Raw genomic sequence first — 41,491 nt, forward strand, 5'->3', positions numbered from 1 at the left:
AAAAAAATAAATTTAATTAAAAATAAACTCACCAGTATGATTAAACTCATATTAAGTTTCTGAAAATGCCCGCTAAAAAAGCGTACAGCAACATAACTTATAAAACCAAAAGCAATACCATTAGCTATAGAGAAGTTTAAAGGCATGGTAATACATATAACTGCAACAGGAACCGCTTGTGATAAATCATCCCAATCAACATTAACAAGTCCTGCGAGCATTAACACCGCAACGCAAAATTATGGGTCAGCAGTTGCATAAGCCGGTACCATCGCAGCAAGGGGAGAAAACAAAAGTGACAATAAAAATAAAACCCCTACTGTTACGGCTGTTAGCCCGGTTCTCCCAACGGCACTAACACCCGCGGTACTTTCTACATAACTTGTTGTGGTTGAAGAGCCAAGTACTGCACCTGCAATTGTTGCTGTTGAGTCCGCTAACAGTGCTTTGCCCAAACGAGGTAAACTACCATTTTCATCGAGAAGGTTGCCACGTTGAGCCACAGCAATTAAGGTACCTGAGGTATCGAATAAATCTACAAAAAAAAGTAAATATAACACCCATCATACTCACTTCTAATGCGCCAATAATATCAAGCTGCAGAAAAGTGAGCAGTACAGAGGGGGGCATAGATATAATACCTTGGTAGCTTACATCACCAATGAGTATGCCCAATGCCGTTATAACGAGTATCGATATCATGACAGCACCATTGATACCTCGATTGACCAAACCAACAATAAGAAATAATCCAATGGCGGCGAACACCGCTTGAAAAGACGTTATATCGCCTAATGTTAATAGTGTCGTGGGGCTGTCCACCACAATACCTGCATTCTTTAAGGCAATAAAAGCAAGAAATAATCCGATACCAGCAGCAATGCCAAAACGTAATGAATGTGGAATTGAGTTGATGATCCATGCGCGAATATTAAACAGGCTAAGTAATACAAAAAAACAACCAGAGATGAATACACCAGCTAAAGCGATTTGCCAGCTATAGCCCATTCCTAACACTACGGTGTAGGTGAAAAAGGCATTCAATCCCATACCAGGTGCCAATGCGATAGGGTAATTAGCTAACAATCCCATCACAAAACAGCCAATAGCAGCGGCAAGACATGTTGCAACAAATATTGCCCCGTGGTCCATCCCTGTATTTGCCAACATCGCAGGGTTAACAAAAATAATGTAAGCCATGGTTAAAAAAGTCGTCAAACCCGCAATGATTTCTTGTTTTACATTTGTGCCGTGTTCCGTTAATTTGAAAAGCTTTTCAAGCATGTTTTTAACCAGGTATTATTATTATTTTATTTCGATAATATTCAATGCGTTATTAAATGATAGATTGTTTTTTGAATTATGTTCAATACTAATGTTATCGTCTAATACAGGAGCAACGATAAGTTCATCATCAAAAGCGATATCACCGCCATTGATAACCCCTGATTGAGCATTGATCGATTTAAAGTCAAATAATTCGCTATCGCATAAATGTGAGGGCACAACGTTACGAATTGCTGTAAACATTGATTCAATTCGTCCTGGGTGATTTACGTTCCAGTCTTGTAGCATCTTCTTGATATTTTGACGCTGTAAATTAGGTTGAGATCCACATAAGTTACAAGGAATAATAGGGAAGGCTTTGAGTTGAGCGTATTGTATTAACTCGGCTTCTTTACAAAAAGCTAGTGGGCGAATCACAACATGTTCGCCATTGTCTGAGACCAATTTTGCTGGCATCGATTTTAATTTTCCGCCATAGAACATATTCAGCATTAACGTTTCAACCATATCATCACGATGGTGGCCTAATGCAATCTTAGTGGCGCCTATTTCTGCCGCGACCTTGTATAGAATGGCTCTGCGTAAACGAGAACATAAACTACAAGTGGTTTTACCTTCAGGGATTTTGTCTTTAACAATTGAATAGGTATCTTCTTGCGCTATTTTATATTCAACACCTAACGATTCTAGGTATGCGGGCAAAATATGCTCAGGAAAACCAGGTTGTTTTTGATCAAGGTTAACTGCCACGATATCAAAATGAATGGGTGCAGATTCTTTTAACAACATTAAAATAGCGAGTAGGGCATAACTATCTTTGCCCCCAGAGACACAAACCATTATTTTATCGCCATCTTCTATCATATTATATTGTGCGATAGCTTGACCAACATGGCGTCTTAAGCGTTTTTCAAGTTTATTCAGCTGTATTTTTTGGCTGGCTGTTAAAGATGCTATTGGTGTCGCTGATTGAGCGCTCATAGTGTTTCCTAGTGCTATTTATAATGAAAAAATATCGATTTTTACGGCGCGTAGTATAGCAAAAAGCCAAGAAAACTCTTGGCTTTTTAATTTATATTCAAAGATCTAAACCTAATGCTAATAGACCTTATGCCAGAGGCGAAATGTAGCCATCGGGTTTAATGGCTAATACATCACAGTTTAAGCGGTCAATTACATGCTCTGCGGTATTGCCGATCAATGCAGCTGAAATTCCTGTACGGCCAATGGTACCTAAAACAACTAATTCTGCATCGATCTCGTTAGAGATACTTTGAATAACATCTTCAGGTAAGCCCTCTTTCACGTAAGTATTTTCAATGGGGATGTTGTAATTATTTGCATGACTTTCCATTGCACTTTTATGATGGTTAAACATGGTCTCGTTATATTCGCAGGCATTAAACTCTGGGATTTCAATGGCAATATTTACGGGCGTACCCGGGTAAGAATTAACTAAGTGGATATTAGCTTTAATGAGCGATGAGAGAGCCATCGATTCTTGAGTTAATTTTTTGTTAAGTGCTTTGTGCTCTTCATCGTCGCTGCCCATGTTAAGTGCGGTAAGCAAATTACCATCACTTGGCCAGCTATGATCTTTAACAAGTAATACTGGACAAGGGCATTTTCTGAGAATATGCCAGTCTGTTGGTGTAAAAATAACAGATTTTAGCTTATCGTGTTGATGTGTGCCTTTGATGACAATATTAAAATTTTCAGCAAGCACTTTTTTGATTATTTTCTCAAATGGACGGTTATGCCAAATAATACAAATGTCTATGTTAATATTTTCGTGATTAATTTTAGAAATTTTTTCTGCTAACCATTGCTGATGACCATTAATAACAGACTGGCGCATTGCTTCACGTTCTTCGCCAGAAAGCATCGTCGTCATTTCATAAGATAAATCATAAATGGTTAAAAATGCGGTGATTTCTCCACCACTATAGCGAGCTAATTCAATAGCACGCTTTAATGCTTTTTGATTTTCAGTGGTTGGGTCAATAACGGCTAATATTTTTTTATACTTTTCCATACATTTACTCCGTAACGCATTAAATACTAATAACATTAACAATAGACTATATTTGGTACATGTTATTTGCTTTACATCATAATATTTCAATAAAAAAATGCTCAACATAATCAGTGTTAAGCATTTTTTATAAATTTATATAGAAACTAAAGTGAAGCACACTCGTTAAGTTTATCCATATCTAAAATAGTAATAAGCTTACCTTCGACACCAATTAATTCATTTTTTTGGAAACGATTTAATAATCGGCTAATGGTTTCTACCGTTAGGCCAATATAATTACCAATATCGCTTCTCGTCATAGTTAAGCGGAAGTCCGTTGCTGACATCCCTCGCGCATGATAACGACTCGCCAGTGTTGAGATAAATGTCGCCAAGCGTTGTTCAGCATTTTTACGATTAAGTAAGGTTAACATTTCCTGATCTGAGCGTATTTCCGAACTCATCATGCGCAGAATTTGTTTTTTTAACTTTGGCATAGTATTCGATAATGCATCAAGTGTGTTGTAGGGTATTTCACAAACCATTGATGTTTCTAGCGCTTTTGCAAAGCTAGGGTGTTCTGATTCAGCAATAGCATCGAAACCTAATAAATCGCCGGCTAAATGAAAACCGGTAATTTGTTCTTCGCCTTGTTCATTTACCGTGAATGTTTTAAATGTCCCAGAGCGAATAGCGTATAAAGCTTGCATTTTATCGCCATCTTGAAAGATTTGTTCACCTTTATGAATAGGGCGTTTACGGTCTATAATACTGTCTAGCGTATCAAGTTCTTTCTCATTTAAAGAAAACGGTAAACATAGCTCACTGATACTACAATTTTGACAATGAATGTGCTGAGATGTAGAACATGGCTTTTTATACATATTAACCTAAATGATTTATTTATCTTTAATAATTTCGATCATATTAAAACAACTGTTGATATGCAATCATTAAACTGTATATTCCATACATAATTATCATAAAGGCCATTATTTTTTTAAATTTCATGTTAGTTAACAAAGACTTTATTCCAAAAGAACCTAATGAAATACTCAACAACGCCGGTAAGGTACCTAAACCAAAACATGTCATTATCAAGGCGCCAGTTAGGGTACTACCGCTCGCTAAAGACCAAGTTAGGGTTGAATAAACTAAACCACAAGGTAACCATCCCCAAATAGCGCCTAATGCTAAAGCTTGTTTAGTATTTTTTACAGGGATAAACCTCTTACTTAATGGTGATAAAAAGCGCCAGAAGACTTTACCTATTTTTTCAACTTTCGATAGCCACATTAGCCATTGACCCAAGTATAAGCCCAGTAATATTAAAAATACTGCCGCGAACAGTCGAAGAAAACCTAAGGGTACACCAATATTTTTTGCAGCAATCGAACTACTAAATCCAACAATACCACCAATTAAGGTATAAGAAAAAATACGGCCAAAATTATAAGCACTGACCAGTTTAAATTGATCACTTACCTTATGTTGAGGCGATATAGCTGATGTTAGCATAGTGGTTATGCCACCACACATACCAATGCAATGGCCCGAACCTAATAAGCCAATGATAAAAGCAGATAAATAATCAATACTTAGCATATTAGTTACTTAATACCCGTATCATTGTCTTTTTTTTCTATACCGTTAGCTTCAGGCGAATTCTCAGCGCTTTTATCGTTGTTATCATCAAATAAAATACTCATGCCTTGTTTTTCTAAATCATCAAATTGTTCAGTTTTTACTGCCCAAAAAAATAGATATATGGCTAAGGCCGTTAGTATTATCGCAATAGGGATTAAAATATAAATAATGCTCATTGTCTTTATTCTCTATTTTTGTGTCACGATTATTTTTTGAGTAAACGTAATGAATTGGTGATGACTAATATTGAACTCGCCGACATGCCTATTACAGCCATGTATGGAGTAATGAAACCTGCTACGGCAAGTGGTAATACGATAGCATTATAACCAAATGCCCATAAATAGTTTTGCCAAATGATACGGCGGGTTTTACTGGCGACACGTGTCAGCGTTGTTACTGACTTTAAACGATTATTCAATAAAATAACGTCTGCGCCACTTTTAGCTATATCAGTACCACTACCCATCGCAATAGAAATATGAGCTGCACCAAACACCGGGGTATCATTTACGCCGTCTCCCACCATCGCAATGGTTGAACCATTGGGTTGTTGCTTAATAATCGCCATTTTATCTGTCGCCGACAAAGTACAGTGTACTTCATCTAAATGAAGTAATGCTTGAACTTTGTTACATCCCACGGCGTGATCACCTGATAGCATAATGGTATGTATATTTTTCTTCTTCAAATTACCTAAGAGATTTTTAGCATCTTCACGGATCTCATCGGTTAAATAAAATGCAGCTATTAATTCATTATCTTCTAATAATAAACATGAAGCGGTTTCAAATTCAGTTGATTTGTTTGTGTCACTTAGCAGCCATTGTGGTTTACCGATCCGATAGTATTTATCATTTACCTTACCCTGAATGCCAAAACCAGATTTAATTTCTACCTGTTCAGTGGTGTATGAATAATCACGGAATAATTTAAACGGTTTGGCTAAGGGGTGTTCTGAATAAGACTCAAGTGCGGCTGCTATAGATAAAACCTGCTGTTCACTATATTTATAATGCTCATTATCAAAAAGTTGAGTTTGATTAATAGAAAAATCACCCGAGGTTAAGGTACCGGTTTTATCAAAGGCAATGGTGGTTATCTTGGGTAATGTCTCCATGACATGTGCTGATTTTATCATGATGCCTTCACGGTTTAAGCGTGTGGTCGCACATGTTAACGCAGTGGGTGTGGCAAGAGACAAAGCGCAGGGACAGGTAGCAACAAGAACAGACAAGGTGATCCAAAAGGCTTCCTCAGGTAAATGTTGATGCCAGTATAGAGCGGTACCTATGGCGGTCAGTAAAATAACGGCAACAAAATATTGTGCTATTTTATCTGATAATTTCGCTAATTTAGGCTTATGTGCTTGAGATGATTCACTTAATCGTATGAGTTGGCTTAAAAAAGAATGCTCACTAGGGTGTTTTACTTCAACGTTAATATTACCGTCACCATTTATAGTACCGGCAAAGACTATATCGCCCACGGCTTTATTTAAGGGTAATTGCTCGCCTGATAACATGGCTTCATTAAGCTGGCTACTACCAGAGATAATGGTGCCGTCGGCAGGGACAACTTCCCCAGGTTTTATCAAAACAATATCAAGAGGGCAAAGCTTTTTGGCAGGAACCAGTATTTCTTTTTTGATACCGTCTTCATTAATGAGCTTTGTTGCCGTCATTGGCATTAGCTTAAGCAAGTTAGCTGAAACTTCGGCTGCACGACTTCGTGCTCTAAATTCTAAAAATTTACCAATAAGCAATAAAAAGGTGAACATTGACACAGATTCAAAATAGACTTCACCTTGCTGAGTGATGGTCGCCCATGCACTGGCTGAAAATGCGAGAGAAATAGCGATAGCGACTGGTACATCCATCGATAAGCGCTTTATCTTTAACGCATTAATCGCGCCTTTGTAAAAGGGTAACGCGCCATAAGTAACAATAGGAATGGTTAAAAATAAGCTTGCATAACGTAAGTATATTAAGTTGTACTCATCCATGCCTGAAAAAGCGCCAAAGTATAATCCAAAGGCAATCATCATCACCTGCATCATCAAAATGCCAGAAATACCTAAACGCTTGATGTAATTATTACTTTGAGTTTTGTTCAGTTGTTCTGCGGTACTTGCTTTGAATGGGAGTGCTTGGTAACCAATTTTGGCAATACGGTTAATCAACTCACTCAATTGAACGTTATTATTATCCCAACGAATTGTCGCGCGCTGTGTTGTGGCATTAACATTTATGTTGATTAATCCCTTAACCTTGATAAGTTGCATTTCTATAAGCCAAGCGCAAGCTGCGCAGCTTATGCCATCAACGGTAAGAATAGCCTCGTTATAGTCATCGGTTTTATAAGTAAATTCACTTTGTAAGTCGTCATCATCAAGCAGCTTATTACGTTGTAACTGCTCAGGTATCAGTGGTTCACCTTTTTGTGCGGGTGCTGTTCTAAAGCGATAATACTCACCTAAACCGTTATCAACAATTGCTTGTGCAACACACTGACAACCAATACAGCACATTGGCTGTTGGGTCTGCTCTATTTTCAATGATAAATTTAGGCCATTGGGGACAATTTCACCGCAGTGATAACAAAGTGTTTTCATATATTCATAGCCAAAGAAATAAGGAGTATTATATACCTGTTTACTATTTTTATAGCTTAGGTGAGGTTGCCCTGCACCTAAATTAGAAGAAGCTATACGATATTAGTTTGCTTCTCTGATATTAGGAATAATATCGATAAACTCGCTTTGGGGTAAGGTAATCGTGTTTTGAATTTTCCAGTGATTTTCAAAAGGAGTCATAGTTAAGCGCCACTTTCCCTTTACTGTTTCATCAAATACATGCCTAAAATAGCCATTACCGTCAGGCGTGAGTGCTAAATAGAAATCTCTATCAGCAAGAGTGGGGTGATAAAAATTAAGATTTAACACCGGGAATACTTTATCAATACCGGTAGGTTTGATAATTAATTCGTTATCTTGCAGTTTTAATGCAAAGCGCATCCCTAATTTTTGGGCAAGCTTTACTTTAGAGACTTCTAGGTTAATTGCTTTACCTTTTTTATAGTAATCACCCACGACTAATGGATCGGGATTATGGTTAGCAATAAAGTAAGTCGAAATACCAGCAACAACCGCAGTAGCAGGGAGAATAAAAACGAACCAAGCCCAAGGCTCTTTATACCAAGATGTTTTCATGTAAAAATTTCAGTTGATAAAAGTGATTGTATTATACGACTTTTTTCTATTGGGAACTATTAAAAAACGATCAATTTACTAACTATTCTTGGCTTGGAAAATATAAAAAAGCCTTGCGGTAATAATACGGCAAGGCCTTTACATTGAGACTAATTAAGCGCAGTTATTTTTGTGATAAACTGTACACATAGGCACTAACAAGATGTATTTTTTGTTCACCTAAAATATCTTTCCATGCGGGCATTACACCAGCTCGACCATTTTTAATAGATGACTCAACGGCTCGTTGAGAACCACCATATAGCCAAATGTTGTCGGTTAAGTTTGGCGCACCCAATGGAATACCCATCGCTAAACTGCCTTTACCGTCAGCACCATGACAAGATGCACATAATGCAAATTTTTCTTTACCTGCCGCTGCACTTGCAACGTCAACTTCACGACCACTCAAACTCAATACATAAGCGGTAACCTCTTTTACGCCTTGGTCACCGCCTAATGCTGCGCCCCAAGCGATCATGCCATTAGCATTACGACCGTATAAGAGAGAATGTTTAATTGATTGAGGATCACCACCGTATAACCAGTCTTTATCTGTTAGGTTAGGAAAGCCGGTTGTACCACTTGCATTTGACCCGTGACATTGAGAACAGTTTTGTAAATATAGGCGTTGACCCACTTTTAACGCTTCTTTATCAGTGGCAAGATCTTCAATAGTACGTGCGGCATAGCCATCAAAAATTGGACCGTACTTTATGTCAGCGGCTTCAATTTCTCGATCGTATTGTACTAAATAGCCATTTTCTTTTGCAGCGATTACTTGTGCCTTTGACTCAGCGAGACTCAAAATCCCTTGGTTAGAACTTTTCCAACCAATAAAGCCTGTCCAATTACCTAAACCATAGAGCGCTAGGTAACCAAAAGCCCAGATAATGGTTAACAAGAAGAATGTACTCCACCATTGTGGTAATGGATTGTTTAATTCTTCGATACCATCAAAAGTGTGTCCCATTGACTCACCTTCAGGAACACCTGCAAAGTTCTTTAAACAATAGCGTAGAAGTGTAAAACAACCCACTAACGTACCTAGGGTGAGAACCCAAACCCATATATTCCAGAAGCTAGACATTTTTATTACTCTCCTGTTTGCTATTTACGTCACTAAGTTCAGTCTTTTCTTTATCTTCTTCAAAGATAGAGTTTGCTGCTTCATCAAAAGCGTTTTTACGCTTTTTAGAATAAGACCAAACCACAATAATAATAAATAGTGCCAATATTAATAAAGCTATTAACCCTCTGAGGGTGCCATAATCTATCATCATTATTTCAACGCATGACCGAGAGATTGCAAATAAGCAATAAGAGCTTCCATTTCCGTTTTATCTTTAACAGCCGCTTTAGCACCAGCTAAATCATCTGCAGAATATAACGGTATACGATTACCTTGTTCATCTTTATGGCTGCGATTGCGCGTTAAGAAATTAAATGTTGTTAATTTCTTTTCGGTTAATTCACCATCTAACTTGTTTTCAGCTAACCATTTAAATGAAGGCATGTTTGATTCTGGAACTACTGACCGAGGGTCAAGTAGATGAGCTCTATGCCAATCATCACTATAACGACCACCAACACGGGCTAAATCAGGACCAGTACGTTTAGAACCCCATAAAAAAGGGTGTTCCCAAACGCCTTCACCAGCAACAGAGTAATGACCGTAACGCTCTGTTTCAGCACGAAAGGGGCGGATCATTTGACTGTGACAAACGTTACAACCTTCACGGATATAAATATCACGACCTTCCATCTCTAATGCGGTATAAGGTCTAAGATTATCAACAGGCGTAGTGGTTGCTTTTTGAAAAAATAACGGGGTTATTTCTACTAAACCACCGATACTTATCGCGAGAACAGTGAAAATCGCAAACAAACCAACACTTTTTTCAAATTTTTCATGTTTATTTTTCATAGTCGGCCTCCTAACCTATTGCTACAGGCTTAAGACTGTCGTCTTTAGCATAGATAGTTTTGAACATGTTGTAAGCCATCAATAAGAAACCAGCGACAACTAACACTCCACCAACGAAACGAATAAAGTAGAATGGATATGAAGCCGTTAAACTTTCAACAAAACTGTAAGTTAACGTACCGTCTGTATTAACAGCTCTCCACATTAACCCCTGCATAACACCTGATATCCACATAGCAACTATGTATAAAACGATACCCGTTGTGTGTAACCAAAAATGCACATTGATTAATTTAATACTGTACATACGACCTTGATTAAAGAGTACTGGAATTAAGTGATACATAGCGCCAATTGAAACCATTGCTACCCAACCTAAAGCACCAGAATGAACATGACCGATAGTCCAATCTGTATAATGAGATAACGCATTTACAGATTTAATCGCCATCATTGGTCCCTCAAAGGTAGACATACCGTAAAAAGACAATGAAACAATCAGAAAACGTAAAATGGGGTCATGACGAAGTTTATGCCATGCACCTGAAAGCGTCATTATACCGTTTATCATACCACCCCAAGAAGGAAGGAATAACACGATAGACATTACCATACCTACAGATTGAGCCCAATCAGGAAGTGCCGTATAATGAAGGTGATGAGGGCCTGCCCATATGTATAATGAGACTAATGCCCAAAAATGAACAATAGATAAACGATAAGAGTAAACTGGGCGTTCAGCCTGTTTTGGTACGAAATAATACATTATACCTAAGAAACCTGCAGTCAATAGGAAACCAACGGCATTGTGTCCGTACCACCACTGCATCATTGCATCAATCGCACCCGAGTATATTGAGTAAGACTTCATCATAGAAACAGGAATCACCATTGAATTACCAATGTGTAATACGGCAACAGTAAGAATAAAGCCACCGAAGAACCAATTAGCGACATAAATATGAGACGTTTTACGTTTAACAAGCGTTCCAAAGAAAACAATGGCATAACTAATCCATACAACAGCAATTAAAATATCAATGGGCCATTCTAATTCAGCATATTCTTTACTTGAGGTATAACCCATAGGAAGGGTGATTGCAGCAAGTACAATAACTAATTGCCATCCCCAGAAGGTAAATGAAGCAAGTTTGCCGCCAAATAGTGTTGTTTTACAGGTTCTTTGAACAACATAATAAGAAGTAGCAAATAGGGCACTTGTACCGAATGCAAAGATAACAGCATTAGTATGTAGTGGACGAAGACGGGAATAGGTTAACCAAGGTGTTTCAAAATTTAAAGCAGGCCAAATTAACTGAGCCGCAATTAAAACACCAACAAGCGTACCGAAGATTCCCCATATTACTGTCATTACAGTAAATTGACGTACAACATCAAAATTGTAGTCTACTGATGACGCATTACTTTGTGACATGTTATGGTTTCCGCAGTTATATTTATAAACGTAAATCGATTTTTTCTACTTAAGAAAACTAAGTACTAGTGACAGTTATCATTGAAAAATAAAATTTCACCTAACGATAAAAAATCTCCGGTATATAGTAATAATTTTGTAGTGAAAAGTCATTAAAATATGCAGTGAATGTTGTTGTAGATCAATAATATTTCAAGGCTTTGTATAAATAATACACATAAAGTATTAAAGAGAGTATTTCCCATTAAAATATCAATATATAAAAGACTATTTATCGTTTCTTTTTTCTTCAGTAGCGCTGGCTGCGAACCTAATCATGTCATTGAAAAACCAAAGCAACCATTTCAATGCATTACTTCACAAAGTACTTGTGAAGTTGATACTACATTTGGCACGCTTTTAGTTACGTTTAACGTCGACAAAGTCCTGACAGAATTACCCTTTAGTATACGAGTGGAATTTAAAAAAGATCATCTATTTAACGATAATATCCGCTCTGAAAACTCATATAGTGTTGTTGGCTATATGGAAGGAAAAACCATGTTTATGGGCAAGATACCCCTGTTTTTTAACAAAGAAGTTAAAAAAAACAGCGCTTATTTTCTTGCACAAACAATGTTGGGCAGTTGCTCTGAGGATAAGATGATATGGCGGTTATGGTTAACAATAGAAAATAAAGTCGCCAGTAAAAGCAAGGTACCAACAACTTTCTTTATTGATTTTCATTCTACTCGTTTTTAGTACCTGATTAGCCTAATAAAAGCCAAAGTGCGACAATCATCATTAAACAAGCTGATATTTTATTAAGGTGTGATATTTTATTGTTTTTTGTTAAATATCGCGCCAGTGTTTTGCCGCCTGTCGCATATAATGTCATGCAAATAAACTCTGACATAAGAATTATCGCCACAAGAACAATAAGTTGTGGCACTAATGATTGTTGGCTATTTATGAAGGGTGGTAACAAAGATACCATAAAAGCCCAGCCTTTAGGGTTAGATATTGCTGTAATGAAGCCTTGTTGCAATAATCTTTGCTTGCTTACTCTTGCATTTTCTCCTTTTATGTCAATAGCGAGTTTACCTTTGGCTTGCCACATATTAATAGCTATATACGTTAAGTAACCCGCTCCAAAAATTTTTAAAAGAGTAAAAATCTCAGGGTAGCTGAACATTATTTTCGCTACACCTAAAGCTGCGGCAATAGCTACAAGAGCAACACCAAGTAATTCACCCCACATCATCCAAAGCGTTTTTTTATAACCCACAGAAATGCCTAGAGTCATTGCTAGTGTCATGCACATACCCGGTGATATAGAAATAAGAAAAATAGTCGGAATAAAAAGGGCAAGTAACGTAAAATCTATCAAAACAGGGTCTCAATAATTGTGCAGAGATAAAGTGGCAGGCATTCTAACGTAATTATAGCATTTTTCCTTGAATTTATTGCCGCAATAACTTCAGATTTTGAAGGATGTTCCACTAAGGAAATTGTGTGGTGTTATCACCATAAATATATAAGCTGCAACCTTGCCGAGTAGCAGATATTTTTTCCAAGTATTGTTTTCTTCAACTGAATAAACATGACGCTTGTTTGCACAACGAACGGCTAACTTGTGTAAAAAACCTTTTATATTTAGTAAACTTTATTATCCATTCATTTTAACGACATAAAACAGGCAATCACTTAAAGCGATAGTTCTATTATGTGTTGCCATAAAAATACGTAAATCAACTCCACATCTGAAAATATTTTTTTTACAGCAAAAATAATCATTTATAACGTTATTGCCATGCTCATTAATGAGTTCAAAATTATTAAGTCCTTTGTCATCAACCCAGCCTAGCATTTGATCTTTTCGAGAAATACCATAATTTAGCTGTTCAATATTTGATTTTATACAAACCCCAGTAAACCCTTCATCATGATCGTCATAAGATAAGCCTGTGTTTGGTTGTAACACCAAACGTAAGGGTTTATAAATAATATCAACCGATCTGTTTTGTTGAAAATTTTTCGACTCTTCGTTTAGGGTTAATTGCTTTAAACCTTCGTAAGCCACATGATGAGACTGCTCGTCGCTACTACCACCACATTTAACCGTTATCATCGGACAATCGAACTTTTGCTCCATTAACGTGCCCAACTGCAAACCCGATAAAATGATCGTTTGGCAAAAATAAGAGGTTATTGATAATGTTTCAGGAGTGATTATTGGTGCTACCGCAAAAGCCGGACCAGACCCCGCACAGTTATGTAAATCGACTACAATTTCAGGTGTCACCTCTTTAATGGCTTGCTCAATAAGTAAAGCGCGACGACAAAAGCCACAATTTCCAGTGGCATCATCAGAAAAACAGCGATTAATATCTTTCCCTCCATCAAGATAGCGTCGACTAAATATTGGCGACATAGTCGCGGCTTCAACCGAACAAATAATAAATCTAACATGGGTGGTAGAAACAGGTAGTTTGTCGTTAGCGGTTAACCAACGGTGCATAGCAATTAATCCCGAAGGCTCATCACCATGAAGCAATGTCGTAAAAACACGACATTTATCCTCATTATCACCAGTAATATCAATTACTGTAGGTCCTGTTAGTGTCATTAAGAACTGAATATAATCAGCTTTTAGTACAAGAGGACCTGGATTTTTCAAATAAGTGATTTCGTCAAAGTCTATGTCCATTAGAATGCCTAATATGCTCTGTATTAAAGTGAGAATAATGAACAGCTACCTTACTTCTACAGTAAAGTATCTGCCGCAAATAGTACGATACAATGAGCATGCCACAACTTGTAGTCAGTCTTTGTTGATTAAGGTCAATAATAATGAAGTAAAGATGAATTAGTTTTACCCCTCGAGATAAATTAATCACTAATAGGGTACTTAGACTTGTTGGAAGCTTATTTTTCTACTAACTTTATCTTATGGCTTCATTTGAATATTTGGCTATGGCATCGTTTGATTTACCGAGTAAATCGGGTTTTGATATGACTAAGTTTGTCGCTATTATGAGTTACTTTACTGTGATTGGTTGGTGTATTGCCATCCTACTTCATAGTTATAATCGTTCAAGTTTTTCTACCTTTCATTTAAAGCAATCTTTAGGGCTTATCTTAACTTTTACCTTGTTATCTTTTATACCACTTATTGGCTGGGCAATCGGTATTGTTGTCTTTTTATTCTGGCTAGTGGCTATCTACTATGCTGCAGTGGGAAAAGCATATTTAGTGCCTTTTTTAGGCCAATATTTTCAGACGCATTTAGATTTTATTCAATAAAAAAAGATGTTTTTAGAAAAATAACTCAGTGATTTTGATAGCTTTATCTGTATTGTTATGCTTAAATTTAGTCAGAAAATATTGTCTCTAAGGTCTTCATATTGTTCTATCTTTATCCGGCTAATAAAATGGAAAATTTATTAGCACTTCTTGATAAAATCCAACAGGTTTCACCACTCCCTATCTTCAGCCAAGAAATGATTGTTGTGCAAAACGCTGGTATGCAGCATTGGCTTAATATGTCGTTAGCTCAGCAACGCGGTATCAGTATGAATATTGGTTACGCGTTACCGTCGCAGTTTTTGTGGAAGCTTGTTAGAAGTATAGCTAGCGATGATAACGTGCCAGAGCAGTCACCGTTTTCTCGTGAAGTACTTTCATGGCGAATAGATGCCCTTATGGGTAGTAAAATTGTTATTGACGACCCCGATTTCTCTAGTGCAACACAATACTGGTTGGGGACAGCTACCATTTCTGACGACGCTGTTTTAAGCGATAGTATTAATGAGTCTTCAGCCACAAAAGAGCAAAGTGATTCAACCGTATTTAGTGAGAAACAAACATTAAAACGTTATCAACTGGCGTGCCAATTAGCCGATTTATATGAGCAATATTTAATTTTTAGACCACAATGGATCAATGATTGGCACCAAGGTAAAGCCAGTAAAAGTTTCGCTCACCAAAAACAAGCGGTAGAAGTAGAGAAGTGGCAGGCAAAATTATGGCAATTGTTAACCCAAGAACAAAGCTATGATCCACTCGATCTCGTTAATAAAGCCATTGAAAATATAGCCACGAAAAAGCATTTGTTACCACCCCGTTTATCCTTTTTTGGGATTAATGCCATGGCACCGATGTGGTTGTCTTTCATCGAAGCGGTAAGCGAACATCTTGATGTGCACTTTTTCCATCTTAACCCTTGTTTTGATTATTGGGGTGATATTCAATCAGAAAAACAAGCGATTAACCTATTAACAAAATGGGTTAAGGGCCACGACGATATTACCGTGAATGTGGGTAATCCGCTGTTGGCTAATTTGGGTCAACAAGGACGTGAATTCATGGCCTTGCTTAATGACTATTCAACCGTAAATATTGAGGTTTTTGATACCATTGTTAAGGGAGAAGAAGCAGAAAGTTTATCGGTATTACACCAAGTTCAACAAGACATTCTGACCTTAACCAACCCAAAAGATGCACCTAAAAATCAGCAAGATAACTCGATTGTCTTTTCCAGTGCTCATAGCGCATTACGCGAAGTACAAGGCTTACACGATTGGCTGCTCCACCAATTTAATGACGATAAAAGCTTAACCCCCAAAGATGTCTTGGTTATGTGCCCACAAGTTGAGCAATATGCTCCATATGTCAGTGCTGTTTTCGCACGAGGTTGGCAAGACCTAGCAGACAAGATCCCCCCATTGCCTTGTTCTATTGCCGACAGAGTTAGTAAAGACTCCGAACCTATCGTTGCCGCTTTTACACAATTACTGAGTTTGCCTGATAGTCGTTTTCAAGTGTCGCAAATTATCGGCATGTTACGTTTACCCGCAATACAAAATAAGTTTTCGCTGAGCCTTGAAGAGCTTGATAAAATTTCTGCTTGGCTCGAACAAGCTTGCGTGCACTGGGGTGTGGACCAACAGCATAAACAGCAGGTTTTGCACAGCAAAGAAGTGAATAATGCCTTTACTTGGCAACAAGGTTTATCACGATTAATGCGCGGCTTTGCTTTTGCTGATAGCCCAATGTTTGTTGACGATCAACTGTATTTGCCTAATGTTGAAGGAAACGACGCTATTTTATTGGGTAAATTAATGCTGATTATCGAGCAACTACAGCATTTCTCTCAGCACCTTGCTCAAGAGAAGTCGGCAAGCCAGTGGCAACAATTTTTATTGTCCCTGTTAAATAGCTTGTTTGAGGTTACCGATGAAAACGCTTTTAACGTTATAGACCAAGCCATAGGTGCGTTGGTTGAATATTGCCAACACGCTGATTACCAGCAAAAAATCAGCTTAGGTGTCGTACGAGACTTTCTTACTAATCATTTTAGTCAGCCAGATCCCGGTCGTCAGTTTATGGTTGGGCAAATTACTTTTTGCTCCATGTTACCGATGCGCAGTATTCCTTTTAAAGTCATTGCCATTTTAGGTTTGAACGACGGCGAATTTCCGCGACAGCGTCAACCATTAGGTTTTGATCTTATGGCCAGTAGCAAAAGTGAACTGGGTGATAGATCGCGCCGTGGCGACGACAGATACTTATTTTTAGAAGCGATAATATCAGCACGCCAGTCATTATACTTAAGCTATCAAGGGCGTAACATTCGTAATAATAATGAAAAACAGCCGTCGATAGTTCTCAAAGAATTAATGGAATATCTTGAAGCAGGTTATGGTTGGCAACTCCACAATAGCGACAACGTCATTGAAAAAAACGATAGTGATGATCGATCTTCAGATATTAAACAATTACCCATGCAAGCTTTCAGCGAGCACAACTATTTGGGGCAATTGAAAAGCTTCGACCCTCATTGGCTGAAACTTAAATCAGCTAAAAAATCAGCACAAACCGATACCTTATTTCTGCCGGTTGAGATAACACCAGATAACGAAACTAAAGTTGTTGATATAAATGAACTGATCCGTTTTTTTCAGCACCCCGCGAAGGCCTTTGCTCAACGGCATTTACAGTTGTTTTTTGAACCTCGAGAGACGCAGCTTGATGATACTGAGCCATTTAGTGAAAACTTTTTGCAGAGTTACTTATTACGTCAGCAGCTTTTAGCGCTTTATTTAGTGGGTAGCAGCGAGCAGGAGATAACTTCTGCAGTGAGTGCGGCAGGGGTAAGTGGCGTTTTTCCAGACTTACCCAGCACAAATGACAGCTTAGAGCGCTGGCGAGATGACAGTGAGAATTTTAGTGAATTTATTCGCACGGAAAGTCAGCTAACGACAGCTGAAGCGCCAATTACTTTTATTAATGCCGAGCTCGACTTGGTTCTTGCCAATAATAGCCACTTTGTTCTTGGTGCCAATTTTCCTGTCCAAGAAGATAGTTTGATGTTCTATCGAAGCTCTTCGGCAAAAGGTAAAGACTTATTTGCTCTTTATTTGCATCAACTCATTCTTCAATGTTGGCAAGACCATGCAGCGACATTGAATACCGCTGATTTTACACAAGAGCAAAATATGCTCGCGCAGGTAAAAATAACCAAAGGTTTTTACTTTGATACAAAAAATCAAAAACCAACCCAATACCGCTTTAGCCAAGTAGACAATGCTCAGGCGCATTTAGCTTTTATTGTTGAAACTTATCTCAAAGGGCAGCAGCAAGCTTTACTGCTTAACACCGAATTAGTCGAAAAGTTCTTTAAAGCGAAAGCCTTTCAACAAAGCCACTTTGAAAAAATATGGTCAGACAATAGCAGCATGCTCAGCGTGATCAAACCCTTAGGACAAGACCCTTACATGCATTACTTCTGGCAACAATGTCCTGAGTTTTCTGAGCATCAGCCAACGTTTACGGCACTTTATCAACCGATGTGGCAAGCTCAGGAGCAAATAAAATGAAGATGAATAATCTCATTGCTCACGAAATCCCTCTGGTAGGAAAACATCTCATTGAAGCGAGTGCGGGCACCGGTAAAACCTTTAATATCACCCGTTTATATTTACGATTATTACTCGAAAAGCAATTACCTGTTGAACAAATATTGGTCATGACCTTCACAAAAGATGCGACTGAAGAATTACGTGGGCGTATTGACAACTTTATTCGACAGGCATTAAGCGAGTGGGATGCACTCATTGTTGAAGATGAGTTCTTTAAGTCGATCAGTACACATATTGATGAAAAATCGGCAAAAATACGCTTACGCCAAGCACTGTTATATCTTGATGAAGCCGCTATATTCACTATTCATGGGTTTTGTAAGCGCGTATTAAGCCAGCACGCTTTTGCCAGCGGTGTCGCTTTTAATGCACAAATGGAAACCAGTTGCCAAGACTTAGTGTTACAAGCTTGCCAAGATTGGTATCGAGTGTTAGCCAAAGATAGCCCCGAGCAGTTTACGCAAGTGATGCAGTTCTGGCAAAATCCGCTCAGTTTTCTCAGTCAATTTTCAAAAGCTATTAGCAAACAAAATACGCTTGATGTTGTTAACGTTGATGAAATAGAGCAACAATTTACCGAATTAACTCAGCAAGCGCTTGATAACTTAGAAAGTAACGTACCGCTACTGACTCAGTATCTTATCGAGGTTAAAAAAGGCGCAGAAAGGGAGAAACGCCAGCAAGAACTTGATGCGTTAGTGCAATGGTTACATCGCTTGGTTGATGATATTACTGTGGGTAATGAAAAAATGCCTGACGCTTTTATTGACGGTAAACGTTACGCTCGCTCGGCGGGTAAAGTTGAACTGTTAGCGGTATTTGAACCAGTAAAAACCGTTAAAGCTGAATTAAAATCGTTAGCTAAGAAAATTGAAAAAGCGAAAGCACTCGTAATTGTCCGCCAAGGTATTTATCAAATACGCATCAGTATTGAAGAACAAAAAAACAATGCCAATATATTAAGTTTTGACGATCTTATTTCGACACTTGCTCATTGTTTACAAGCAAAAAATAGCAACGCGCAAATACTGGCGCAAACGTTATTTGAACAATATCCCGTGGCATTAGTCGACGAATTTCAGGATACCGATCCCTTACAATTTTCGATACTTGAAGCTATTTATTATCATCAAAATCAAGCCGCTCTGTATATGATTGGTGATCCTAAACAAGCGATTTATGGATTTCGTGGTGGTGATGTTTTTGCTTATTTATCAGCGCGTAAAGATTGCGATTATCAATGGCTAATGGATACTAACTGGCGTTCTACGCCTGCTATGATCACCGGTTATAACCGCTTGTTTTATGGTGAAGCCATTAAAGACGCCGTAGACGTTATAGAGGGAAATAGTCATGTTTTTGGTTACGACATTCCTTATATTCCCGTGAAGGCTTCGCCACCCGCGCTTAAAAAACATCACACTAGTGCAGACAACGCCTTACAGTTTATTCACTTTGTTGATGAAGAAGCCAAAAAATCGGTCGCGCAAAGTTTTCGCCCGGTTATGGCCACGTGGTGTGCTAACGAAATTATTCGTTTACTGAGTACCTCTGCCACAGAAAGTTGTGAGCAATTGACCTCGAAAGATATTGCTATTCTCGTGCGTGATGGCGCTGAGGCCAGAGATATTAAGCAAGCCTTAGAAAATGCCAACTTAGCGTCAGTCTTTATGAGTAATCGCGCTAACTTGATGAAAAGCGAACAAACACATCAATTAATACAGTTACTTAAAGGCATCTTGTTTGTTGAAAATGAACGTTATTTCAGTGCCGCAATTGCTTGTGATTTACTCAATTATCATCCTAAAGCATACCGTGAATTACAAGCTGATGAACTCGCTTGGCAAGCCTTGAAATTTGATTTTGAACAACTGCGGAATGAATGGCTGTATAAAGGTTTTATTTCGATGGCATTAAAATTAATGCATGACCATTTCTGTATATCAGATGAAAACCAAGATCGTATTTTGACTAACTTATTGCATTTATTTGAAATACTGCAAACGGCCAGTCAACGACATCGCCAACCGCAAGAATTATTGTATTGGCTTGAACAACAAAGCCGCGTCGACGACCCTGAGATTGAAGCTGAATTGCGTTTAGAAAGTGACGATAATTTAATACGGATTATTACTCAACACGGTTCAAAAGGTTTAGAGTATCCCGTAGTGTTTGTGCCGTTTGCAACAAGACATAAAGATCCACTTAAGTTTGGTGTAAGCGCTGTTACTTTTATTGAATACCATGACGACAATCTAGAGTTAAAATTAAGCTTAGACGGCTCAGAACATGCTAAGGCGTCAATGGCTAATGAAGCATACGCAGAAGCTATTCGTTTATTGTATGTTGCGGTAACCCGTGCAGAAAGGCGCTGTTATATATTAACGGCAAGCTTTGATAAAGCACAACATTCTCCTCTTGGCAGTGCCTTAAAATGGCAAGCAGAACAAGATATCGAAGAAAACTTATTACGGTTGGCAAATGATGAACCCAACAGCATAAGTTTAGTGCGACTTTCTAGCGTTGAAAATGCGAGCGAACTTATTGCACAAGAAGCCCCGCTATCTGAAATTAGCCATATTAGCGGTGAAGTTGCGCATTTTAACGGCAAAATAGAACGTGATTGGTGGCTAAGTTCATTTTCAGCATTAAGCCGAAATTTACGCCACGGCGGAGTATCTTCACCTGATCGTGACAATTCACTGGAGAAAGTGGCAAGTGGTGAACTGCAGTCAAGTGCGCCTCAAGCCAGTCGTTTATTGCGCTTTAATTTAGCAAAGGGGGCCCATACCGGTAACTTATTACATGATATTTTAGAGCACACAAATTTTAATGCGCCTGACTGGCAAGACGCTATGCATTGGCCGTTACAAAAGTATGGTGAATTAACGCCAGGTTATCAAGCAGAAGATCTGCAACTTTGGCTTGAACAAATGATCAACGCACCACTAAACTGTGATCGAGCGGATGATGTCGAAGCTCATACTGAGTCTTCGAGTGATCGTTTTCCTATAGGGGGCGCAGAGGTTTTTAGTTTAGGTGATTTACAACAACAACAAACGCTACGAGAAAGTGAGTTTTATTACCCAATGTGCTCAGCGAGCACTGAAAAATTAACCCATATATTGTCTAAACATCGCAATATGGACAGTAAAGCATCTCAGCAATCAACGGTACGTTTACCGGCATATCAACAGCTAAAAGGTATGATGCATGGCTTTATTGATTTGATTTTTGAGCACAACAATAAATATTATATCTGTGATTATAAGTCAAGCCACTTAGGTCATGACTTTAGTGACTACAGTCAACAAGCCATGAAAGACAATATTGAAAAAAATCACTATGACTTGCAGTACCTTATTTATGCTTTAGCCCTACATCGTTACTTAAGTTATAGCCTCGAAAATTATGACGTAAACACACATTTTGGCGGTGCTTACTATCTGTATTTACGTGGAATGACAGATGAAGAGCAACATAAAAATTGTGGTGTGTATTATCGAAATATTGGCGTTGACGAACTTGAAGCACTTGACCAATTGTTTCTAGGAGAAACATAAAATGACCGCGCTATATAAGCAATTTCATTATGCTCAAGAGCAACTTAATAACATTGAAGCGGTTGACTACTTTTTTGCGAAAGAAATTCAACAAAGTCTTGCTAAAAACGATACAAATAATAATCAACAAATTTTTCATTTGCTTATCGCGCTCAGTGAAAGCCTTAGAGCAGGTCATAGCTGTTTGCCTATCACCACACTGGCTAATAGTCGCTTTGGTTATAGTTGCGATAAACAAGGCATCGTTACCCATCATGGTTTTACTTTTAACAATGCACCCGATTTGGTTGCGTTATGCCAGCAATTATCTATTACTGCCCAGGACAACCAAGCGATTGTTTTTCATGATAATAAGTTGTATTTGCGTCGTTATTACCACTTCGAACAAGCACTATTACAGTTTATTTCAGCTAAAAATGCCCAACACCACGATGTAAACCTACAAGCCTTTGACCCAGCTGACATTAAAAACTGCTTAGCGGCATTATTCCCAGCAGAAACGTTAGAGCAGAATAATGATGATATAGACTGGCAAAAAGTAGCTGTGGCCAATGCGATTAACAAAAAATTTAGCATTATCGCGGGCGGTCCGGGCACTGGAAAAACCTATACGGTGACCAAGTTGTTAGCTGCTTTGGTGATGTTAAATTCATCTGTTCAATTAACGCCAAATAAGCATATTAATAAAGAAATAAAGATAGCTTTAGTTGCACCAACCGGAAAGGCGGCCCAGCGTTTGTCAGAGTCAGTCACTAATGCTTTACATGGTTTTAAAGGTCAAATTAGCGAGCAGGTTTTAGCGAAAATTCCCCATGAGGCACAAACACTCCATCGTCTTTTAGGTGTTATTCCTAATAGTGTTAATTTTCGTCACCACCAAGACAATTTACTTAATATTGATGTACTGTTGATTGATGAAGTTTCAATGGTTGACTTAGCCTTAATGGTCCGTGTTTTTAGAGCACTGCCAAATCACTGCCAAGTGATACTTTTAGGGGATGCAGACCAATTGCCATCGGTTGCTGCAGGCAGTGTGCTTAATGATTTAGCCCCTAAGCCACACCGAGGCTATAGTTGCGAAAATCAACAGTATTTATCAGAAACTACCGACTTCCCCAACTTACCCCTGTGGAAAAAATCGCCTAAATCTTTAGGCGTAACGTTGCCCGCTGATCACGTGGTTTTTCTTGAAAAAAGTAGGCGTTTCGATGGTGAAGGAGGCATAGGAAAAATAGCGGGTCATGTTATTAATGGCCGTTTTAACGAAAGTTGGCAGTTATTAAATGAACCGTTATTAGTCGGTGATGATGATAACGAAAACACGTTTCAACACCAGAGTACTTTACGCTTGCTTGCCGGAAAGCCAAGTGAATGGTTGGCTGACTTAGTACAACGTTATTATGTTCCTATTTTTGCACAAAAAACGGTCTCAGCAGCTTTTAAACAATTACAACAGTTTCGTATTTTATGTGCGACGCGTGTTGGTGAACAAGGGGTAGAGTCGTTAAACGAGCAAGTACAACATATATTAGTTAAACACGGGCATATAAACGCATTTGACACCCGTTATTGTGGTCAACCCATTATGATAAATGTTAATAATTATGCCCTAGGTTTATATAACGGCGATATTGGCTTATTGTGGAAGAATGACGCAGGGCATTTAATGGCTGTTTTTGAACAAGCCAATAATGAATATAAATGGGTTAACCCAGCACGTTTGCCCCAACATGAAACCGTTTATGCCATGACTATTCATAAAACACAAGGCAGTGAATTTGAACATGTGGTGATGGTATTACCAGAGCAAACAGACAATAAACTGCTTTCAAGAGAATTAATGTATACCGCGATCACCCGCGCCAAGCAAAAGCTTAGTGTCGCCGCCTTAGCGAATGTTTGGCGACAGGGAGTAACCACAAAAACGACTCGTTATTCAGGTGTCGACCTTTATAAAAAATAAAGCGATGGAAAGCGGTTTCCTCAGAGAAATTACGTTAGAATGTCGCTTGAATTTCAGTGACCCCATTAAATAAGTGGTAGCATGACGTTAAAAGACATAAATAAAAAAACGTATCGTAGCAAACTTAATCAAGTGATTGTTGGCTTCATTATTACCTTAGCGATATTAGCCATTGCCTTTGGTGCAATATTGATTGCTATATTCTCGGATCCATTAGCCCTTGATACGCTCGCTAACACCACGACAGCTTCAGCTGACCAAGGGAGTAATTTTCGCTATAACTTTTTAGGTGTTATTTTCGCATTACTGGCGTGTGCAGCAATACTACAACAATTAAAAAACACACCATTTTTTAATGAAATTTATTATGTTTGGCAACTCAAGCAAATTCAAAATATTATTTATCGTCGCTTAAAAAAGATTAAGCAAGCGAGTGTTAACGGTGATGAAAAAGCGTTAATTGTTTTAAAATTTTATTATGCGAGTTTAAAGCAGCTTTATAACCTAGACGACAATACCCTTACCATGTCGTCGTTAGAAGCTGATATTGTGCTTCTTGACCAGTTAATTATTGAACATGGCAAAGAAATTAGTACCGAGCAGTTTACGAAGGTGTTACTTTCAAGCTATAAATAATAAAACGTTAACTTAACATTTTTAACAAAGGGGATTATTATGATTGATTACGTCACCTTAGGAACAAATGATTTAGCAAAAGCCGTGGTATTTTATGATGAGCTGTTCCCTTCAATTGGCGCAGAGCGCTTTTTAGAAACAGACCAGTTTGTCGCTTGGACTAAGACCATAGTAAGCAGGGCTGTGCGTCGCTAAACCTTTTAATGAACAACCGGCAACAGTTGGCAACGGTGTAATGGTCGCAATCGTTTTAGATTCAACAGGCAAGGTTGATGCTTTCTATACAAAAGCGCTCGAACTTGGAGCCGTGTGTGAAGGCAAAATCGGACCTCGCGGTCTTGATGGCAATAAGTTAAATGCCTTTTACTTTGATATGAAGTCACAATAAAAGAAGTCACATGAAAAAAACTAAAAAAATGAAAAATGAAACCGCTTTATTAAAAAAAGCGATTGAAGTAGGTGAGAAATATGCAATGAACCGTGGTTATAGCGGTTTCTCTGCAACGAATGCTTCAAAAGATAAAGTTGAAAGCTTGTATCGTTTATTAGTTAACGACAAACTTATTCAAGCATCACCTGCTGATGGTGAAGATTTACAAAGCATGAAACACCGATTAGCGATGTGGATAGCAAAGCAGTTACCTGAAGATCATCCGTTACTTAAGCCATAAAGACCTTGTTTGTCTGTAGGTTATTATTTACTTAGTTAGCTATTTATAAATTAAAATGTAGAAAGTAAAATGAATCGTAAGAAAAAAATCAACGCCACATTAAAAAGTAAGCAAAAAAAAGCGAATGCTAAATTGCACACCAGTAATAAGCCTCGTTATATTTCAAAAGCTGAACGAGCACTTCTTGAAGAAAAAGAAGTGTCTGCTCAGGTAAGCGATGCCCATTAACGCAGTGAGTCATTATTTGTTATGTTAGCCAATTTATTAGCGCTCATTAAACCGTCTAGCCAACTTGAAATAAGCGATGTTATTGATGCCGATAGTCATCAATGGATCCTCGATACCTTTTCTTGGGCGCTTAGCCATTTTGATGTGTTAGAATTTAAAAACAACAGCCAGCTTGTGCTCCCTAATAATCAATTTTATCAAGGCAGTGTCAGCAGTGTGCATGAAATGGCGCTGAGTATTTTTAAGCAGACAACCCAATATGCTGGCATGCAAGAGTGGCCTATCCTTTTGGTTACTCCCGAGCGATTTTTTGCTGGCAGTCAACAAATAATCATTCCACCGTTTAATATGGTTGACCATTGTCGAGGGGATAACACACTTTTTGCCAAATTAAACGGTGAGGATAGCGAAAAGCTGCAACAACAGCCAATCATGCTTTCTTATCGCGCAAACCAAGTTAACCAACCGCAAGACCTTATTTCTTCTATTGTACAGAACCTTGCGAATATACTGATTGTTCAACAACGAAGTTTACCCCCAGGCGGAGAAGAATACATTCCACAAGCGGTTGATATTATCGCTTGTTTTATGGGGTTTGGCGTTATATTTAGCAACACCGCTTATCAATTTAAAGGGGGCTGTGGTTCGTGTAATAACCCTAATGCTAATCGCCAATCGGCATTACCAGAAAATGAAACATTGCATGCTTTAGCGTTATTTTGTTTATTAAAAGCGATAAAGCCTAAAGTGGTTAAACCTCATCTAAAATCACATTTACGTAAACAATTTTCGCTTTCATACCATGCATTATCAAACACCTTAAAAAATTCTGCCGATCCCGTTTTACTGTCTCTACTCTAACGCACTCTCGAGTCTTTGATAAAGCCTGATAAATCAGGCTATTTACTTAGCATTGTCTGTAAAATAAGCACTCAATCATTAAATGATTTATTTTTACTAAATTCATGATTTATTGAATAAAAGCGACTACAGTTATTTTTATCGCATGGCATTTAAATTTTAATTATTGAGGGGCGTTTATGGAAAGCATAGAGGTAAAAGATTATATGAACCATTATCCCGTTACGTTTACTGCTGAAATGGTGGTGGAAGAGGCTGCATTGCGCTTTTTAAAAACAAAACAAATAGGTGGTCCAGTGATCGATGGTAAAAATCGTGTTATTGGTTTTCTCTCTGAAAGTGATGTTTTAGCAACAATGCTACAGACGATTTATCATAATGAACATGTGAGTGATGTTGCCGCGTTGATGCGCAAAGAAGTATTATCAGTTAAACCCTCTGACAGTGTCATAGAACTTGCGCAAAGCATGTTACAGAATAAACCTAAAGTTTATCCTGTGGTAGACGAAGATGGTATTTTACTGGGTACTATATGTCGTAATGATGTTCTATACGGTATTGACAGATATACCCGCAGTACCTTTAAACCTTAGTCAGCTGAGTTAATTTTACACTGTCTATTTGTACCACTTGATTGAAGTGGTACAGACTTAATAAAGCTGGTAAAATTCCCTTTTGCCTTTTTTGTTTGAGTTCATCTTGTCTTCTGAAAAATCTATCACTACCTCACCTGAGTCTCAGCCCAATCAAGCTATTAATATTGATAAGCTTTTTAGCCGCCTTCAATTGTGTCTAAAGTCTGACCAATTTCGTTTCAAAAAACGTTTGATGTCGAGTAAAAAAGCCACTGATTTTGAGAAGCAGCAAAAAACACTTAAGCAAATTTCCGCCCATATTGATGAGTCGATTCAGAAAAAGCAGCTTAAAATTCAAAGTGTGCCTAAAATAACTTATCCAGAAAGTTTACCGGTTTCACAAAATGCTGATCTTATCGCTAAGACCATTATGGAAAACCAAGTAGTTATTATCGCGGGTGAAACGGGCTCGGGTAAAACCACACAAATTCCGAAGATATGTCTGGCTTTAGGGCGTGGTATTGATGGAATGATTGGCCATACCCAGCCTCGTCGTATTGCTGCCCGTACTGTTGCAACGCGTATTGCGGATGAGTTATCGACTAAGTTAGGCGACGCAGTCGGTTATAAAGTCCGTTTTAATGATTTAGTCAGCGATAAAAGCTATATCAAATTAATGACTGACGGTATTTTACTGGCTGAAATGCAGCATGACCGTTTACTGAGAAAATATGATACGTTAATTATTGATGAAGCCCATGAACGCAGTTTAAATATAGATTTTTTACTGGGTTACTTGCGAGAAATACTACCGAAACGCCCTGATTTAAAAATCATTATTACCTCGGCAACGATTGACCCTGAACGATTTTCAAAGCATTTTGCTTCAGCCTCAGGAAAACCTGCGCCTATTATTGAAGTATCAGGGCGTACCTTTCCCGTTGAAATACTTTATCGTCCGCTTAATGCTGATAATAATGATGAAACGGAAGAAGTGAGCAGCAATGATATCATCAGTGGTATCTTACAAGCGGTTGACGAACTGGGTCATATTAGCCAGGGCGATATTCTTATTTTTCTCAACGGTGAGCGAGAAATACGTGACGCAGCTTTAGCATTAGAAAAAGCGAATTTACGTCATACTCAAGTGCTGCCTCTGTATTCACGATTAACAGTGCAAGAGCAAAATAGAATATTTCAACCTCACAGCGGACGTAATATTGTGCTTGCCACTAACGTTGCTGAAACCAGCTTAACGGTACCTGGTATTAAATACGTTATTGATCCCGGTACTGCGCGTATTTCTCGTTATAGTTACCGCACTAAGGTACAGCGACTGCCTATTGAAGCTATATCACAAGCTAGTGCTAATCAAAGAGCAGGGCGTTGTGGCCGTGTTTCTGCTGGTGTTTGTTTACGTTTATACAGTGAAGATGATTTTCTGGGACGCCCTGAGTTTACCGACCCAGAAATATTACGTACCAATCTTGCCACCGTTATCTTACAAATGCTGGCGCTTGATTTAGGTGAAATAAGCGACTTTCCCTTCGTACAACCACCAGACAACCGCAATATTAATGACGGTGTTTCTTTACTGGAAGAATTAGCCGCGATTGAGAAACAACCAAATAAAATTGTCTTAACTAAAGCGGGGCGCATGTTAGCAAAGTTTCCAACAGACCCACGCTTATCAAAAATGATTTTGTCAGCGATTGATTTAGGCTGTATCGAGCAAATATTTATTATTGTCAGTGCGGTCAGTATTCAAGACCCACGTGAACGTCCACATGAAAAGCAACAAGCGGCCGACGAAAAGCATAATCGCTTTAAAGACAAAGAATCTGACTTTATTAGTTTACTTAATTTGTGGCATTACATTGAACAGCAGCAAAAAGCTCTGACCAATAACCAATTTCGAAATATGTGTAAAAAAGAGTTTTTAGCTTATATGCGTATTCGTGAATGGCAAGATATTTTTAGTCAGCTCAAACATTCATTGCGTGATTTAAACATTCCAATGAGTCGTATTGAATATACGCCACCGTTACTTGATGCTCATAACAATGACGCGGGCAAAAACGAAGCGCCCACAGAAAATAATAATAATGACATTCTTCATCAAGCGATACTCTCTGGCTTGCTTAGCCATTTAGGGCAACTTGACGAAAATAGAGAATATAAAGGCGCGCGTAATAGCCGATTCTTTATTTTTCCGGGATCGGGTGTGGCGAAAAAATCGCCTAAGTGGATCATGGCAACAGAGTTGGTTGAAACCAGCCGATTATTTGCGCGCATGGTGGCAAAAATAGAACCACAGTGGATAGAGCCATTAGCGACACATTTAATTAAGCGAAATTATAGCGAGCCGCATTGGGAGAAAAAGCAAGGCGCGGTAATGGCGTTCGAGAACGTTATTTTATATGGCTTAACCATCGTTGCAAAAAGAAAAATAAACTTTAACCATATTGAGCCACATACCTGTCGAGAAATTTTTATTCGTGAAGCCTTGGTTAATGGCGATAGCACAATAAATGAAAAATTCTATCAACAAAACCATCAATTAGTTGCCAGCATTGAAAAGCTAGAGCAAAAAGCGCGTCGTAAAGACTTTTTAGTTGATGAAGAGCGCTTGGTTGAATTTTATGATGAAAAACTCCCTGAAACCATTGTTTGTCAACGTAGCTTTTTGTCTTGGTGGAAAAAATCTAAACAAAGTGATCCGCAACGACTGAGTTTTACAGAAGCCTTCTTACTAAACGAAACCTCTAAAAAATTATCTGCTAATGATTATCCTGATGTTTGGCGACAAGGTAATTTGACCTTACCGCTCAGTTATCATTTTACCCCAGGTGATATTGACGACGGCATTAGTTTACATATTCCTGTTGGAATTTTGAATCAGATTGAAGACCGCGATTTTGATTGGTTAATTCCAGCACTACGTTTAGAACTTATTATTGCGTTGATCAAAGGTTTACCAAAATCATTACGCCGAAATTTTGTGCCTGCACCTAATTACGCCGAAGCTTGTTTATCAGCCATTAGTGAGTTTAATGGAAAACTAACCGATGCTATTGAAAAACATTTATTAAGAATGACCGGTGTACGTTTACCCGAAGATATTTGGCAAGATGTTGAATTGCCTATTCACTTAACGATGAACTTTAAAGTGATTGACGAAAAAGGGCAGCTCATTAATCAGAGCCGCAAGCTCGAGCCGTTAAAAGCATCTTTACAAGGAAAAGTAAAAGCATCAATTAAAAAAGTGGCGGATAAAGGAATAGAGCGAGCACAAATTACCACTTGGGATTTCAAGGCGATCCCTAAAGGCTATGAAAAAAATATTGCCAATATTACCATTAAAGCCTTTCCTGCTTTGGTTGATAAAAATAAAACGGTAGCTATTGAGCTATTTGAGCAAGAAAGTTTAGCTGAGCAAGCGATGATCAATGGCGTAAGTCGTTTAATTTTATTAAACATACCTTCTCCGGTGAAATATCTACAACAAAAATTGCCTAATAAAGCGAAGCTAAGTTTATATTTCAATCCGTTTGGTTCAATACCTGATTTATTAGACGATTGTATTGTCGCCGCATGTCAGCACTTGGTGAAAGAGCATGGCGAAATTCCGCGTAACCAAAATGACTTTGAAAAAGCAAAAGACCATGTCCGCGCCGAATTGGCTGACTGTGTGCTCGCATCTGCTTTAAAAGTAGAAAAAGTATTAACGTTAACCCATGAAATAGGTAAAAAATTAAAGGGCCGAATGTCTTTAGAGGTTATTCAAGCACAAGCCGACATTAAAGAACAACTGAGTTTACTTGTTTTTAAAGGGTTCGTTACAGCTTCTGGCCATCAACGATTAGATGATATTGCTCGTTACTTACAAGCGATGTTAAGACGCATGGAAAAGCTGCCTGTTGATCCACACCAAGACCGATTAAAAATGCTAGAGGTTGCGAAAGTCAATGATGTTTATCTCGCGTTACTTGCTAAACAAAATAAAAGTAAACCTGTTGCGGAGGAAATTTTAGCCGTTCGTTGGATGATGGAAGAATTTCGTGTCTCAGTCTTTGCACAAAACTTAAAAACAGCTTATCCGGTTTCAGCAAAGCGAATTTTAAATCATTTGAAAGAAATTTCAGCAAATTAAGCGGGTTTTATCAACAATTTCAACCATGAAAATTTGACAGTAAACACGGCAATGGGTATAAAAGAGTCAGTAAATAAATTCAAATAACAATAGGGAGTAGTAATGGTTAACTTTGATGATAAACGAGACTTCTATCGGATGATGTTAAATAGTGATGTAACTGTAACCATTATCGATGATGAAGCGAATAGCCAAATATTGGCGACTTGTCGTGATTTAAGTGCTACGGGTATAGCCATTGAGATGACCCACCCATTAGAGTTGAATACCCATGTTAAAGTTAGCGTGGGCTCTGCGAGTAGTAATGTTCAACCGCTTGAAGTTTTGGGAAAAATAGTACGAGTCACCGAAGAAGGTGATGAGTGCTTTTTAATTGGGATTAATATTGCAGAAATAGATTAGCAATTAGCCGTGTAATAACTAAAAAACGAGCGTAATTCGCTCGTTTTTTAGTTGTATTATAACGTAAAAAGTTAACTCACTTGACAAACTAAGCCTTTCAAATAATAGCCTTCTGGATAATTACTTGAAATAGGATGATCGCCTGCTTGCTGCAAGCGTTCAACAAAGTGCACTTCACGGCGGGCATCAAGCGCAGCATCAGCCACCACCTTTTGAAATAGACTTGCCTCCATTAAACCTGAACACGAAAAGGTCAGTAATATGCCATTTGGCTTGAGCAATTGCATCGCTAACATGTTGATGTCTTTATAACCACGACAAGCACCCGTTAATTGCGCTTTAGATTCAACAAACTTTGGTGGGTCTAAAATGATCATATCAAACTGACGTTTTTCTTCACGGTATTGTCTGAGTAACTTAAACACATCCGCTTTAACAAAAGAAACATTCTTGTCTTGAAGATTATTAAGCACAATGTTTTCTTGGGCTAAATCGAGTGCTGATTGAGAAACATCAACGTTAATAACCTCTTTGGCATCATTTGCCGCACAATGTAAGGCAAATGTACCCGTATAAGAAAAACAATTAAGCACTGATTTATTCTTAGCATACCGACCGGCAGTTACTCGCGAGTCACGTTGATCTAAATAAAAACCTGTTTTATGACCCTTGGCAATATCAACATTAATTGACAAGCCATGCTCTTTAATAATGCATGCTGTTGACTCAAGGGGGGCAGTTAACCAGCCTGTAACGGGCTCTAAACCTTCTTTTTTACGTACATCAACATCAGAACGTTCATAGATACTACATTCAGGGTAAAGCTCTTTAATGACTTCAACGAGGGTATAACGTTGAAAGTCAGCACCTGCACTGAGTAATTGGCAAACAATTAGGTTGTCGTATTTATCAATAGTAATACCGGGTAAACCATCAGATTCACCGGCAATTAAACGGTAACCGGTTAAGCCACCTTGTTCAATAAACCATTCACGTCTAGATTGAGCGCTTAATAATTTATTACGAAAAAATTCGCTATTAATTTCTTCGCTTTCGTTAAAGCTCCACACTCTGACGCGAATTTGTGATTCTGGTGAATAGGCACCGCGAGCAAGCCATTTTTCCCGGTGATCAAAAACATCTACGGTGTCGCCCAACATTGGGTTTCCCTTGATTTTATTGATCGCTTGAGAAAATATCCAAGGATGTTTTCTTAATAAAGACTTGTCTCGGCTTACTTTTAAATAAATTCTTGCTGACATGTGACTATACTTAATAAATTGGAAAATGAAATTGCGCAGAGTGTAGTCAATGCAAAGCTCTGGCGCAATCTTCAAATTAAGTTATTTCAGACTACGTTAAGGAACAGCAAATATGAATGTAAGTTATATCGCCCATATTAGTGGAAAAGTTCAGGGTGTTTATTTTAGAGCGTCTAGCCAACAAGTGGCTATTGATCATGGTTTAAGTGGCTATGCAAAAAATTTAGATGACGGAGATGTAGAAGTTTTAATGAGTGGTGAAGAAGAAGACGTTGATAAAATGTTAGCATGGCTATCACATGGACCGCCAGAAGCTGAAGTCGCGAGTTTAGAAAAAAAACAGGTAAAATGGCAACCACATCACTTTTTTGCGATTAGCTAGTGAATCGTAAAGTAATAAGCGCTTAACAACGTAGAGGTTTATTTGAAGTATATTTCTGTTACCCACGAGCAACAACTCTTATTTGCTGAAACGATATTACCTGAAGTTTCAGCAGATGAATGTTTAATCAAAGTAAAAGCAATCGGTGTAAACCGCGCAGATATTTTACAGCGTCAAGGAAAGTACCCTGCGCCTCAAGGTGAGTCATCTATTTTAGGTCTTGAGGTTTGTGGTGAAATTGTTGTTTGTGGCAGTGGCGTGCATCAATGGAAAGTGAATGATAACGTATTCGGTTTGGTTGCTGGTGGAGGTTACGCAGAATATGTTGTTATAAAGTCTAGCCAGTTATTTTATCTGCCTGCTACCTTTACTTTTGAACAAGGTGCGGCTTGCGCAGAAACGTTTCTAACAGCCTACCAAAGTCTATTCTCAATTGCTCAGTTGCAACCTAAACAATCAGTGTTGATACATGCTGGTGCCAGTGGTGTTGGCTGTGCTGCTATTCAACTTGCCAAAGCGAGTGACTGTTTCGTTGTTGTTACTGCAGGTAGTGAAGAAAAGTGTCAAGCGTGCTTAACACTGGGTGCTGATATTGCCATTAATTATCATCAAGCCGCTTTTGAGCAATGGCAAAAAGACTACACTCATGATGGTTTTAATGTGATTGTAGATTGGGTGGGAGGTGACTATTTACAAAAAAATATACAGGTTGCAGCAATTGACGGACAGATTGTTTTATTATCAATTATACGGGGCCGCTATTGTGAAAAAGTTGATATGGGTATGATGCTCTCAAAGCGAATTAAATTGAGTGCTTCAACCTTAAGAAATAGAGATTATGATTATAAGGCTGAGTTAGTTGTTAAGTTTAAAGAAGACTTTGGTGAGTTATTCAGTGCAGGACAGTTATTGCCAGTTATTGATACATGTTACCAATGGCAAAATGCCGATAAAGCCCATCAACAGATGTTGGAGAATAGCAATGTTGGTAAATTAGTATTAATGGTGAGTTAACAGCGTAAAGGCCAAAAAGAATATTTTTCTGATAACTTGATCATAATAAAGATAGTTTATTTAACTATAAAGACGTGAAAACACTATTCGTATGGGTAGAAGATAATGCTCATTTAAAGTAAATTAAAAAAATACTCATCTTATAATAAATCAGATAAAGGGCTTCGAACACCATTAGCGCCGTGCTCAAGTACATGGGTATAAATTTGGGTTGTACGTAAATCGCTGTGCCCTAGTTGTTCTTGAACTGTTCTTATATCAGCCCCTCTTTGCAATAAATGTGTAGCAAATGAATGTCGTAAAGTATGACAAGTTATTACCTTATTTACATTCAATTGGTTTGCTGCTTTTTTGACTGACTTTTGAATACTACTTTCATTGAGGTGATGCCGACGAATATACTTGTATTCTGGTTCAATACTTAATCGAGCCGAAGGAAATAAATATTGCCACTTGAATTCTTTGGCGGCATTAGGGTATTTGCGATTAAGAGCATTTGGTATCCAGACACCTTTATAGTCGATATTTTCTATATCGCTAGTATGATATTTTTTAGTCCTTTGAATTTGGAGGTACAGTTCAGGTATAAGCTCAGTGGCGAGGGTAACTCGACGATGTTTGTTCCCTTTACCGTTCCAAACTGCAATACAGTGATAATTGAAGTCTATATCTTGTACTCTTAAGCGAATAGCCTCCATTAGCCTTAAACCACTACCATATAGTAGGCTTACTAATAAATGATGTTGTAAGGGTATTTTTGATAGAAGTTTCATTACTTCTCTAGGTGTAAGCACATCAGGTAACTTTCTAGGCCGGCGACTTAAGTTAAAGTTTAGCTTTAAACTTAATTCGCTTTTTAAAATTTCTTTGTATAAAAAAGCTAATGCATTAAGTGCAAGTGACTGGGTAGCTGTTGAAACGTTTTGTTGATTAACTAAAAAACTGAGAAATCTCTCAACTTCGATATCCCCCATGAGTGCGGGGTGAGTTTTATTTGAGTAATTTATAAAATATTTTATCCAATGAATATAGGTTTCTATTGTTCTTTTTGCATATCTTAAGTTGCGCATATGCTCTTCGATACTCATTAAAAAAGGCGATTTAGCATCCATAATATGAAATCCACTTACTGTTGTTATATACAGCTTAGCTGGTGTTCGGTTCTTTTACCAATATATCGAAAGATTCGGTGTTGCCCCTTTTGAAATATTTAATAATAATAAAATGTTAGTGTTGTTATTATGTTATCAAGTATGATGGTTATAACTGTAAATAAATAAGGAATACTAAGTGTTATACATTGCTTAGTTTTTCGGTCTAATAAGCTGTTAGCAGTACAAGGAAGTATCAGTATGTTTCGTAATATTATAAGCAGTGTAATTGCCACAACAGCCATTTTCTTATATGATTTTCTAATTCATAGCGAGCAAGCTATTGATTGGTATAAGCCTATATTCGTTTTTTGTTTTACATTAGTATTGTCTAGTTATTTTGGTTCCAATAAAACTAAAAAAGACGTGTAATGCACTGCTAACAAGGCGTTCAAACGGACAAAAAACAGTTGGCTGTTTCACTCCGTTCACAATTTTAGCCAACAATTTTTTGCCGCTTAACGTGGCGTTATGTGCCAGATCACTGGTAAGTATGAATCAAAGTGTAGTTTCATTAAATAAAGGAATAATTATGAAAAATAAAAAAACGTTTTTTATCATCGGTAGCATAGGATTTATAATAACAGCAAGCATGCAAATGCTAATGGCAGTAATGTTATCAAGCTCATCTATGGCCGTTTGGCTACCAATGTATATATCGTTCGCCACTTTTATGATAATCGGTTTACCTAAAAGTAAAACAAGCTGGTAGGGTTGACTTGCACATAACAAGCCATTCAAGCAGGACAAATAACAGTTGGCTATTTGCTCCTTCGTCGCTTATTTTAGCCAACCATTATTTGCCTCTTAATGGGGCGTTATACGAATTAAGGCACAGTATGTTTGTCCCGTTGAGAACACATTTAAAATTTTCTAAAATTATAGGTTTCGTACTTGTTTGTATCGGAATTCTTATTGGGTATCCAGCTCTTGAAGTTGTTCTCGATCTTAATGCTACTGTGGTTGTTAATGGTGTAGCAAGACAGGATATGGAAGCTAAAATATTTGCCTTACTTATTCCTATATTATTAATTGTTGTAGGTGTAGTTTTAAGTTTATCTAAAGGTAATGCTATCTCAAGTTTTAATAAGTTAAGAGATGAAATATATTCTGGTATTTTTGGCAAATAATACGTATAACAAGCCATTCAAGCAGGACAAATAACAGTTGGCTATTTGCTCCTTCGTCGCTTATTTTAGCCAACTATTATCTGCCTCTTAATGGGGCGTTATACGTTTAAGGATATTTATGGAGATTAAGGCTTGTCCAGAATGTACAAAAAGGATTTCGCGCAGTTGGTATGTCTTTAGCGGATTAAATGAATCTTATAGTTGTATTCATTGTTCAGCTCTTATTAAGTGGAATGATAATGCTTATTTTTTTAGAATTTCTCAAATTGTTTTATTTGTAATATTATTCTATTCGTTTTTTACTTTATCTAAAATTATTGGTGTAGGTTTTTTATTAGCTCTTTCTCTTACAGAAGTAATCTCAAACTTTATTCCATCTAAATGGCTTGTTAAGTTGGGTAATAAATAAACGTATAACAAGCCATTCAAGCAGGACTTTTAACAGTTGGCTAGGTTCCGCTTCGCTTCACATTTTAGCCAACAATTAAAAGCCTCTTAATGGGGCGTTATATGCAAAACGGAGTTTGGCACTTGAAATTAATTTTTATCTTCTTACTATTTTCTTTTCCTATCTTTGTAAATGCTAATGAATACTTATGTGCTATTAAAAAAGTATCTTCATTAGCCAATTCAGGCTACATGGAAAATGAATATGAAGAGCCATATGTTGGTAAAACTTTCAGGGTAAATAAATCTACAGGGGTTATGACTGGAATAATTCAGAATACGCTTGGTGGAACACCACAAGTTGTTCAAGAGACCAATAAAGATTGGTCATATAAAGCTGTAACTCATAGTGTCACTAATCACGTAGATGTGTATTATCTATATGTAAAAGATCTTAATAATGCACAGCATAAGCCTTTTATGTTTATCCAGTCTGGATATATATTTCATGGTCTATGTGAGTAAGTTTGCATATAACAAGCTGTTCAAGCGGGACAAATTACAGTTGGCTGGTTCCGCTCCGCTTCACATTTTAGCCAACTACAATTTGCCCCTTAACAGGGCGTTATATACCTAGGGAAGTTATGGTCGCTCATTCAAAATTTGTTCAAATATTAGCTTACGTTTGTGCTGTGATTCTTATTCCAGTATACGTTTTTGGTTCTATAGCTTTATTTTATGCAACTTATAAATCAACTTTAAATCCTGACGTGCTAATTACATTATTTATTGCTGCTGTTGCTATTGTAGTTTCTTTTTTCGGTTACAAAAGTATGTATTTATTAATTCGTTTTATCAAAACTCTCAAGGCTAGTTTTGAATTTGACGAAAATGGAATATGTTTAAATTTTCAAAGTAATTCCCAAAAATATACTTGGGATGAACTTGAAAATTCAAAAGACTATCCAAGTTGCCAAATTTTTTGTTTAATCGATGATAGTGGTAATCATCTTTATTCTATTTGGGAGTATGCTTCTAATTACTCACAATTTAGAAAGTTAGCTTTAGAGAAAATCGGTATATAACAAGCTGTTCAAGCGGGACAAATAACAGTTGGCTGTTTCGCTCCGCTCACATTATAGCCAACTACAATTTGCCCCTTAACAGGGCGTTATAGCGCATGATGAAATTATCTAGTCAGTCACAAAGAAATATTGGAGCGGCTTTAGCAAGTCCTGTTATTTTGGTGCCTGTAATTAGCATAATTGGAAATATATATAGCTATGCATCTAATCCAGCAATGTTTAATTTTGAAGAGCTTAAGCTTGTAATTGCATTCTCGGTTCTAACTCTAATGTATGCATATCCGATTACAATAGTGTTTGGTTCTATTTCAGCCGTTGTATTGCAAAATTTTGGGTTGTTTAAATTACAGTATGTTTTACCAATTAGTCTGATACCCACTCTATATTTTCATTTGAGGTGGCATTTAAGTTTAAATTGGTTAAGTATATTTATGTTTTGCTCCTTAGTTGTGGCTTTAACTTTTTGGTTAATATATAAATGGTTAAAGTAGCGCTATAACAAGCCGTTCAAGAGGGAAAATTTACAGTTGGCTGTTTTCACTCCGTTCAACATTTTAGCCAACAATAAATTTCCCCTTAACGGGGCGTTAGGCATACAAGGAGAGTTCAGTGAAAAAATTAACTTTAGTATTTATATCCCTTATTTTATCTTTTTCAAGTTTAGCAAAGGACAAATTTTCGACAGAACAGTTAATCGAAAAAGCCAAGATATTTGTATCAGCCAAAAATGCTCGCCAACAACCAAATACAACCACCAAAGAAATAGATCATTATATATCGCTATTGTCTGATAATTTCATTGATGAACATGTAAAATTTAAGTTTACGTATACGGATAAATCGAAACTTCGTTCAGACATGGTTGGTAAACTAAAAGATGAAGTTATAAACAGCAATATTGAGATAAACGAAATTATGGTAGGGGCTAATGTTGTTTTTATAAAAATGACTGAAATGGGTAAAGTTAAGCCTGCACATTTAGATAAAATCATTGAATATAGTAAAACTAATATTGTCTCATTAGAATTTAACGAATCAGGTTTAATAAAGCATATTCGCCGACACCACGGTTAATGTATGCCTAACAAGCAATTCAAGACGGACAAATAACAGTTTGCTGTTTGCACTCCGTTTCAACATTTTAGCAAACTGTTATTTGCCGCTTAATATGGGCGTTATATCTCTAAAGAGGTCTGGTGAAATTTTCATATAAAGAGCACAAAGAAATATTATTATTTCTACTTTTACCTATCATTATTCTAGTCGTTCGATTTGATGATATTAGAGGGAGCTTTTTCTTAAATACAATCGAGTTTATTGAAACCGATGGACAGATTAATAAGTCTGATATTAGTCATGGTTCTAAACCAAGGTTTAAATTTGATATCATTTACCAATATAAAGTAAATGGTAAATCCTATGAATCAAATCGGATAGGATTTGGATTTAAAGGAAGCGATAAAAAACAAAATGTAGACCTAATTATTAATCGTTATCCTATTGGCAAAAGAGTAGCAGTATACTTTGATAAAAGTAATCCTAGTTTCTCTGTACTAGAACCTGAAAGGAATAGTAAGTTTGGCTTTATATTTCTTTCTGTTTTGTATTTAATGGGCGTAGGTTTAGTAATTTATGCTTTGGTTAAATCGAGATATAACAAGCCATTCAAGCAGGACAAATAACAGTTGACTATTTGCTCCTTCGTCGCTTATTTTAGCCAACTATTATTTGCCTCTTAATGGGGCGTTATAGGCGCGGCTATTTTAATTCTGTTTATTGAAGCTGGACCTATTTTAAGTGGTATAAATCCATTTTTAGCAACAGAAGGCAGTCAAGCGTTTCAAGTACTTATTTGGGTACAACTTGCTTGGTTTATGATTGAGTTCATGACTATGTTAACTAATAACAAAAGAAGAGCTGTTCACGACTTTATTGCAGGGTCAGTGGTTACGCGCCTCTAACAAGCCACTCAAGCAGGACAAATAACAGTTGGCTTTGTTCGCTTCGCTCTCTATTTTAGCCAACTATCATTTGCCTCTTAGTGGGGCGTTAGGTGTTTAGAATATGAATCGATTTTTTGTATTATTAGCACTGCTTTTTGTTTCGGATGTTTTTGCTAATGAATGTCCTACTCGGTATACGATCAAAGTAGAGCACATGTTAGTTAATGACGATTTAGGCTCAATTGATACAACAGGCAAGTTGGAGAAATTCACTCATCATGATTACTCCATTAGCTGTAACATTAAAATTAATAATCGAAATTTTAAGTGGTTTACTGATGAGATAGATACTCGGTTTTTATTACAAGAGTCTATAGAAAATGGAGTTGTTTATTACGGCTTGTTTCGTCTAAAAAACACCTAACAAGGCATTCAAGCAGGACAAATAACAGTTGGCTATTTGCTCCTTCGTCGCTTATTTTAGCCAACTATCATTTGCCTCTTAATGGGGCGTTAGGGTTACAGAAATATATGGAAGCATCGTTCGACGTAAATGGAAAAAATTTGAAGTTGATTTTTCATTATTTGGTGCTGAAAAGTACTATTACGACGGCACTCTTTTGAAAAAACGTAGAAGTTTTAAATTCAATGACCGTTTAGTATTTGATACTGAGGAAGGTAAAATTGAAATAGTTGTATCGCTTTCTACTGAAAACTGGTCAACGCAAGCATTTATTAATGATAGATTAATTGTAGACGAGCTGTTTCCTGAAATTAAAAAAAAGATTGAAGACAGAAAAAATTCTAATGGAGTAAGTCAATTGAGTATGTTTAAAAAAGTTATTTTATGGTGCGTTCTAACTATTGTTTTTATAGCTATATTTCAGTGGGCTAAGTAACCCTAACAAGCCACTCAAGCAGGACAAATAACAGTTGGCTTTGTTCGCTTCGCTCTCTATTATAACCAACTATTATTTGCCTCTTAGTGGGGCGTTATATAGCACGGAGGCATCATGCGTAAGATTCTACTATTAATATCAATTTATCCTTTTATCTTTGCTTATGCAGAAAAGATTGATAAATGTGATTTCATGAAAAAAGCTGATGAAATCTTATTATCAGATCCAGTTGAGGATGCTAAATTGTATAAACATACAGGTCCACAAAGGTTCTTAGCTATTTCAAATGGAAGAACTCCAACAGTATCTGTAAAAGGTTTTTATAGTGATAATGAATTGTCATGCGTATATAAACAATACGAATTTAATTATATCGAAGCGGGTTATGACGTAATTCGTTGTAAGGGACAGACAATTAAAGGAGAATTTTTGGTTGATTATGCAGCTAAATATAATAAACAGCTTGTAACCCAATACAAAAAAATGGGCTTGTATAAATGTGCTATATAACAAGCATTTCAAGCGGGACTGCTAACAGTTTGCTCGATTTCGCTTCGCTACACAATTTTAGCAAACTATTATCAGCCCCTTAAATGGGCGTTATAACTCAAGTTCAAAGTCTTGTACTTACATCTAGTTTTAACTATACTTAGTGCCATACATAGTACAACTAAAGGTATTACTCATGAGTAGACTTCATTTTGATCAAGATATTCAACCA

At 37.4% G+C, this 41,491-nt stretch carries 42 protein-coding genes and 1 pseudogene; 27 read left to right on the top strand and 16 right to left on the bottom strand.

The genetic code is table 11. The features are described 5' to 3' along the window. From H4J73_RS09055 to ccoN, 12 genes and pseudogenes are all read right to left on the bottom strand, one after another. A pseudogene (locus H4J73_RS09055) lies at positions 1–1,284 on the bottom strand (NCS2 family permease); the annotation flags it as partial. A gap of 21 nt (positions 1,285–1,305) precedes the next feature. Further along, positions 1,306–2,268 carry a tRNA 2-thiocytidine(32) synthetase TtcA gene (gene ttcA, locus H4J73_RS09060; RefSeq protein WP_182181198.1) on the bottom strand — a complete coding sequence of 321 codons (963 nt, stop codon included), beginning with the start codon at positions 2,266–2,268 and terminating at the stop codon, positions 1,306–1,308. A gap of 127 nt (positions 2,269–2,395) precedes the next feature. Next, the gene (gene uspE / locus H4J73_RS09065; RefSeq protein WP_182181197.1) at positions 2,396–3,322 is read right to left on the bottom strand and encodes a universal stress protein UspE; all 927 of its coding nucleotides are present in this window, start codon (positions 3,320–3,322) and stop codon (positions 2,396–2,398) included. Between the two features lie 146 nt (positions 3,323–3,468). Further along, positions 3,469–4,188 carry a fumarate/nitrate reduction transcriptional regulator Fnr gene (gene fnr, locus H4J73_RS09070; protein WP_182181196.1) on the bottom strand — a complete coding sequence of 240 codons (720 nt, stop codon included), beginning with the start codon at positions 4,186–4,188 and terminating at the stop codon, positions 3,469–3,471. A gap of 43 nt (positions 4,189–4,231) precedes the next feature. Continuing rightward, entirely contained in the window at positions 4,232–4,909 is a 678-nt protein-coding gene (locus H4J73_RS09075) for a sulfite exporter TauE/SafE family protein (RefSeq protein ID WP_182181195.1), read from the bottom strand. Positions 4,910–4,914: 5 nt separating this feature from the next. Next, positions 4,915–5,127 (bottom strand): cbb3-type cytochrome oxidase assembly protein CcoS, encoded by a 213-nt coding sequence (gene ccoS / locus H4J73_RS09080; protein ID WP_182181194.1) that lies wholly within the window; start codon positions 5,125–5,127, stop codon positions 4,915–4,917. A 29-nt stretch (positions 5,128–5,156) separates the two neighbouring features. After that, positions 5,157–7,565, bottom strand: a complete 2,409-nt coding sequence (locus tag H4J73_RS09085; RefSeq protein WP_182181193.1) for a heavy metal translocating P-type ATPase — start codon at positions 7,563–7,565, stop codon at positions 5,157–5,159. Positions 7,566–7,667: 102 nt separating this feature from the next. Continuing rightward, a complete protein-coding gene (locus H4J73_RS09090) occupies positions 7,668–8,162 on the bottom strand; it encodes a FixH family protein (RefSeq protein WP_182181192.1) in 495 nt (164 codons plus the stop codon). A 163-nt stretch (positions 8,163–8,325) separates the two neighbouring features. Further along, positions 8,326–9,291: a cytochrome-c oxidase, cbb3-type subunit III gene (gene ccoP, locus H4J73_RS09095; protein ID WP_182181191.1), complete on the bottom strand. Its 966-nt coding sequence runs from the start codon at positions 9,289–9,291 to the stop codon at positions 8,326–8,328. Next, a complete protein-coding gene (locus tag H4J73_RS09100) occupies positions 9,284–9,484 on the bottom strand; it encodes a CcoQ/FixQ family Cbb3-type cytochrome c oxidase assembly chaperone (protein WP_259366705.1) in 201 nt (66 codons plus the stop codon). Before H4J73_RS09100 ends, ccoP begins: the two co-directional genes overlap by 8 nt. Next, positions 9,484–10,128 (bottom strand): cytochrome-c oxidase, cbb3-type subunit II, encoded by a 645-nt coding sequence (gene ccoO, locus H4J73_RS09105; protein WP_182181190.1) that lies wholly within the window; start codon positions 10,126–10,128, stop codon positions 9,484–9,486. Before ccoO ends, H4J73_RS09100 begins: the two co-directional genes overlap by 1 nt. A gap of 10 nt (positions 10,129–10,138) precedes the next feature. Next, the gene (gene ccoN / locus H4J73_RS09110; protein ID WP_182181189.1) at positions 10,139–11,563 is read right to left on the bottom strand and encodes a cytochrome-c oxidase, cbb3-type subunit I; all 1,425 of its coding nucleotides are present in this window, start codon (positions 11,561–11,563) and stop codon (positions 10,139–10,141) included. A 453-nt stretch (positions 11,564–12,016) separates the two neighbouring features. Here ccoN and H4J73_RS09115 point away from each other — a divergent pair, with 453 nt between their 5' ends. Then, positions 12,017–12,304, top strand: coding sequence for a hypothetical protein (locus H4J73_RS09115; protein WP_182181188.1), 288 nt, complete (start codon positions 12,017–12,019; stop codon positions 12,302–12,304). 7 nt (positions 12,305–12,311) lie between these two features. Here the strand turns inward: H4J73_RS09115 and H4J73_RS09120 are convergent, their stop codons facing one another. Both H4J73_RS09120 and H4J73_RS09125 read right to left on the bottom strand, forming a co-directional pair. Continuing rightward, positions 12,312–12,932, bottom strand: a complete 621-nt coding sequence (locus H4J73_RS09120; protein WP_220460090.1) for a LysE family translocator — start codon at positions 12,930–12,932, stop codon at positions 12,312–12,314. 279 nt (positions 12,933–13,211) lie between these two features. Further along, positions 13,212–14,252, bottom strand: a complete 1,041-nt coding sequence (locus tag H4J73_RS09125) for a succinylglutamate desuccinylase/aspartoacylase family protein (protein WP_182223423.1) — start codon at positions 14,250–14,252, stop codon at positions 13,212–13,214. 242 nt (positions 14,253–14,494) lie between these two features. On the opposite strand from H4J73_RS09125, the gene H4J73_RS09130 reads away from it, so the two are divergent. From H4J73_RS09130 to H4J73_RS09185, 13 genes are all read left to right on the top strand, one after another. Further along, entirely contained in the window at positions 14,495–14,848 is a 354-nt protein-coding gene (locus H4J73_RS09130; RefSeq protein ID WP_182181186.1) for a hypothetical protein, read from the top strand. A 101-nt stretch (positions 14,849–14,949) separates the two neighbouring features. Next, entirely contained in the window at positions 14,950–18,423 is a 3,474-nt protein-coding gene (recC, locus tag H4J73_RS09135) for an exodeoxyribonuclease V subunit gamma (protein ID WP_259366706.1), read from the top strand. Continuing rightward, entirely contained in the window at positions 18,420–22,028 is a 3,609-nt protein-coding gene (gene recB, locus H4J73_RS09140; RefSeq protein ID WP_182223422.1) for an exodeoxyribonuclease V subunit beta, read from the top strand. The genes recC and recB overlap by 4 nt, the downstream gene beginning before the upstream one ends. A 1-nt stretch (position 22,029) precedes the next feature. Beyond that, positions 22,030–23,991: an exodeoxyribonuclease V subunit alpha gene (recD, locus tag H4J73_RS09145; RefSeq protein ID WP_182181183.1), complete on the top strand. Its 1,962-nt coding sequence runs from the start codon at positions 22,030–22,032 to the stop codon at positions 23,989–23,991. An 81-nt stretch (positions 23,992–24,072) separates the two neighbouring features. Further along, a complete protein-coding gene (locus tag H4J73_RS09150; protein WP_182181182.1) occupies positions 24,073–24,627 on the top strand; it encodes a DUF3087 family protein in 555 nt (184 codons plus the stop codon). A 39-nt stretch (positions 24,628–24,666) separates the two neighbouring features. Then, positions 24,667–24,822, top strand: a complete 156-nt coding sequence (locus H4J73_RS20220) for a hypothetical protein (protein WP_220460663.1) — start codon at positions 24,667–24,669, stop codon at positions 24,820–24,822. Between the two features lie 40 nt (positions 24,823–24,862). Beyond that, positions 24,863–25,015 carry a hypothetical protein gene (locus H4J73_RS20225; protein WP_220460664.1) on the top strand — a complete coding sequence of 51 codons (153 nt, stop codon included), beginning with the start codon at positions 24,863–24,865 and terminating at the stop codon, positions 25,013–25,015. Positions 25,016–25,025: 10 nt separating this feature from the next. Continuing rightward, on the top strand, positions 25,026–25,298 hold the full coding sequence (locus H4J73_RS09160; RefSeq protein ID WP_182181181.1) for a DUF5062 family protein: 273 nt from the start codon (positions 25,026–25,028) through the stop codon (positions 25,296–25,298). A 69-nt stretch (positions 25,299–25,367) separates the two neighbouring features. Then, complete coding sequence (locus tag H4J73_RS09165; RefSeq protein ID WP_182181180.1) at positions 25,368–25,526, top strand: DUF2986 domain-containing protein; 159 nt, start codon at positions 25,368–25,370, stop codon at positions 25,524–25,526. Between the two features lie 21 nt (positions 25,527–25,547). Beyond that, positions 25,548–26,387, top strand: a complete 840-nt coding sequence (locus tag H4J73_RS09170; RefSeq protein WP_182181179.1) for a hypothetical protein — start codon at positions 25,548–25,550, stop codon at positions 26,385–26,387. A gap of 179 nt (positions 26,388–26,566) precedes the next feature. Beyond that, the gene (locus H4J73_RS09175; RefSeq protein WP_182181178.1) at positions 26,567–26,980 is read left to right on the top strand and encodes a CBS domain-containing protein; all 414 of its coding nucleotides are present in this window, start codon (positions 26,567–26,569) and stop codon (positions 26,978–26,980) included. 106 nt (positions 26,981–27,086) lie between these two features. Then, complete coding sequence (gene hrpA / locus H4J73_RS09180; RefSeq protein WP_220460665.1) at positions 27,087–31,115, top strand: ATP-dependent RNA helicase HrpA; 4,029 nt, start codon at positions 27,087–27,089, stop codon at positions 31,113–31,115. Between the two features lie 102 nt (positions 31,116–31,217). After that, positions 31,218–31,517 (top strand): PilZ domain-containing protein, encoded by a 300-nt coding sequence (locus tag H4J73_RS09185; protein ID WP_182181177.1) that lies wholly within the window; start codon positions 31,218–31,220, stop codon positions 31,515–31,517. A gap of 71 nt (positions 31,518–31,588) precedes the next feature. Here H4J73_RS09185 and H4J73_RS09190 read toward each other — a convergent pair whose 3' ends face one another. Further along, the gene (locus H4J73_RS09190; protein ID WP_182181176.1) at positions 31,589–32,779 is read right to left on the bottom strand and encodes a class I SAM-dependent methyltransferase; all 1,191 of its coding nucleotides are present in this window, start codon (positions 32,777–32,779) and stop codon (positions 31,589–31,591) included. 112 nt (positions 32,780–32,891) lie between these two features. On the opposite strand from H4J73_RS09190, the gene H4J73_RS09195 reads away from it, so the two are divergent. Both H4J73_RS09195 and H4J73_RS09200 read left to right on the top strand, forming a co-directional pair. Next, the gene (locus H4J73_RS09195; protein ID WP_182181175.1) at positions 32,892–33,161 is read left to right on the top strand and encodes an acylphosphatase; all 270 of its coding nucleotides are present in this window, start codon (positions 32,892–32,894) and stop codon (positions 33,159–33,161) included. 42 nt (positions 33,162–33,203) lie between these two features. Next, entirely contained in the window at positions 33,204–34,175 is a 972-nt protein-coding gene (locus H4J73_RS09200; RefSeq protein ID WP_182181174.1) for an NAD(P)H-quinone oxidoreductase, read from the top strand. 140 nt (positions 34,176–34,315) lie between these two features. Here H4J73_RS09200 and H4J73_RS09205 read toward each other — a convergent pair whose 3' ends face one another. Continuing rightward, the gene (locus tag H4J73_RS09205) at positions 34,316–35,287 is read right to left on the bottom strand and encodes an integron integrase (RefSeq protein ID WP_182223421.1); all 972 of its coding nucleotides are present in this window, start codon (positions 35,285–35,287) and stop codon (positions 34,316–34,318) included. Between the two features lie 571 nt (positions 35,288–35,858). Between H4J73_RS09205 and H4J73_RS09210 the strand changes: the two genes are divergently transcribed. From H4J73_RS09210 to H4J73_RS09260, 11 genes are all read left to right on the top strand, one after another. Continuing rightward, positions 35,859–36,038 carry a hypothetical protein gene (locus H4J73_RS09210; RefSeq protein WP_182223420.1) on the top strand — a complete coding sequence of 60 codons (180 nt, stop codon included), beginning with the start codon at positions 35,859–35,861 and terminating at the stop codon, positions 36,036–36,038. Between the two features lie 127 nt (positions 36,039–36,165). Beyond that, positions 36,166–36,456 carry a hypothetical protein gene (locus tag H4J73_RS09215; RefSeq protein WP_182223419.1) on the top strand — a complete coding sequence of 97 codons (291 nt, stop codon included), beginning with the start codon at positions 36,166–36,168 and terminating at the stop codon, positions 36,454–36,456. A gap of 118 nt (positions 36,457–36,574) precedes the next feature. Continuing rightward, positions 36,575–36,865 (top strand): hypothetical protein, encoded by a 291-nt coding sequence (locus H4J73_RS09220; RefSeq protein ID WP_182176751.1) that lies wholly within the window; start codon positions 36,575–36,577, stop codon positions 36,863–36,865. 101 nt (positions 36,866–36,966) lie between these two features. Further along, the gene (locus H4J73_RS09225) at positions 36,967–37,368 is read left to right on the top strand and encodes a hypothetical protein (RefSeq protein ID WP_182223418.1); all 402 of its coding nucleotides are present in this window, start codon (positions 36,967–36,969) and stop codon (positions 37,366–37,368) included. 119 nt (positions 37,369–37,487) lie between these two features. Beyond that, positions 37,488–37,928: a hypothetical protein gene (locus H4J73_RS09230; protein ID WP_182223417.1), complete on the top strand. Its 441-nt coding sequence runs from the start codon at positions 37,488–37,490 to the stop codon at positions 37,926–37,928. Between the two features lie 95 nt (positions 37,929–38,023). Beyond that, positions 38,024–38,419: a hypothetical protein gene (locus tag H4J73_RS09235; RefSeq protein WP_182178365.1), complete on the top strand. Its 396-nt coding sequence runs from the start codon at positions 38,024–38,026 to the stop codon at positions 38,417–38,419. Positions 38,420–38,537: 118 nt separating this feature from the next. Beyond that, a complete protein-coding gene (locus tag H4J73_RS09240; RefSeq protein ID WP_182223416.1) occupies positions 38,538–39,002 on the top strand; it encodes a nuclear transport factor 2 family protein in 465 nt (154 codons plus the stop codon). Between the two features lie 122 nt (positions 39,003–39,124). Continuing rightward, positions 39,125–39,610, top strand: coding sequence for a DUF3592 domain-containing protein (locus tag H4J73_RS09245; RefSeq protein ID WP_182223415.1), 486 nt, complete (start codon positions 39,125–39,127; stop codon positions 39,608–39,610). 382 nt (positions 39,611–39,992) lie between these two features. Next, entirely contained in the window at positions 39,993–40,295 is a 303-nt protein-coding gene (locus H4J73_RS09250) for a hypothetical protein (RefSeq protein WP_182223414.1), read from the top strand. 196 nt (positions 40,296–40,491) lie between these two features. Beyond that, on the top strand, positions 40,492–40,770 hold the full coding sequence (locus tag H4J73_RS09255) for a hypothetical protein (protein ID WP_182223413.1): 279 nt from the start codon (positions 40,492–40,494) through the stop codon (positions 40,768–40,770). 114 nt (positions 40,771–40,884) lie between these two features. Then, positions 40,885–41,280, top strand: a complete 396-nt coding sequence (locus H4J73_RS09260; protein WP_182223412.1) for a hypothetical protein — start codon at positions 40,885–40,887, stop codon at positions 41,278–41,280. Positions 41,281–41,491: the final 211 nt, after the last annotated feature.

Origin of the sequence: Colwellia sp. MB3u-41 (genome assembly GCF_014076845.1) — a bacterium.
In the GTDB taxonomy this organism is placed as follows: domain Bacteria; phylum Pseudomonadota; class Gammaproteobacteria; order Enterobacterales; family Alteromonadaceae; genus Colwellia_A.

Excerpts from the sequence above, each read along its gene's own strand:
- ttcA (WP_182181198.1), bottom strand. The coding sequence starts at position 2,268 with ATGAGCGCTCAATCAGCGACACCAATAGCATCTTTAACAGCCAGCCAA.
- uspE (WP_182181197.1), bottom strand. The coding sequence starts at position 3,322 with ATGGAAAAGTATAAAAAAATATTAGCCGTTATTGACCCAACCACTGAA.
- fnr (WP_182181196.1), bottom strand. The coding sequence starts at position 4,188 with ATGTATAAAAAGCCATGTTCTACATCTCAGCACATTCATTGTCAAAAT.
- H4J73_RS09075 (WP_182181195.1), bottom strand. The coding sequence starts at position 4,909 with ATGCTAAGTATTGATTATTTATCTGCTTTTATCATTGGCTTATTAGGT.
- ccoS (WP_182181194.1), bottom strand. The coding sequence starts at position 5,127 with ATGAGCATTATTTATATTTTAATCCCTATTGCGATAATACTAACGGCC.
- H4J73_RS09085 (WP_182181193.1), bottom strand. The coding sequence starts at position 7,565 with ATGAAAACACTTTGTTATCACTGCGGTGAAATTGTCCCCAATGGCCTA.
- H4J73_RS09090 (WP_182181192.1), bottom strand. The coding sequence starts at position 8,162 with ATGAAAACATCTTGGTATAAAGAGCCTTGGGCTTGGTTCGTTTTTATT.
- ccoP (WP_182181191.1), bottom strand. The coding sequence starts at position 9,291 with ATGTCTAGCTTCTGGAATATATGGGTTTGGGTTCTCACCCTAGGTACG.
- H4J73_RS09100 (WP_259366705.1), bottom strand. The coding sequence starts at position 9,484 with ATGATGATAGATTATGGCACCCTCAGAGGGTTAATAGCTTTATTAATA.
- ccoO (WP_182181190.1), bottom strand. The coding sequence starts at position 10,128 with ATGAAAAATAAACATGAAAAATTTGAAAAAAGTGTTGGTTTGTTTGCG.
- ccoN (WP_182181189.1), bottom strand. The coding sequence starts at position 11,563 with ATGTCACAAAGTAATGCGTCATCAGTAGACTACAATTTTGATGTTGTA.
- H4J73_RS09125 (WP_182223423.1), bottom strand. The coding sequence starts at position 14,252 with ATGGACATAGACTTTGACGAAATCACTTATTTGAAAAATCCAGGTCCT.
- H4J73_RS09130 (WP_182181186.1), top strand. The coding sequence starts at position 14,495 with ATGGCTTCATTTGAATATTTGGCTATGGCATCGTTTGATTTACCGAGT.
- recB (WP_182223422.1), top strand. The coding sequence starts at position 18,420 with ATGAAGATGAATAATCTCATTGCTCACGAAATCCCTCTGGTAGGAAAA.
- recD (WP_182181183.1), top strand. The coding sequence starts at position 22,030 with ATGACCGCGCTATATAAGCAATTTCATTATGCTCAAGAGCAACTTAAT.
- H4J73_RS09150 (WP_182181182.1), top strand. The coding sequence starts at position 24,073 with ATGACGTTAAAAGACATAAATAAAAAAACGTATCGTAGCAAACTTAAT.
- H4J73_RS20220 (WP_220460663.1), top strand. The coding sequence starts at position 24,667 with ATGATTGATTACGTCACCTTAGGAACAAATGATTTAGCAAAAGCCGTG.
- H4J73_RS20225 (WP_220460664.1), top strand. The coding sequence starts at position 24,863 with ATGGTCGCAATCGTTTTAGATTCAACAGGCAAGGTTGATGCTTTCTAT.
- H4J73_RS09160 (WP_182181181.1), top strand. The coding sequence starts at position 25,026 with ATGAAAAAAACTAAAAAAATGAAAAATGAAACCGCTTTATTAAAAAAA.
- H4J73_RS09165 (WP_182181180.1), top strand. The coding sequence starts at position 25,368 with ATGAATCGTAAGAAAAAAATCAACGCCACATTAAAAAGTAAGCAAAAA.
- H4J73_RS09170 (WP_182181179.1), top strand. The coding sequence starts at position 25,548 with ATGTTAGCCAATTTATTAGCGCTCATTAAACCGTCTAGCCAACTTGAA.
- H4J73_RS09175 (WP_182181178.1), top strand. The coding sequence starts at position 26,567 with ATGGAAAGCATAGAGGTAAAAGATTATATGAACCATTATCCCGTTACG.
- H4J73_RS09185 (WP_182181177.1), top strand. The coding sequence starts at position 31,218 with ATGGTTAACTTTGATGATAAACGAGACTTCTATCGGATGATGTTAAAT.
- H4J73_RS09190 (WP_182181176.1), bottom strand. The coding sequence starts at position 32,779 with ATGTCAGCAAGAATTTATTTAAAAGTAAGCCGAGACAAGTCTTTATTA.
- H4J73_RS09195 (WP_182181175.1), top strand. The coding sequence starts at position 32,892 with ATGAATGTAAGTTATATCGCCCATATTAGTGGAAAAGTTCAGGGTGTT.
- H4J73_RS09205 (WP_182223421.1), bottom strand. The coding sequence starts at position 35,287 with ATGGATGCTAAATCGCCTTTTTTAATGAGTATCGAAGAGCATATGCGC.
- H4J73_RS09210 (WP_182223420.1), top strand. The coding sequence starts at position 35,859 with ATGAAAAATAAAAAAACGTTTTTTATCATCGGTAGCATAGGATTTATA.
- H4J73_RS09215 (WP_182223419.1), top strand. The coding sequence starts at position 36,166 with ATGTTTGTCCCGTTGAGAACACATTTAAAATTTTCTAAAATTATAGGT.
- H4J73_RS09220 (WP_182176751.1), top strand. The coding sequence starts at position 36,575 with ATGGAGATTAAGGCTTGTCCAGAATGTACAAAAAGGATTTCGCGCAGT.
- H4J73_RS09225 (WP_182223418.1), top strand. The coding sequence starts at position 36,967 with ATGCAAAACGGAGTTTGGCACTTGAAATTAATTTTTATCTTCTTACTA.
- H4J73_RS09230 (WP_182223417.1), top strand. The coding sequence starts at position 37,488 with ATGGTCGCTCATTCAAAATTTGTTCAAATATTAGCTTACGTTTGTGCT.
- H4J73_RS09235 (WP_182178365.1), top strand. The coding sequence starts at position 38,024 with ATGATGAAATTATCTAGTCAGTCACAAAGAAATATTGGAGCGGCTTTA.
- H4J73_RS09250 (WP_182223414.1), top strand. The coding sequence starts at position 39,993 with ATGAATCGATTTTTTGTATTATTAGCACTGCTTTTTGTTTCGGATGTT.
- H4J73_RS09260 (WP_182223412.1), top strand. The coding sequence starts at position 40,885 with ATGCGTAAGATTCTACTATTAATATCAATTTATCCTTTTATCTTTGCT.